Consider the following 47,829-nt stretch of genomic DNA (forward strand, 5'->3'; position numbering starts at 1 on the left):
CAATACGAAACGACCCCACAGTGCTCTGGGCTATCGCCCACCGGCCCCCGAAACCATCATCCAGATGGACCAAAGGCCGATCATGCACTAACAATCAAATTGGACCACTCAAGTGGGGCGGATCAGGTGGAACGGTAGATCCGCAGATTACCGCATCCCGGAAGTGACTTCAGCGTCTTTTTGACTGGATCAACCAACGCCGGTGCCAACCACGGACTAAAGGTTTGCTCAGACATTGCGCCATTGTCCTCATTTTCAATTCAGATATTGGTAGGCGGTTGAAAGGAAGATCGAAATCTGCGACGCCACAGACCCAAAAATCGGTTTGATGGAGTAACCTGGAGCAACTTTCATGATGCCGTATTACTTGAGGTCGTGCGGCGTCTTCCGGAGGGCTTGAACTCGGGCTACGACGATAAGGTATTCGGTATCAGATCCAACGGGCGTTTTACGCTCTATGGTTATCCGCTCCGAAATGTGTTGCTGGTGTCCGTTCCTATCTGTCAGATCGAGGACCAACAGAAATCCAAAGCGGACGCCTGTAGTGAGATATCCTGTCGCTTGTCCGGCGTAGCGCTTGGCCAAGGTAGCGTTGTCCGGTACGTTGTCATCCTTCTTAACCTCGATAATCGAACTTACACCGCGAAACTGGACGTCGATGTCGGCTCTCCCACCACCACGATCACGCGCCTCTGCTTGGAAGGTTGGCGCTCCCCCGGTCTGCAAGAATTTCAGAAAATCCAGCTGCAGATCATGTTCTACCGGTAGCTTTCCACTTCGCCGGAACAAATAGGAGGCGACAGGATCGGTGCTAACACCGACGTTTGACCGGGCAGCCAAAAACTTCAGTAATAGGCCGACAAGAGACTCCACGAGCATCCGCGCGTCGGGGAAACGTGAATAGTCTGGCTGAGTTGCAAACTGTTCGATTACCTGTTGCCAAAGCTGAGCAACCATAACATTGGCGTCCCCATGCATGCGGAGTTCCGAAACACCCATTTTGGCCGCGGCTTCGCTGAAGCCGGCATCTTCTAGTACCTCAACCAGCCGGCTAGTGGTCGTGGCGTCGAAAGGGCGGCGATTAAGCGAGTCCTCCATCGACCGCTTGAGCGTTTCGCGCAGCTCCGCTACAGCCCCGGCTTTTCCATGGTCAATGTTGACCTGTAGCCACTCCTCCAGCGCTTGAAGGTAGTACCTGCGTTCGCGCATTCCACGGATGGTAGCATCCTGCATTGACGCATCGAGGCCGGGCGTAGATGGCAGACCAAAAACTTCGCTTCCAGGGTAGAAAATTGACAGAAGCTCATCCTCAATCACAATTGCAACGTTCAACCAAATTTCTTTGCCTAGGGAGTGGGCCAGAGCAGCTAATTTTGTTGCCATTGACAACCAATGAAAGCGTTCCCTCGAGGAAACAGCCAGCCATGAGTGAGACGCGTGGCGCGCCTGTGAAAACGCAGTATACTCGATGGCAGCAATTTCCAATTCAGGTAAACGATCTTTCAAATCTGCTCGGAGCCCGTCTTCCCGTACTGACAGCAGGAAGGTCGTGCAAAGCAAATAGAGTTTTGCATCCGGACGACGCTCGCTGTTCTCGAGGGATCGCTCGAACCATTTTTTTGCGGACGCAAGCGCCGACCAAAGGGCTTCCTCGGTGGGTGCGGCCAGTCCTTCGCGAAGCTTAGCTAACCCAATTTCCATGCACGCTTCGTCTGCGACAGTATCCAGCGTCGCCAATTGTTCGAGAAGCAACATAAAGTCTGTATCCGGATATCGACGTAGAATAGCGCCAACCACCTTGGCGACGTGACGCAGGAATTGTGGATCGTCCTCTGTCGAAACGTCGAGGATGCTGGCCTGTAGCCTACGCACGAGAACCGCGTTCTCTTGCGAGAGCAGCATCGCACCTCTCAGTGCATGGGAACGCCCCCATGAATGATTGCTTTCATCTTCGAAATGGGAACAAAGACTTGTCCACGCTGGCTTGGCGAACCCGGCTGGTATCTCGATCCGCTCCAGACAATCGACCATCTCGGCCAGTGCTGGAGCGTCGTCAGTCCACGCCAGCATTTCCAACAATACGGATTGGACAGAGGTCTCGGATATCCATCGGGTCAGCCAGCAAAAGCCATCGGCTCGGTCTGAACCGGGCGCGAGTTTTTGTACTGCAGAAAGCAATCGCTCCGCTGAAACGGAGCCCGGATCACTGGATCCGTCAGCATCGGCGCGTAACAACTCGATAAGATATTCCATGACTCACCGCTTAGAAAACGTAGTCGTCGCCTTTGGCATGGAGACGATGCTCGATTGGCACAACGGCTTCAACGGAAGGACGCGCTGTCGTGCCGATGATTATCTGCACACCGCCTATCTCCGAGGCCGCGGTTGCAACGCTATCGAGCATCGCCTCGAAATCCTTGTCCACGACCTCTTCGGACGCCGGCGAGTCGATCACCATCAAACCGGGGTGGCGGCCGTGACCCCGTTCCCTTGCGACTTCGACCGCAGCGAGCGCCACGGCAATCTTGATGCGCAGCCGTTCACCCATGGTCAAGTTGCTAAACCATTCGATAGCTCCACCTTGTTTGACTTTGAGCCGACCTCCGTTGTCCAGTTGCATCTCAGTGGCGTTGGGCATGCCAAACTTCCGGGAAAGGAGCATCACCGATTGCGATATCTGCTTCAGAATCTCAGATTGCATATCAACCATAAGTTCTTTGGTGACGTCAGTGGCTGCCCTGAGAACCTTATCCGCAGCATCGGTATTGGCGTCCGAGCTTGTAGATGTCGCTCCATCACCCATGAGGTCGCGAAGTTGAGCTGCCTGGGCTTCCAGCTGGACGATCTCCAGCTCTGTATCAGGGACCTTGGCAGCAAGGTCGACCTGCAACGCGGAAACCCGATCCTTTGCTTTTCGAAGTTCGATTGCAGCGTTGTTTGCAGATTTTTCCGCGGCTTTTTGCTTCTCCCTAGCTAATTTCAATGACGCGTCGAGGGCGTCGACTTCATCTTTCGCAAGCTGAATGTGATCTTCTTCAAAATCCTCTGTGCCCTGGGGAATATCGTTCTTGCAAAGCAGACAGGTGCTTCCATCGCCAGTTGACCCAGGCGCCGCCACGACCTCTTTGTATTTGGCTTCGCAGGCTGGGCAGCAGGATGGGCTAAGCTTGCGGAACGAATAGCCGGCTGACTTCTCGTCCTCCAGTTGCTGTACCCTTTGACGGGCTTTCTCGAAGCTCTCCGCAATCTTCTGCAGCGAGACATCAGCCACTTCGAAAGCAGCCCGCGTGGAATCCGCAACTTCGCGCAGAGTGACCATCTGTTGGTCCAAATCGTTCAACTCGACCCGTTTCCTTGAGCGATCGTCAACCTTCTTCACGCTTTCCCTTGCTGTCTCCAGCTTGGCGTTGACCGTCTCCAACCTTTTCGCAAGGCCCTTGTACAGCGCAGACTGGTCTGGACGAGCGGCGCGGGATTCCTCGACCTCCTTCTGCGCTGTGAGGGCCGCGCTATACGTCGAGACCCACGGCAAACCGATGAATAGTTGCAGTAGGCGTAACGGGATACCATCGATCGTGACGTCGCCGAAAAGTGCCTTGGCGTTCGTCGAACTCGACAAGAAGAGTGCCGATGAAATCAGTGGCCAGCCATGAGCATGACCACCGGTTTTGGAATTGTGTGCATATATCGGCGAGAAGGTTAGTTCAGCCATCATTAGCTGTTCCGTTTGCGACTTCAGCCCTTCGCCGCCATCACCGTCGTATAATGGCACCCAGCTCCCGTCGCTGCCCGAACGGCTGACGCGGGCTTTCGCTTTCGCCGGATCCTCCTCTCCGACATCTTTCCGCAATTCAGTACGGTGGAGAATGCCGTCGATCTCATAAGTCACATCGACGATTTCCAGCCATTTCCAGACGTCCGCCTTAACCCTTCCCCGGAACTCGCCCCTGATGACAGCGTATAGCAGATTTAGGATAGAAGACTTGCCGCGGAGGTTGCGGTCCGACATTACCGCAAACAATCCAGCGCCGAGGTTGGCCCAAGTCTTATCAAACGGCCCGTCACAGTCGGACTCTGCACGGGCACCTGCAACTCTTATGCTTTTGAACCGCAATGACTTCGCTCGAGGAGGTGTAGGCTGCGGCTGGATGTTGTATTTCTGTAGCACAGACTTGGCTGTGCTTTCCTCAGTGCCTGAACGTTCCGCAATGGCGCGGAGCCAGCCACTCTCGGTGGATTGAATTGGCGCAGACTTTCTCATTTCAGATTCTCCGAAATCGCGCGTAGGCGCTTCTCGACTTCCACACGAATGCTCGGGATGAGATCGCCATGAAGTGTCTTGCCATAGGTGGGATGCTCGTATTGCCAGTCCTTAAGCTTCGAACCGCTTTTACCGGAAGCTACCCGCATCACTAGCGTCATCCGGTCCCGGTACCACACCAAGTCCGGATGATCGGCTACACACTGGTCCAAGAAAGCCATTGCCTTCGATGATATCTGGTATTCATAGCGACGCACCTTGCCATCTTCGCCTTTAAGCTGCATCGATCGGACGAGTCCGTAGTAGCTTAGCAAGGCAAGTGCATCCGCGATGTTCTCGTAAGCTCCTCGCTTCCACCTGACCATGCGCACTAGCCTGACAGAAGGTTCATCAGCATCAAAAATGCCTTCGACCTTCTTAAGCAGGTCGAGATCACCCTCGGCTTCGACCACGTCCAGTAACGCGTCAGCCAGATAGTCTGGATAGCGCACCAAGAAATCCATAGCCATTAGCCGTTTTTCGGCCCTGAAGACTTTCACGCATTCTTCAGCAGGATCGTCAGCAGGATCGGAACCGGCCGCTAGAATGAAGAGAAGCCGCAAGGCGTCACGATATCTAACCCCAACGGCAGAAACTGGGTCAGTTGAAGTCGCGCTCCCAGTTTCGCCCGCTATATCGTCAAGTAAGCCCATGCCTGCCGACAACTCCCCCATAAATCTATGATTGTATTATTTCGAATAAGATCGCGTATCGTCGCTTGCAAAGCAACCCATTGAGAATCTGGACGAACTGCCTGTCAAACACATATGAACACAAGTCTAGCAAGGTGTTGCTCGGCAAGCTGGCGGAGCAATCTGAAAACACAACCGGCTTGATTGAACGCTGATTGATTTGGGTTTCGGCTCTGTACCCTTACGCCAAAGGCCGCACGGGAGACCTTCTGGTTGCTGAAAAACGCTGGCGAACAGCAGCAGTGGAGACGTCAAGAGTACGCATGCTTTACGATGGCAGTCTGACTGGCAGAGGCTACAAACAGTCATCCTCCGCGCACAACACAGAAGATTAACAAGGGACAGTCGCGCGAAGACCGCGCTCACCCTCCCAATAGCTCTTCAATGAAGTCCTCCTGCCGGTCGAGCGCCGCCTCCCATTCCTTCGGCAAGTCCGCTTCCCGCTCGAGCATCTCCGGCTCTGGTTGCCCGCGCCCGGCTTCCATCGTCCTCACGCTCATCGCGCGCGCTTCGCGGCGCTGCGAGCGATCCCGGACTGGCGCGCGTTCGGCCGGTTTCGCCTGCTCGTCTGCGCCGGCCTCATCGCCACCTTCGCTGCCCCAAGGCCCAACACCCTGCACGCTCGGCGGATAGGGAAAGGGCTTACCTTCTTGGCGGGCCAGCATCTGCTTGAAGAAGGGATCGTCGTAATACTTGATCCGGCTCGCCTTGATCGGGTGCTGGGGCGAGGCGAGGATGATCACCTCGTCGGGGTCCATCAGGCGCGCTTCGGTCTCGGAAAGCAGCGGCCGTTCTTCCAGCCGCGCCGAAGTCGAGGTCGCGCCGAGGATACCTTTGTTGCGGCCATACATCTTGGTCACCGCCTCGCGGGTGGTGCTGCCGACGGCGGCCGAGACTTCCTTCACCGTGCGCTGGTCGCGCGGGGTGATGTAGAGCTTGAGCCCTGCCCCGTTCTCGAGGCTTTCGCGGCCCTCGGGCCCGTAGATCCGGTCGAGCGAAGCCAGAGACTGCGCGATCATCGCGACGCGGCCGCCATAGCTTGCCAAGGAATGGATAGCGCGTTCGAGATAGGGCATTGCACCCATCTGCTGGAATTCGTCGATCATCATCATGACCGGCCAGGGTTCGTCGGGGCCCGGTTCATTCAGGCGGATCGAGGCGATGAGATCGGCGAACATCAGGCGCAGGAGTGGGGCGAGGGTTGCGATGTGATCTTCGGAGACGGCGATATAGAGCGACTGCGGTTGATTCCGAAAAGTCGAGAAATCGAAGTCGCTGGCTTGCGTGGCCGAGCGCACTGCCGGGTTGTCCCACTGCTTGAGGCCCGCGGTCATCAGCGCCTGGATGTTTGAGGTCAGCAGCCGCGACGAGGCAGAGGCCGCGTTGGTCCAGAGCTCGCGCAGGATGTCTTCTTCGGCTTCATCGGCATAGGTCTTGTACTGGGCGTTCTTGTACTCGCCCCCGGCGACGATCTTGTTCACCTCGCCAAGGTTCGGCGTTCCGCGCTGGATCGCCAGCAGACAGGCCGCGACGAAGATCGACTTGCCGGCCTCGGAGAAGGTGTCGAGTTGCTTGTTGTCCTTGTCGAGGAAGAGGTCGGCCAGGATCGAGACCTCGGTGAAGCGCTGCGCGAAGCTCGGGGCCTTGGCGATCCGGGCCAGAGGATTGTAGCGATGCGTGGCATTGGCCCAATCAAACGGGCTGAAGCGATAGACCTCGTCGCCATTCAGCGCCCGCAACCGCGCTGTCTTCTCGAAGTTCTCACCCTTCACGTCGAGCACCACGACCGAACCCGCGAAGCTTAGGAGGTTCGGGATCACGAAGCCGACGCCCTTACCGGCGCGGGTTGGGGCGACCATCATCACATGCGGGATCGTGGTCGAAGAGATGAACTCAGCCTTCGAGGTCGGCGCGCCGAGTTTGCCGCAGACAAAGCCCTTGCCCGGCGCCTGCAACATGTCGTTCTTCTTCAGCTCCGCCTTGGTCTGCCAGTGTGCCGAGCCGTAATCGTCCCGCTCTTTCTTCCAGGTCCAAGCCAGCGCCAGGGTGCCGAGACCGATCGCGCCAAAGCCAACGGCCCCGAAGCCCACCTTGAAGGCTTCGGGATGTACCGCGCGGGTGCTGGCGCTCGCCTTCCAGAGCGCCAACATGTCGAAACTCTGAAACCCCGTTTTCAGGGCCAGGGTCAGGTAGAAGGCGGCAACGATGGTGCCGATGACGGCGCCGCAGATCACACCGAAGAGGAGCGCTGCCCAGAGGGGAAGTGTCTTGGTCATGGTGGTCATCTCCCCTTTAGAATTCCATCTCGTCATCGAGACCGCGGTCCCGACCGAGATCACGCCCCAACTCCTGCACCTCCTGCTGGCCGCGCAATCGCGCCACCTCGGTCGCCTTATCCTGCTGCAACCCGGCAGCGCGGTCGGTGAAGACCTGATCGCCGGTTTCCTCAAACGTCATCTCAAGGAACTCCTGCGTGACGGTGATCTGATCGAGCTTGCTCGGCAGCGCCGCGTCCAGCACCTCGTAGTTGCCGCGGCGAAGCTCGGCCAAGCCTTCTTCGCCCAACTCCTTGAAGAGCTCGGATTGCAGGGTCCGCTCGACCGTCTCTTCCTGTTCCTCGCTGAGCTTGCCGTCGCGCAACATGTGGGCGAGGTCCTGCAGGTAGGGATTGGGCGTCCGGTCGTCCTCGTCGATGAGCGGCAGCGTCGCCTCTTCCTCGTCCGCGAGGGTCCGACCAATCTCGACACCCAGTTCCTTGGCGCGTTCCATCAGCGCGTCCATCACGCCGTCGACCTTCTCGAGCGCGGCGTCGAGTTGGTCGTCACTCGCGGTCTCCACGCTCAGACCGTCCTTGGCCAGCACCGCGTTCATGTCCCGCTCGACCCAGTCCTGTGCCATGCCGTAGTTCCGCGTGCCGCCGGCACTGATCCGCGCCACCAGTTCCTCGCTATCCATCCCGACCTCCTCGGCCCGCTCGAGCACGTCACGCAGCCCTTCGTCATTGCCCGACTGCAGCGCGGCGATCAGAACCTCACTGCCCGCCCCCGGCGGATAGGGTTCTTCGAGCTGCTTGCCGAAGCGCACGCGCAACTCCGGGTCCGGCACCATCTGCGAGAGGTCCGCGATGATCGGCGCGGCCTTGGCCTCGAACGCGGCGCGCTCGGCCGGGTCCAGTTCCTCGGCCTTGAGCCTCAGCGCCTCGATCGTGCGCTCGGAATAGTCGATCGCATCACCGACGGTCTTGATGTCCTTCATGTCTATCTCTCCTTCGGTGAAGTTCCACGGCGTGCCCGAGCCCAGTCCGTCCGCCATGCCGCGCACGGCGCGCGCCATGTGGCGCTGGTCCATCCGGTCCAGCAGATCCGCGAGGTTCTTGTAGTCCTTGGCGAAGCCCACCACCTGCGCCTGCGCGATGGCAGTTTCCTGGGCCGTCATGACGATCTCGCGCGGCAGGCGAGCCTCTTCCTTGGCGCGGTAGATCTCCTCGATCCCGGCGGGCTTCTCGAAAATGCCGCGCTCGAGCCGCGTGGTGGCATCAAGCATCACGCCATAGCGTTCCGCAATTTCAGCCTGCTTCTCGCGCATGAGCTGCGGCGACATCACGCCCTCGGCCCAACACGAAAACCAGGTGCCCTTCTCGACGCCGCGATTGTTCAGGATGATATGCGCGTGCTTGTGCGCCCGGTCGTCATGAACCGCGAGGACATAGTCCCATTGGTCGCCGTATTCGCCGCTCTCGAAGAAATGCTCGGTCCAGTCTATCGCGATGTCGCGAACCTGATCGACCGTCACGTCGGTCGGGAAGGACAGCAGCATGTGCGAGGTGAACCCGAGCTTGGTCGAGCCGCGCCAGGTCCCGGCCCAGTCCTCGACGATGTCCTCTTTCTGTTCCTCAGACAGCACCGCCGCATCGGTCAGCGCGTTGGTCATCGTCGAATAGGTGTAGACCGCCTTGTCATTGATGTAGGAGATCTGCGCCCCAAGCGAAGCACGCGTCTTGCAGCCCCCTGCCCGGATCCGTTTGAACACCGCCGCTCGGCTCTGACCCGAGGCTACTTTCAGCGCGTTGCGCGCCGACATGGTTCCAACGCGCGCGAAACTCCGCCCCTGCCGACGCCCCGCCAACCGCGCGTCGATCCGCGCCGCGGCCTGGCCCCGGATGCGCTCATCCTCCCAGAGCCGCCCCATGACCGAGGTGTAGAGGGCGAGCGGATCAGCCATTCCTGACGAGCCTCAATCCGCGCTCGATCGCGCGCGGGTCATCCTCCAGGATCTCGTTCTCCGCCTCCTGCCCTTCTTCCTTTTGCGGCCATTCCTGATGACGCAGCGCCTGCGCCGCATCCTTCATCTGGCCCATCTCACGACTCATCGACTGCGCCAGATCGAGCAGTTCGATCAGCACCGCGCGGTCTGCCTCCGAGACCTCCAGCCGACCGCGATGGACCGCCTTGGCGAGCACCAGTCCGGCGTCGCTCATATCCTTCGCCTGACGCCATGCGGCGCAGAATTCCGAGACCAGATCACGGGGTATATCAAGGAACCCGCACCGTCCACGCAGCACCGCATTGAGCGCCTGTGATCGGTTGGCAAAGCCCCGTTCGCGCCACTCCGCATCGAAGGCGTCCAGCTCGGATCGGCTCGCCCGGAAGGCCACCGTCTCGCTTGGATCGCGCACCGCGATGCCCTCGCCCGCCTCCTCTTTCGCGAGCCGGTTCACGTGGCGCGGGGAGATGCCGAACGCCGCCGCCAGGTCCTTGGCGCTCTCGCCCGCCGCGAAGCGCTTTGCCACTTCGATGCGCTGCTCAAGCTTCAGGTTTTTCGCTGGCCTCGGCACTAGGACGTTCTCCCGCTTCCAGGGAAAAGATGCATGCGCAAACGCGCGCGAGGCAGCGATTGCTCGCAATCGCGTTCGCGTGCGGCGGAGCATTCAGCTTTGCGGGAAACGCCCATCACAGACCCCTCGGACAAAATGTGCAAACATTGGCCATATCCTGCCAACGTCTTCCTTCTCTCTTTTGCTTATACTTCAATACATCACATTGCGCAATATTACGTTTTGCATGATGTGTTTTTTTGCTTGCGATGAGGTGCACTCAAGACCGCTGGGCAGCGCGACATGGAGCGGTGCCGTCCTCATCGATGCGCGACAATCTGGTCGAATAAATCTGCTGAAACTTGCGCTGGAGCAGCACGCGATGTCAGGCAAACCGAGCGCCCGAGCCGGTCACGGATCGGGCGCCAGAAACACGAAAACGGCCCGCGCGGGATGGCGCGTGTCACGCCCGTTTGGGGCGTCACAATGTTGGTAAGGATCAGTGTCAGACCCCTGCGGATCCGAAGACCCGCAGGGGTGTCTGGGTCAGTGACCCAGTCCCTGACTGCGCAGATCGTCGTAGCGGCTGCGGGCGATCAGAGCCTCGGTCTCGAGGCTGTCGAGTGTCTCCGGATGGGCGTCTTCATCAAAGGCGGCGAGGTAGGCATCGAAAGCCATGTCGGCTTGCAGTTCGGCGAGGTCGATGGATTGTTCGAGTGTCATGGTGTGATCCTTTCCGTTGATCGTCGTTGGACGGATCGTGGAAAAGACCGGGGGCATGAGAGCGGGCTGCACCCGGCACGGGGCGGAATGAAATGGAGCACGCTGGGGGCAGGTTTGTTGTGAGCGATGCCCCGCAGCGCTCAAGGCGCCAGCCGTCCAGAAACCTGCCCCCGGCGTTGCCGGCCGCTCGACCCCGGGCTAGCGATCTCTAAGGCCAACAGGTCGACGGAAAGGCGCGCGGCGGTGACTCTGGCGTGAGACGTTGCCCCGGGATGCATGACGTTGATTTGCGACTTCCACCCTCGCGGCACAGGGTGAGTTCGGCGCCCCTGGTAGCTTCGCCAAGACGACCTAGGCGCGGGTTGTTCGACCGACGGAAGAGGTGCGCTTGGCTCGCTCAGTTGGCTCCCAGTTCTCCCTGCGGTCATTCGGTTCCGCCTCCATCGCGCGTGATCCACGCTGTCACTGAACTGAAAGATCGAAGCCGCGCCCGCGACCTATCCGGTCTGACGACCCGCCTCTGCGTCCGCTTCCGAAATATGCCGCGTTCTTCGGACACCGATAGTGCACCGGTCGAGGGCAAATTCCCCCGGAACGAGAAAAAGCCAGACCGCCGGAGCGGTCTGGCCTTTGGCTTAGGCGGCGTCTTTTGGGCCCCAGGGGATCACGGCCTGCAGGGACAGATCGTCCTGGTTCGCGGCCTTGCCGAGGTTGGCGTTGAAGCCGTGGTCGCGGATGGTCAGCGTGTAGTAGTCGGCGCCGGTCTCCTTGTTCTGCTTCTTCCAGATGCCGCCGCACTCGACAAGCTTGCCGCGCGGGGAGCGTCCGAGGACACGGTGCGTGGGGGCCATCGGGTTCGCGCTTGCGACGGGTTCGACCGTGATGTCGAGGTCGAAGGTCAGGGTCGAGATGGAGCCGACGCCCTTGGCGGTTTCGATGTCGGCGCTGGTGAATTTGATGCAGTTCGTGGTCATTGCTCTTCTCCTTGTTTGCGTTGCAATGATGGTCACCTTGCAGCTGGCCAAGGCCCGGTCACACCGAAGGCGAAGCGTAGCGGAGAGGGGCAGGCGCCGGTCTATTTGCTCCGCGCGGAATGGCCCGCAGGGACAGGGGAAAAAGATCGGCGACAACCTTTGTGGACGGGTCGACAGCTGCGACCAGCATGTCATGCAACTCAGACACCAGGAGAAGTGCGGTGGCCGCGAAGAAAGGAGGGTGAACAACCGAATGAGAGAAATGCCTGTGGTGGCGATATTTCTGTCCTCTCGCACCGAGCCGCATCCCGGCCAGTCAGAGCTTTGCTGACCCTGCCTCACGTGCCGCGACGGCTGGTTTCCGTGGCAACCCGATCTGTGTTGTCTGGAAGAGCTGCAGGGAGATCGTCGAAGCCTCGACACCGTTCCGCCCCCCCCGGATTTCGAACGGTCCCTCCACGGCACCCCGTAACGTGCGATCCGCGCAGCACGACCATCACCGGCCTGATGCCAGCTGCGGTCAAGGCAATCCGGCGGTCGTAGAACGCCGTTTGCGACCTATGATGACGGGGCGGCACGGCACGTCCGGCAAAGCAAGGAGCAACACCGGCCGAGACGCGAGATACGAGATCGATGTTGTCACGCGCCCGCCCAAGCGACCGTAACCGGAACGGCCGAGATGAAGCGTTGCCACGACCATGCGACGGCTGGCCGGGCTGGCTCCGGAGGAGACTGCACCGCCAGCAGCACGTCGCAGCGAGAGGCGGCGTTTCAGCTCGGGGCGGGCGGCTGCGTGCAGCCGACCGAGTAGGGCGCGGTCCTGACCAAAGGGCAGGAGGGGCCAATGTTCCCCTTGAATGCTTCAACTTAAGAATCAAAAGTTACTTCAACGGCAGGGCCATTGAGACAGGCGGAACACATTTTGATTGAGCTGAAAATCGAACTTGTTGGCATCAAACCACCCATCTGGCGCCGGATCCTCGTGCCGAATGACATCAGCTTGGACATCCTGCATTCCGTTCTCCAGGGCGCTATGCCTTGGCAAGACTATCATTTGCATGAATTCGAGATTGGCGAAGACAGGTTCGAGGCCCGCGACGAAAGTGACGACAGCTGGGACCCAAACGATGGCCGGAAGGACGAAAAGAGCTTTACTCTTGGCGAGCTGGTCAAGAAAGGCAATCAGTTCATATACACTTATGATTTCGGCGATGGCTGGCGGCACCTCGTCACTGTCGAGAAGGTTAGCAAACCAACCGGAAGACCAGATCTGGACTTTCCCGCCTGTGTTGCCGGAGCGCGAGCGTGCCCGCCAGAGGACTGTGGAGGGCCCTACTCTTACGAAGAGTTTCTCGACGCGCTGACCGACAAACGCCACCCGGAATATCGTGATACAAAGCAATGGGCCGGCGCGTTCGAACCGGAAGTGTTCAGCGTGCAGCAAGCCAATGCTGCCGTCGGTGCGATGTTCGTTTGGGCGAAAGAGTGTCGCGGTCTAAAGTGACTCCTGACGCTGGCTTGGCGCGCGATCCATATGGCGAACCTCGCAACCATTTTGAAGAACTGAGATCGAGGTACCGACGTGACCACAAGCTCGACCATCATGCAGCCGTTGGTGAAAGCATGGGTGGATCAATTCGAAGAAGCGGACCGGGCGGATGCCGCGATCCTCGCGTCCCTCATCCGGCTTGTCCCTGGTGATGCTTTTCGCCGCGATTTGACGCGGGTCCTTGAAGACCGCCTGAGGATCGGTCCCAACCCCGTGGCGCTTTACAACGAAACAGAGCGTAAGAAATGGAAAGGGCAACCCAACCGTTTGTTTCCCGAGACGTCCCGCGCGAGTAAAATTCAAAAAGGGAAGAAGACTGTGCGCGCATATGGCCGCGTCGGACCGCCGCTGGTGCCTCGTCAGCGACAGGTCGCCGAAGAAATAGGCAGTGAAGGGGTTGTCGCCAACGTCCTGACCCAGTTGCACAAGCGCCATCGAAGGTCGATCCTTCTCAACCCTGGGGCCGACATAATTCGCGAGAAGCGCGCGCGCCGGTTCGTTCTGGTAACGGACTTCATCGGAAGTGGAGATCGCGTCATCAACTATCTCAATGCCGCATGGAGGCTGCGGACAGTGCGCAGCTGGTGGTCGAGGCGCAGTCATTCCGGCCTTTGTTTCGAAGTGGTGGCCTACGCAGGGACAGAAGCTGGGGTCGAACGCGTAAAGGATCACGCCTCATCGCCCACCGTCAGCTTGGTGACACGATGCCCAACAATTCAAACGGTCTTTCCCCGAGGAAAAGTCAGGCGGATGGAAGAGCTGTGTCGTCGCTATGCGCCACCAGGGTCCAAACCCCTGGGCTATGGCGAAGTGGGGGCGCTTTTGGCGTTTGATCACGGCATGCCGAACAATGCACCTTCGATGTTCTGGAAGGATGCAAGAAGATGGTCGGCGCTGGTACCGGAGCGTGCATCCAGTACAGCTGGTTCCCCCTACCAAGAACCGCACACGCCAGAGAAAGAAAGAGCGCGTATTGAAGCGTCTGCCAAGGCGTCGGATACCGGGGCAATTCTGCGCCCGACGAGCTTGGAAACGATCATCCTGTCTGCACTGCGCCGATCTCCCCGTCATTCCGAAGCGATATCGGGTCGTCTCGGCATGAACATCGATGATGTGTGCGAAATCCTTGACCGCTTGAAAGGTTGGGGTTGGATAAACGCGTCGCATCAACTGACCGAACGAGGGCGGATGGTTGCGTCACGACTGATTCGCCAAGACCGCAAGAGCCCCCTTCCCCAAGGCGGCGACACGATGTACTTTCCGAATGCGTTGAGAGCGCCACGCGATGTCTAGTGGTTGCCGGGGTAACGACCGGCACCGTTGGTGTCACGTCCTGCCCGCAGGAGGTGATGCCTGGGCCGTCGATTGCGATGGGCTCACGGTCAAGCTTTCGCTTGATGCTCAACTTGATCGAACCGCACGACCTTGCGGTCGCCGCAGCGGTAGGCTGACTTGCGATCCGATCAAGCTCACCCTGAAGGGTGGATAGTAGATGCGAACGTGGAACTCTCAACGCTACTTCGCCGAAGGCCTTGCGGCAGGAGTGGATGAATCCATCCTCAATAATGCAATCGCGACAGCTGAACACACATTGCGGCAGCCAAGTCCCGGCCCGCCGATCCTCACCCTTGGCCATCTGGGGCATTTGGCGGGCGTCGATGTCGGTATTTTGAAAACATATGCCTCAAGGCAGGATGCGGACCCTTATCGGGAGTTCTCGATCCGCAAGCGCCCGATCCCGGGCCAACCTCCGCGCTATCGAACAATTGCCGTGCCTGAGCCGCCCTTGCTGAGAGTCCAGACTTGGATCGCGTCCGAAGTCCTGCGCCACGCACCCTGCCATTCGGCGAGCACGGCGTTTGCACCAGGGTCTCGGTTGGCCCAGGCCGCGGCGCGCCACTGCCGCGCAGTTTGGATGGTCAAGATTGATCTGCGGAACTTCTTCGAATCGCTGACTGAAATCGACGTGCATCGGGTGTTTTTGGAGCGGGGCTACCAGCCGCTGGTCGCGTTTGAGCTTGCGCGCTTGTGCACCCGTCTCCGCGACAAACATCGCAACGATACTGCTGTCTTGCCTCAGCGACGAACGCCCAAGTTTCGGCACTCGTCCTTGACATCGCTTTATCCACGAGACCTGCTTGGCGTCTTGCCGCAAGGCGCACCAACCAGCCCAATGTTGGCCAATCTCGCAGTGCGCGACCTAGATGAAAGACTGACTGCTATCGCGAAGACCTTCGGCGTCCGATACTCGCGCTATGCAGACGATCTCACCTTTTCAACGACACGAAAGTCGTTTGGAAGATCCCGCGCACATGATCTGGTAGGGCGAGTCTATGAGACCCTGGCTGCTCGAGGACTGGCGCCGAACCAATCCAAGACGACGATTGTTTCTCCGGGAGCACGGAAAGTCGTGCTCGGCCTTTTGGTGGACGGAGACACGCCGAAGCTGACCCGCGATTTCCGCTCGCGGCTTCGAAAGCACCTGTATCACATAAGCGCTCCCGATCAGGGGCCGGTTCAACATGCAGCGCGGCGCGGATTCGCCTCCGTTGAAGGCCTCCGCCAACATCTGTTGGGCCTGATCGCGTTCGCCGGTCAGATCGATCCGGTCTATGCGGCGAAATGTCGGGCGATTTTAGACTCGTCAGATTGGTCGCAGACAAGGAGGTGAATTTAATCTGTTCGATGGGCGTCTTCTACCTACGGATTTTCATCAATTTGGAGAAGCTTCTGAGCTCAAATCACCACCGGAGAACCTAGAAGGTCTTTCCAGCCTGAGATCGCACTGATTTTGAACCGGTCCTGTGAATTAAGTGTCGGCCTTCTGCGTTGCTCCAGTATCTCTGAAATCCCAGTCACTTCATCAGACTGTTCGGGCCGCTATATCACCGCGCGTTTGGCCAAATAGGTGCAGACCGCGCAGGCTACACTGACAACCAGCTCGGCCTCTGGCGTATCAACCTGCTGTCCTTCCAACCCGTGACGAGCGTTGTTGGACGCATAGCCCCACAGTTTCTCGGCTGCGGTATCAAGAGGTTTTGGAAGGTCCAATCGCTTTACAAGCTGGCCGAATGTTGCTTTGGAATCGCCGGCCAGATCCCGCGCGGTCGCTTCCATCGCTGCGCAGGCATGCTGGATTGCCCCGGTCACATCCGGCTCTGGCCGCCGAGAAATATCGCGCAGCGCTTCGTGGATCTCGCGTGCGGCGGCACTGCGCCCGGTATGTTCGAGGATTTCGACGGCCTCTTGTGTCGCGCCGGTAAATGCTTCGGAGCCGCGATAGACTATCTGGCCGTCGTTCATATGCCAGCCGACGCCATTTTCGACAAAAAACTGGTTCAGCCGGCCATCGAACCTGCTTGCATTGTCGTTGAACCCTTGCGCGAGTGCCGTATGGAACGCTTCAGCAATGTCATAGACCTTGTACCAAGGACAGTCGGCAAGTAGCCCAACGACCTCTTCCCAGATGTTGGGGTGCTCCGACCAGTTGTTCCGGTCAGGCGGGACGAGCAACACCTGACAGATGATCCGGCGCATGGCGGACGGGCTCATGCCGATGTCCTGCCCAATCAGCGGGATCGCATAGCGCAGGTTTTCGGGCGCGTCCTCGTGAACGGTTATCTCCGCGGCTGCGCTGCGGTAGCCGTGCCGGTTCGAAAAACTCTCTGCCATTCTGCCAATCCCCTACGCTATCGGCACTGTGTGCAAATGGGCTTCGATCGCCTTGATCGCATCCGCGGTCAGCGGCAGGTTTCCCTTTTCGGCCTGCCAGTGCTCATGGAAGCGCGCGACAGTCTCGCGTGCGGTTCCCAGAACCAGCTTCTCGGATAAACCGGCGTTTGCAGCCAGGTGCGACAGCTCGTCCTTCGAGAACCCGGAGAACTTCTTGGTGCGGCTAAAGGTGAGCGCCGCCTTGTCGTCGTCTATGTAGGCAATGGTCGAAACAAAATCGTAACACGGCGCGAGCGCTGCCTGCCTACGATCCGGATAGATCAGCGACCAGTTCTTGAGGTGCATGTCGGCATTGCCGATCAGCACATTGAAAGTCAGCCGCCGGATAAACTCGGCGATGTCGGCCTCTCCGCATTCAGCGGCCAGTACCTGTGCGATGTTGCGCTGGCTTGCCTTCTCGTACTTGTCCTTGGGATAAACGCGAAAGACCTGCGCGAAGTCTTCAATGTGAACAGCGCTGCCATCACTTAGACGGTCAAATCTTTCGACCGCCAGCGCCTGACCGCTGACCTTATCCATGCCCTCGGGCAGGTTGCCGATGTCGGCAACATCGATCAGCCTTATCGGCGGAACATCCATGCCGCAGAGACGCGCGAGCGTCATCATCGAGAATTCATTCTCGGGGACAGCATCGAAGCCTTGCGCTGGCAACTTGACGATCCAGGAGCCGCCGACCCCCTTGGCCGGAATCGCAAGACCGCCTTGTTTGTCTCCCAAAGCCGAGAACTTCAACTGAACGCCTGCCAGCGAGAACCTCAGCGCCTGATCTCGATGATCATCGTGATGATCTTCACCATCATCAGCGTCGGGGGGCCACGCCTCACCATCGGCGGGCCGAACAGTGACCGCACCGGGAAGGTCCTCGCCGAGAACCCAGAGCAGGAAAAATTCACGGACGGGCTTCACGCCCGCGCGCTCGGCGAGATAGTCTCGCATGTGACCTTCGGGCAGAAGATTGGAGAAGAAGGGCAGCAGGTGCATGTTCTGCGTACCGAAATCAGTGGTCAGTTCCCCAAGCTCATTCTTGAAACCGAGGCTCAGAACCGGCCTGCCCGCATCGGCGACATAGCCTTCAGAGAAAGCAAAGAGCGAGGTATCACCGCTGACCCGCGTCAACGTACCTATCGGCTCTCCGTAGAGCAGGACTTCAAGGACACTGACATCAGCCATGATCGTCACCATCCAGACGATAGGCCGGACGCGGTAAGGATGGTGCAGATACACCCGCCCCATGGGCGAGTGCGTTGCGCAGCATGCGCAACTGGCTCTGCGCCTGCTCGACCGCTTCCAGATTGCGCGGATCGCTCAGGAACTCCTGCATGGCAGCAGACGCTTCTTGCAACTGAACAACATCATCGGCTGAAAGCTTGAAGTGCATCAATTCGCGCGCCCGGCGCTGCAACTCCTGAACGACAATCTCAGAGAGCGTTTCACTGGGAAGCGCTGCTATCTGGTCATCAAGGCGCTGCAATAGGTTCGTCGCCTTACGCGCGCTCTGAACGTCACGGTGACCATCATCATCACCGCGAATGATCGCCCGAACGGCAGGCAGCTTCTTGCGCGGGACCAGAGTCAATTCCAGATCAAGTACACGTGCAAGCTCGACCAGGCTGGACAGACGCAGATCGACCGCCCCGTTCTCGATCTTGGAGATGTGGCTCTGTGGAACCCCAGCCTTCGCACTGAGCGCGCGCTGAGAGATCCCTTTGCGTTCCCGCGCGGCTTTGAGCGACTCTGCGATGTGCTCTATTGCGTAACTCATGATCTATCTTGCTGCTTCGTTTGCCATCTATGATATTCATAAACATATCACTCACTGAAGCAGACTTCAAGATTGATGTAGAATTCTACATCAAGGCATGCGCGTGATGTTCTTTTATGTATCAAACGCCAGAGAAGTCACTTGCCGAAAAAAGATCCGCTGGAAACTTGGGAGCTTCGAGGATCGACGATCAGATGCTCTTAACAGCAGCCACGGAGCCGACGGCGTGCTCCGTGTGCAGCTTCTAAATGTACTTCCGATAGTCACTGCTGACCTTTTGCCCCGAGGGAACGTATTTCAACACGTCACCAACCTTACGGGCTGCTCGGATCGGAATCGGCAAGCGTTGGTTCATCTGGGTCGAGTTCCAGTTCACCTTCGTGAGGCTGAAAACTTCCTTCGCAATCTGTTCGATCGTGCTCTCGCTTTGCGGGTGCGGACAGAGCAACAGGGGGTTCGGGACATAGAGGCCAGGATAGGTCCCATAGTAGGGAATGCTGCCGTTGGTATAGAGCAGCCCATTGCCGTCCAGTTCAACGAAGGTGCCGCGGAGGACAGGGAAGTCGCCGTCGCGCAGCACCTTGACTGAATAGCTCTCATGAATCCAAACGAGATCGCGCAGTTCCACACCTGCCTCGTCGAGCGCCTTGCCAACACCCTCGGCCTCGTCCTCGCGAAAGCGCGACGTCTTCATGACGATCACGCGTGCCGGCATCGTTCTATGGACCGACTTGTAGGCGGCCAAGGCGCTCTCGGTAAGCTTGTGAGCCTCATCGATAGTGAGGAACGGGTGGCGACCCCGCGACTCTGACTGCGCAGGACCGCCTCTAAGAATGAACCCTCTGCCCCGCTCGTCGAACATTTGCGCAGCACTGGTCCATATCTCGTCGGTTTCGGCATCCTTGAAAAAGCTGATGCCAATGTAACAGGCGGTGAACTCGCCTTCTTCCGGCAATCTGCGCCAGGGCACCTTGCCGCTGCCCTTGTAGTAGAGCGTCGTCATGAGGTTCCATGCGAGGTCAGCTCGATCTTGGGTTTGGCGGTCAGAGTTCTCCTTGATCTTGCGAGGGATCTTGGCATCGGGGTTGATGACATCCTCCCAGACAATCTGAATTGAGAATCTGAGGTCCATCGCTCTGGCCTTGAGCAAGCCACGGAAGTTCGGAGAGGTTTCTCTGCCAGCTTTCGCGTCGGCCGCTTCGCCCTCTATACCTTCGTCATCGCGCGCCCGCTCGTTTCTCCAGACCCGTTCGATCAACTTGACAGGGAGAGAAACCATGACCACGTCCGGCCGTTCATGATGCGCCTCCAACTTTTCCAGTTGCGCCATAACTGCGTCGACGGCTATCTCCACAGCACGCGCATCGCTCGGTTCCTTGGCAATCTTCTCGATCTGACCTTTCGTCAGCACTCCATCTTCGGCAGCCACCATTTCAAACCGGCACCGATAGGGGTTCTGGTTTCTCAACCCAGGGAAGTCCGGGTGCAGGTTCGGGTGCTTTTCGGTCTTACCCTCGAACCCATCTTCGATCGCATTCAGAAACTCGCCTGATTTTTCGACGGTCAGAGCGCTGCCAACAACGCCGACTTTGATCGTGTCCCCCAGGTTCGTTTGCAACGGGCCCGCCTGTAGCAACCCCAATCGTGGATCAGGATGATGGTGTTGGTCACCAAATTCCAGTTCAGGCTCCGGGAAGATCTTTGTCTTGAAGTCGCTCATAGGTCAAAGCTGCCTTGTTCATTCGAGCCGGACGGCTTCTTCGACTTCTGCGCCTTCGCGCCCCACACGTCCTCGGGCACACTCTTTGGCAGTTCGATGGAAGGCGGGTCACCAAACTTGATGATACGATCCGTCTTGGTGTCGGGTGCCAGCAGTTCGCCGGCATCTTCAAATTCCATACCTGACAGCAATCGATGCCACATGATCACCTGGCCTCGAACGGTGTTGTTTGTGTCGAGGCGCTTCTTCCCGGACAACAAGGCATCCGGATAGTTGAGCGCGCGCTCTCCATCCGAAGTGAAATAGTAGGATGGGTTGATGATCAGGTACCATTGGTCCGCCAAGCGCTCGAACCGGGGATGGAATGAATGGTGCCGCACATAGTCGATGGGCCCCTCCCCCTTCGACTTCTGATAGACGCTGACAACGTCTGCCTGTGTCTTCTGCTTCGCACCAAGATAGCGAAACTTGCGCGCGACGCCTCCAGGTGTTGGCAAGAAGTAGAACTGCTTTTTCTTTCGGTCCCATCCAAGCAAATCCCGAAAGTCATGGCCCAGAGTATGTCGCAACAGACCCGCAAATTTGTATTGCTGATCCACTGCGTCGTGTTGTGCCAGAAAGTCGGTTTCGATCCGTTCGACCTGATCCCGTTCGACCAGGTCGCGAACGGGTGTGGTTAGTGGGTCGCAGAATGTCCAAAGCGAGGTTTCATCGACCATCCAATCGTACCGCTGGCCGTCCCGGACCTTATTCATCCGGGCGAGCGCCTTCTGGGTAGAGAGCTGTGTCTGTGCGACGAAGATTTCCTCAGGAAGCTGCAATGGCACCATGTTGATGATCGCTTCCTCCCCTCCCCCAAGTGGCGGGACGTAGTAACCGTGTCCTTGCTTGGCGACGGTCAGGGCAGCGAGGTGATTCTTCGCACGTCCGTCCAAGACGTCGCGCTCCTTGTCGAACTGCAATGTGCGTTCGGCCTCGCCAACGAGGTTTTCGAGCGATTTCCAGAAGAACGTGTCATCTGATTGCCTGTAGAGAACAAGGATCACGGGTAGGTTGGAGCCGCGCCAGTAGTCGAAATCTGAAGCGCGGACACGATAGGTGAAACCGGCGTCCGTCTCGCCGACATAGCTGCCACGCTCAGTAGCCTTGACCTGAACGGCAATCATCTTCGCTGTCGGCTGATCATCGTCCATCACCTCAGCGATGCCGTCTATCCCCGCTTCCAGCCGTGAACGCCCATCGAATTGGAACCCAATTCGCAAGAATTGAAGATTAGCCGCCTTCTCCCCGATTTCGCCAATGCGCTGACTGGCAGTAATCTTCTTGTTCACGCCAATAACCCGTACCTTCCATATGAAAGAGATAGCACTTCAATCAGCGTTTCGTAAGGCCTCGGATACTACATGTAGGCCATGATGGATTGAATGATCGCAGATGAACTGGGTAGGCGACCCTTGGACTGACCGGTCAATAGGTCTATCAAGCTTTCCCGACCAGATTTCAAAACGACTGACGTTGTCCTCACGATGGAATTCGTTGCTGCCGACGATGATGCCCAGAGGTAGATTCCGCGAGAGCAAAGTCGGGATGAATTCTATGCCGAGGATTCCAGTTCGTCAGCCGACGCCCACTTGAAGCAGCTACCCCACAACCCCCGCATCCTCCAACTGCTCCCGATCGGGAAGATCGTGCAGACTCTCCAACCCAAAAGCGACCAGGAACTGCTCGGTGGTGACGAAGGTATAGGGGGCCCCTCGCCTGGGCGACTTTGGCCCGGTCCCGATCAGGTTGCGCGAATGCAGCCGCCCTATCAGGTCGCGGCTGATCTCCTTGCCGAAGATGTCCTTGAGCCCGTCGCGGGTGATCGGTTGATGGTAGGCGATGGCGGCCAGGACCGCGACGTCGAACTCGCTCAGATCCAGAAACTGGTTCCCGACATCTGCCGCTGCGCGGATCGCGGGCGCGTAGGCGGCCCGCGTCCGGAACATCCAGCCGCCAGTGACCCGAGCGATCTCGAAGGCCCGCCCTTCCAGATCGGCGGCAAGGTCCTCGACCAGCAATTCGACCGAAGCCGCCTGCCCCACCACGCGGGCAAGGTCTTCGCGCGGCACTGGCGAGGCACTGGCGAAGAGCACGGCCTCGATCCGGCGCATCCATTCCCGCCAGCGCAGCTCGGGCGGCAGATCGGACAACTCGCGGTCAAGCTCAAGTTCGGGGCGATCCTTGGCCATCACTATACCCCGTAAAGCCGGAAGGTGTCCCGCCCGGTCAGCTCGCGCACAGCGCCGAGGTCGACCAACCGATCGCAGAGCCGCCGCGCGGCGCGATCCGGCAAGGGCAGCGCCGAAGGGGCAACCGCATCGCTGGTCAGGAACAACTCGACCGCCTGCCCTGCCCCCTTGGCCCGGAGTTTCGGCGCGACGGATTTCAGATGCGTCGTTCGGCGCTCGAGGTCAGCGGCAAGGCGCACGGCCTCGACTGCCGATGAGACGAGCGCCCGATGACAGGCGAGACGCAGGTCTTCGCCATGCTTGCGCAGGTCGGCGCGTTTCAGGGCTGGGGCCAGAAGCGGCACGAGATGATCCCAGCCGAGTGCCTGAGCGAGGGCCGCATCCGCGAGGATCAGTCCTACTACATCTGCGCGCGGCACCTCGTGCAGTACCGCCTCCAACACCTTCGCGGCCCAGGTTACCGGCGCCCCTTTCCCCACATCAAGCCACGCGGCAATTTGGCGGAGGTCGAAGCTGGGCAAGGCTCGACCCAGAGCCTTGATCGATACCGGCCGTTCCACAGCGCGTCGCCAGGCGAGGCTAGTTTCGCCCGCCGGTCCGGGCAGATCGCCGGGTCGCAGCAGGTGCACCGCGTCGCGCAGCTCCCCTGCCCGCTCCGGCCGCCCAGAGAACGCGATACAAGCCTCGGCCGCGCGCAGCGCGAGCCGGTCCCGAAACAAGGCTTGGGGCACCTCCGCGCGTCCCAACATAAGATGCAGGTGGTTCAGCGCCGAACCCGACAAAAACGCAACATCTTCAAGGGTTTCAGCGCGTGCAGAGGTGACCCAGGCGGGCATCCGGGGTAACGTGTCGAGGTCGACGATGTGATCCGGCCGGGCAAATGTCATGCCTGCAGCCTATATCAGCGCGGCGCTTTCTACCAGAAAATAGCACATAAACCGCCCCACCTTGTCGCTCGCAGTCATGTCCAATAAGTTTGCATTATCGGACCTCAAAAGATATGCTCAGCGACATGTCAAAAATGAATGAGAAATCGATCTCAGACGCACCAATCGGGTCTTCCATCAACGAAGACGACGCGAGAGACCCGACATCCAGCGAGGCTCTGACCCTGCCCTCCCATGTGGCCGGCTCAGGTACGCTGGATCGACTGGCCGAGAACGCACGTGATTACGCCAAGGCCTCGACCGCCGAAAACACCAACAAGGCCTACGCCGCCGACTGGAAGCACTTTGCGCGTTGGTGCAGATTGAAAGGCGCGGAGCCCCTACCCCCGTCTCCAGAGATGATTGGTCTCTATCTGACGGACCTGGCCGCGCCGACCAATGGGTCCCCTGCCCTCTCGGTGAGCACCTTAGATCGCCGCCTTTCTGGGCTTGCCTGGAACTACGCGCAACGTGGGTTCGCGCTGGACCGCAAGGATCGCCACATCGCCACCGTCCTGGCCGGCATCAAGCGCAAACATGCGCGGCCACCGGTACAGAAAGAAGCGATCCTGCCGGAAGACATCCTCGCAATGGTGGCCACCCTGCCCTACGACCTGCGCGGCCTGCGTGACCGAGCCATCCTGCTCTTGGGATATGCTGGCGGGTTGCGCCGTTCTGAAATCATCAGCCTCGATGTCGGTAAAGACGATACGCATGATTCAGGCGGTTGGATCGAGATCCTCGGTGACGGTGCTGTGCTGACTCTGAATGCCAAAGCCGGTTGGCGCGAGGTGGAGATTGGCCGCGGTTCTTCGAACCAAACCTGCCCCGTTCATGCGCTGGAACAATGGCTGCATTTCGCGAAGATCGACTTCGGACCGGTCTTCGTCCGCACATCCCGCGACGGAAAGAAGGCCTTGGAAAAACGCCTCAACGACAAGCATGTCGCCCGCCTCATCAAATCCACCGTCCTGAAATCCGGCATTCGCGCCGAGCTGCCGGAAAAAGACCGCTTAGCGCTGTTTTCAGGCCATTCCTTGCGCGCCGGTCTCACCAGCAGCGCGGAAGTCGACGAACGCTATGTCCAGAAGCAGCTCGGACACGCATCGGCCGAGATGACCCGCCGGTATCAACGCCGTCGCGACAGATTCCGGGTGAACCTGACCAAGGCCGCGGGGCTTTGATCCGCTGCCCCATTACGCCGCCTGCCCGCTGAGCCTACCGTAGAAGCTACGCTCGAGGTGCAACTCCCCTGCCCCGGCCTTCTGGACAATACCACGGAGATAGCCGCCCGGAGACGCGACTTCGCCGGCGCAATGCTTATCGAAGGTCAGAACCAGCGCGGCGGTTGCAATTTGAGGCCCAAGACGAACCTGCGCGAGGTTCCAGGCATGCTCCGAGACGCCAATCATTGGCCTCAACTGGCCAGCAACCCGGTGCAGATCGCCCCAATCTTTGAGATACCCGCCCATATTGCGCGCCCAGGACGCGAATTCGGGACAAGCCTGCATCACAGTCGGCAAATCAAGCGCTGCTCCACGTTTTTTGCGGGTCTCAGCAACCCACTCTTCCAACTCCCTATCAACCTGCTCTTCCGGTGGCGCATTTGGCACCACGCCCGCCGCTTGCTCAGTTTCTGAGCGATTACAGGTTACAGGATTTAGTTGGGTTGTAATTAGTATATGGGGGTCAGAAATGACCTCCCTGGGGTTCATTTTTTGAGTCTTTTCGAAGACTTGTGCCTTGGTTGCAGGCGTGTTTTCCACAGGTTGGACAGCCTCAGTTGCCTTAAGGTAAGCTGCCTCGACACGCTCCTGAAGCTCTTTGAACCAGGTCAAGAGCCGGACAAGCTGTTCGGAAGCTTCGTGGCGGCGCGGAAGCCGGTCCAAAAGCTCTTCGAAGAGCCCCGTGAACTGCGCCCAGGGCCCGCGCAGCGCGTTGCTGACGGCAGCCTCGATCCGCGCCCTGATCATCCGTCGTGCCACCGTGATCTGGCGCTTCAGGCGCTGACAGAGCTCACGTTCGGCCTGTAAATCGGCATGCAACTCCTCGAACTCCTCGACACGGGCCGACAGCGGCGACAGATCGAAGCCGTAGGCCTCGATAATGCGCCCATCGGCGTCCCTGCGCCCCCACCGCTTGCCGTTCGGGCTGTCCTGGAAGGAGATCACGCCGATCTCGGCCAGCCGTCGCGCATGGCGTTTGAGAGCCGAGAGCGAGAAGCCCGTCTGCTCCATCAGATAGGCGTTTGATGCCCAGACGATCGGGCGCTGCCCCTCCTCCCAGTCCTGGGCCTGAGTAAAGGCCCCGAGCGTGTCGAGGAGCATCATGTCTCCGGCCTTGAGGCCAATGTATGCACCGACCCGCTTTACGGCCACGAAGGCCCGCGTCTTGGGTACAGCTAACTGTTCACCGGCTTGGGCAAGCTGCTCTGCAATGCCAAGACCCGGTGTCGGCTTGCGCCAACCTGTATGTTTCATGCCTGTTTCTCACCTCCAGTTATGTGGAGGCAAAAGAAAGCCGTTCGCCGAAGTGGCGTTCTTGTTGACAGTGATTCGCGGGAGAGATATCTTCTAAGCGACCAAACTTTTCAGATTAGCTCTCAGGCCACGCTGCTTGGGGGCTTTTCTTTTGCCTAGATCATTGTTCTGACTGCTCCTCTTTCGTCGCGAGGAATTCACTGTACAGCTGATCAAGCCGGCCCGAGAGAAAATCCCCGAACTCGGTCGAGTCTTGCGCCGTGAGTGAAATGCTGAATGCCTTTCCGGATCGGCCGATGACGCCTTTGATGCGGCCTTTGCCGGCGGTCCAAGTACGTTTCTTGGGCGCGGCACGCGCTTTTCGGCTTTTCGGCGCCCTGCCCGCTTCTGCTAGCTTGCTGTGCAGGAACTCGAAGCGTGCATCGCTGTCGAGACCCTGAAAACCGTCGAACTCCAAAGCTCCTTTGAGGATCTTCTCATTCTTGGGCTCCGAGGCCAACTTCTTGAAATCCTCCCAACGATCGCGCCCGATCTGCTTGGCTGGGCCAATCTGTTCGATGACGTGCCGCGGGACGTTCTGCGCCACTGACAGCATGCGCGAAAGCAAAGTACCGTCAATGGTCAGGGCGGACTGGATCACGTCCTTTGCTTGCCCCATATCCAAAAGGCTCTTCGCAAATAGGGCCTTCTCAATAAATGAGAGATCTGCGCGCGCAGTGTTCTCCTGCCCTTGAGCAAGAATGTGGGCCACGTCGTCCATCGGCTTTACAACTGCGCGAACCTTACGGCCGAGCGCCGATGCAACTCGCACACGGCGATGCCCGAAGACGATCATGTAACGACCATCTGCTTCTGGATGCGGTCGAAGTAAAACCGGTGTGTCCTGGCGACCGGCCGCGATCGATGCTTTCAGTTCGTTGAAAGCAACATCGTCATCACTAAGCCGATCCGAAACGAATGACACATCGATCAATTGCGGATCAATCTCGACTATTGTTTCGCCTTCAAGGAGACGCTTCGAGTTCTCCGCAAGGCTATCAATCGAAACCTTCATCGACTTCGAAGCTCCGCGCATTGCGTATCCGGAGCGCCCGGAATCCTTGGGCTGCTCCGGCGAACCAGCCATGACGCTCTTCAGGAGGTCTTTGCGAGCCATCAAGTCATCTCCACTTCGTTAGAATCCAACCGGCGCGCAGTCTGCATTTCGACAGTTGCACGGCTGTCAAAACTGGCGCTCTGCACGGCTGTCAAAACCACAGTCATTCTCGCCCCCAAGCCTTGTGGATCAATTCGGCGATTTCGTCGTTGACGTCGTTCAGGGAGGTCACTGCACGGTCATAAGTGGTTCGAACGAACTGAGAGCGCTCAACTTCGTAAAGCGTCTGTTTGGTGATCCCAGCGTCGGAGATCGCCGTCGATTTCAGTACAGGAGCCGAAAGCATCTGGTTTGGAAACATCGCCTGGAGGAACCCGACCATCTGCTTTTGAGGACCATCTGTTGGCTCAAACCGCGTTACGAGGTAGCGGAACCACTTCAGGCGCATGTTTGCTCCGGCGTCACGGATCGTCTTCATGATCCCGCCCAGCATCAAAAGAAACTGGCTCATCGACATGACGTCCAGCATCTGAGGATGGACCGTCACAATTACCGAGGAAGAAGCCGTCAGAGCAGTGAGCGTGAGGTAGCCCAGCTGAGGAGGGCAATCGATTACGACCACGTCATAGCGGTCATCAACTTCACTGAGCGCCTTGGATATCCGAGTGAAGAAGGTGCGGCCCTCATGGGGATCGCTGCTCGTCAAAGCAACCGGCGTATCGTATTCGTACTCCTGAAGTTCGAGGCTTGCCGGAACGATGTCTAGGTTTGGGAAGTTTGTCGGCCGGATTACTTCAGAGATGGGCTTGCGCTCATCGTCATACCGGAGCGTCTCATAAAGCGAGGGCACGTTGTCGAGCTCAGGCTGGATACCGTGCAAAGCTGTTAGTGAGGCTTGAGGATCCAAGTCGATCGCAAGAACACGATGGCCCTTCAGCGCTAAATGCTGAGCGAGATGAGCTGCGGTAGTGGTCTTTCCGCTGCCCCCTTTGAAGTTTACGACAGAAACAACGTGCAGTTCTTCGCCAGGCTGTCGATAGGGGACATAACGGCGCCTTCCGGGACGGCCATGCTTGTCCAGATAGGCTCTCAATTCCAGCATTTGCTCAGCCGAGTAGCTGCGCCTGCCGGAAGACGACGTTTCGGGCTCGGGGCCTTTGCCCTCGAGGTGAAGCTTCTTGATCGTCGATTGGGTCACGCCGAGATAGTAGGCAACCTCTGCCAGAGAGAACTGACGTAGACCTTTCTGGGCGTCTGGAGGATACTGTTCCTGTCGCAACATGTTGAGACGGTCAGAAATCAGCTCTCCCTGCTGAAGGATGATCTCGTCGAAGGGTTGATCCTTCGTATCAGCCTCAAAAGACCGTTGTCGCATCTGACTGCCCTCTAAATATCGCTTTTTCAGCGATTTCGCTCATTAAAGTGTCATCTACACGGAAAAATGAGTCTTAACAATGATTTTCGCCCGGCGGCTCGACCCCACCCAATCTGCCAGCGGGCCTAGATGCCTCGACAAACTGTAGTGATCACGGATGGCTCCTACCCAATATCTTGGGATGACCTGTCGTAAGCTCTGACTTCCAGCCAATTAGCGCGTCACATGACCACGACCGCAACCTTATGTTATTATTTATTTTTCCTCCATTGCACGGCTGTCAAAATGCAAGAGGTACTAAGCCTTAAAGTGCGTGGGGGACGACGGAAAAGTCTTCTCCGAAACGGATTGCGTCATCATCTCCCTTATGCCCGATCAGCTTTCAGTTGCTTCCACCAAGCACACCAACCAGTGCGCGCCAACATGCAGGCAATGCATGTCAATGCGAAGGGACGCGGGGGGAAATCGGCTGGGTTGCCCCGGCCGATTCTTTGCGTCACGCGGCGTCTTTGGGGCCCCAGGGGATGACGGCCTGCAGGGACAGATCGTCCTGGTTCGCGGCCTTGCCGAGGTTGGCGTTGAAGCCGTGGTCGCGGATGGTCAGCGTGTAGTAGTCGGCGCCGGTCTCCTTGCTCTGCTTTTTCCAGATACCGCCGCACTCGACCAGCTTGCCGCGCGGGGAACGGCCGAGGACGCGGTGCGTGGGGGCCATCGGGTTCGCGCTCGCGACGGGTTCGACCGTGATGTCGAGGTCGAAGGTCAGGGTCGAGATGGAGCCGACGCCCTTGGCGGTTTCGATGTCGGCGCTGGTGAATTTGATGCAGTTCGTGGTCATTGCTCTTCTCCTTGTTTGCGTTGCAATGATGGTCACTTTGCAGCTGGCCAAGGCCCGGCCACACCGAAGGCGAAGCGTGAGCTGGAGAGGGGCAGGCGCCGGTCTTTTTGCTGCGCGAGGAAAGACCCGCAGGGTCAGGGGAAAAAGATCGGCGACAACCTTTGTGGACGGGACGACAGCTGCGACCAGCATGTCATGCAACTCAGACATTGGGAGAAGTGCGGTGGCCGCGAAGGAAGGTGGGTGAACTGCCGACAACTAAGAACGCCGAAACGATCCTTTCACAGTCACACCTGATCTTTCGATACATACCACGACCCGTCGCAACGCAACACCGGCCCGTCTTGAGGTCCTCGGTCGAGTTACCAATGGCCTAGAGCAGAAAGTGATCTCACAGGCTGGAGAAGTTGAAATGCCCAGGCGAGGACGCGCACATCTTTTCCCGACAGCTTCAATCCCGGCCGCGTTGCGAACTTCGAAGATGTCCCGTATGGCAGCGCAAAACTGAGCAAACGACGTGTGCGACTCGGAAGATCAGGCAAACGCCCGAGCCCGCTCCAATCCCGACACGTGTCGGGATGAGTGAAGAGGATAAGCAGTTGGACGGCGCAACACAGAATGTGGTCACCGAGGATGGCCTGCGCGATCTGCTCTCAGATGGCTACCTCATCGAGGTGATCTGCAACCAGACTGCCGAGAAGCGCCATAACAGTTGGTATGGCGCGTGGATCGTGCACGCGGTGACGAAGGACGGCCAGGACGCGAAGATGCTTGTCACGAGCCGCAGCGTCTTCAAATTGCGCGAGTTCAAGACGATCGTCGGATTGGTCAGTTTCCTGGCCGAAATGGGGCGCCTTTCGGCGAACATCCCGCTGATCCCGGGACGACGTGAGCGTCACGAGGCTTTTGGAAGTCCCGCGACAGCGACAAACTAGAAATACTCATCCACACACTCAGCAGTCTGACAGACCAAATCCTGCAATACTGCGCACCTCCGCGAACTCAAAGTGCGAACCGCACTGGGCGCTCTGACTGATGTCATTGTAGAACCGGGGCCTAAGCCCCGATCCTCTTGATGCGGATCCCGAGCTTGCGGGCCTTGTCGACGATGTTCTCTGTGATACCCGAACCTGGGGTGGCGATCAGCCCTTGGGGCATGGTCTCCAGCATCTTGTCATTGCGCTTGAAGGGGGCGGCCTTCCCGTGGCTCTTCCAGTCGGGCCTGAAGACCACCTGGGTGACACCTCGGGTATCTGCCCAGCGGGCCGCGATCATCTCGGCGCCTTTGGGCGTGCCACCGTGCAAGAGCACCATGTCGGGGTATTTCGCAAGGGTGGCATCGAGGACGGACCAGATCAGGTCGTAGGCCTGATAGTCGCCGCCCGAAAAAGCGATCCGTGTGCCTTCGGGGCAGTGCACCTCGGTCTCCTTGCGGCGCTTGGCCGAGAGATAGGCCCGACTGTCCACCACGGCGGAGATCAGACCCCGATGCGAGACCTTGGATCCGGTGCGGGGCAGCCAGGGCGAACCGGTGGCGGCCGAGAAATGGTCCACGGCCAGATCGCGCATCTGCTCGAAAGCGTCGCGATGGTCCCAGAGCTTCAGCCCGATCATCTGGAGGCGTTCCAGCTCGACCGAGGCGACCTCAGAGCCGTCCTGGATCGCGAGGCTTTCCCGGACCTCGAATTCGTTGTCGTCGAGAAGCTTCTGGATATGGGTCAGCCGGCGATGGAAGATCGAGGTGAGGGACCAGAGCATCTCTTCAATATTGTCCTCCAACTGGCTGCCGGTGAGGAGGCCGATGGTGGTCTCAAAGAGGGTCGCCATGGCGAGTTCGACCTCGTCGGGTTGGGGCAGGGGGCGATGATCGGTCTCGCCGGGTCCCGGTGTTGCGCCGTGAAGTGCGAGGTGGTCGAGGATGGCGGAGGTCACGCCGGTCTCCTCTTGGATGTCTGTCTGATGGGGCATTGTCTGGTTCCTCTGTTTGATCTGACCCGATTTGGATGGGGCGATGTCAGGACCGGCGGCGACCGGGCCGCATCCGTCAGGATCGGAGCGAAGCGGAGAATGTGACCCGGACCGGAAAATTGGTCCCGCGAGGAATGCCCTGAAAGGGGAGGGGAATTTTCCGGGTAGCGGGCGCATTGCTGCCCGGGCGAGGGGCACTCAGCCCCGACCCGCTGGTCCATCGCTCCCCTTGTCCAAACGGGATCAGATCGAACCGGCGGAACCTTTGCCCTGTCGGACATCAATGGGTAGGCAGGCGGTCATCCGCCCCCAATCTCCAGACCTTGCGCTTTCATGGCCTCTAAAAGGGACCGGCGCAGCGCATCCTTGCCAAGTGCCCGCAGATCGTCGTTGAAATCGCCCATTGCCGGCACGAGATCACCACAGGCAATTCCTCGCGATTCCAGTTGGTTACGCAATCTCTTTGATGCATTGCGTCCTGCTTCATCATTGTCCCGCGCGATCCAGATACGCTTGATCCCCGGCGGCGGGATGAAGAGGCCGAGATGGGTGGCGGTGAGACAAGACGCGAGGTCGAACTCAAGCAGAGCCGTGCCAACCGAAAGGGTGTTCTCGAGACCTTCGCCGACGATGAGATCAGTGCGCCCGGTGCCAGACCAGAAGCGGATGGCATGGCCATGAAGCTGCCCAAGGATCCGCTTCGGGTTCTCGATCGCGGCCAGACCGCCGGTGGAGGGGTCGAGATAGGTGCGCGCGCAGCCAGTGATCTGGCCCCGATTGTCCGTGATCTTCGCCAGCAGGGCAGGGGCTCTGTGCGGCGGATCAGGCCCGTCCTCGCCGTGGCGCAGGAAGACCTGCGGGTGATAGCGGAGCGCTGGACCGAAGCGCGAGATCCCGCGCCCCTGCAAATAGGTGGCCGCCAGAGTGCCGAGGACCGGCTTGCCTGCGGCAAAGAGCTTCCGCGCCCGCGCGATGCGTTTGCTGGAGGCTGCATCCGGGCGCTCAGCCTTTCGGGTTTCACGAGGTACGGCAGCGCAGGGGGCCTCGCCGAGAAAGGACTGCGCCTCCCTCAGCGTTTCCTTGAGCGTGACCGAACCAAGCCGTTCCTGCAGCAGGTCTATCAGATCGCCATATTGCCCCGTCGCAAAGTCGGCCCAGGATCCGGCCTTGCGCCCACCTTGAGCTTGCAGCCGGATGGCGAGGCTTTGACCTTTGGCCCCCGAGGTATCGCCAACCTGCCAATAGTTGCCCTGCTTGCGCCCCTCGGGGAAATACTGGCGGCAGAAGCTCTCGGCCCGATCTGCCAGATCGGCCGAGAGGTCTGCGATGCTGCGCCGCGCGTTCATGCGGCGGCATTCGCAGCGTTTGCGCCAACCGGATGCTCGCCGAGCACGCGCGCCAGCACGTCAATGCCGTCCACCGGGATGAACACCCGCGTCTTCCACTGGATCACCTCGGTGAAGCAGCCCAAAGCCTTCAAACCGGGCAGGGCCGCACCGGACGCGCCGATCAGCTCACATCTCGGCTGCCCCATCACGAGCGACCGGCGCAACTGGTAACCGCCGAGCAAGCTGAGGGTCGTCTTTGCGTCCATCACCGCGCCGAACACCTCCTGCGGTGCCATCTCGATCTGACAATCGAGACCGAGGCGCGCGTAGACATTGAGAAGCTGATCCTGGCTGACCAGACGGCCGATGGCGCGTTCCCCATCCTCGGTCTGCAGGCGATAGATGCGCATGTTGTCAGCGGGCAGCCGATCCCAGATCGGCAGGAGCAGCCCGCAGATCAGCGTGATCTTCGAGGTGGTGAACTCCGGCACGGCGGCGACTTCGGTCTGCCAGAGATGTTCGAACATCGAGTCATCAATCTCCTCCCAATGCGAGGTCGAAAATTCGCTGGCCGCGAGGATCTCGGTTCCCATGGGCCGCAGCAGTTTCACCCGCAGGATCGGCACACCGTCTTCGTCCATGAAGGCGGGCGCCTTCACCATCAGCGCCGCGCGTTTGGAGGTCGTGTTCCAGCAGAGCGTCGCGCCCTCTGTGTTTGCGCAGATCGATTTGACCCGGGGCAGGGCGAGAGGATCGTTGCGGTCTGTGCGCTCCACGGTCAGCGCAGTGGCCGTCGCCCCCGTCGCCTCATGCTCGAAGATGACCTTGCGATCGACGATCTCGAACTTCTCCGCGCGCAGGGTCTCGAGGCCGACATCCAGCGTGCCCGCCTGCCGCGCGTCTTCGATGATCGCCGAGAGGAACCCGCCGAAGGCCTCGAAAATTGCGTCTTGCACGTCAATCCTCAGAGCAAGGCAGCGGTTCAGGAACTGCTGGATCGGCGGCAGGGTTTCCTTCATCGTGCCGTCCGCGTCATCGAGCGTCAGCCCGGTCATCTCCTGGAATTTGGCGTAGGAGCAGGCGTCAATCTTGCCCGCGCGCAGCTTGTAGAAGAACTGGCGCCGCGCCGCGCGTGCGTAAGGGCTTTCGAGGTTGTCCTCGGCGCGAAACATGTTCTGACCGCCGGTCTCGCGTTGCCCCTTGGTGATCGCCCCGAGCGTGTCGAGGCGGCGCGCGATGGTGGAGAGGAACCGCTTCTCGCCTTTCACATTGGTGGCCACCGGCCGGAACAGCGGCGGCTGCACCTGATTGGTGCGATTGGTGCGCCCGAGCCCCTGGATGGCATTGTCGGCCTTCCAACCGGGCTCGAGCAGGTAATGCACCCGGAGGCGCTGGTTCTTTGCCCCAAGGTCGGCGTGATAGCTGCGCCCGGTGCCACCTGCATCTGAGAAGATCAGGATGCGTTTGGCGTCATCCATAAAGGCCTGAGTCTCGCCGAGGTTGGAGGAGGCGGGGCGGTTCTCGACCTTGAGCCGCCCTTCGCGCGTTTTCACGATGCGCCGCTTGCGCCCCGTGACCTCGGCCACCGCATCGCCGCCAAAATGCCAGAGGATCTGGTCGAGCGCGCCCTGCACCGGGGCGAGGGCACCCAAGTGCTCGATCAGATCGTCCCGCCGCCGCTCCGCTTCGCGGCAGATGATGGGATTGCCGTCAGCATCGAGGGCGGGGCGCGACCGCAGATCGCCGTTCTCGTCGGTGTAGGGCTCGAAAAGCTGCGTCGGGAAGCTGTGCATCAGGTAGTCCATGATGTTTTCACGCGGTGTAAAATCGACCTGCAGATCGTCCCAGTCCGAGGCCGGAATCTCCTCGAGACGGCGTTCCATCACCGCTTCGCTGGTCGAGACGACCTGAATCACTGCAGAATGCCCCGCCGCCAGATCCGCCTCGATCGCGCGGATAAGCGAGGGGCATTTCATGGCGGTGATGAGATGGTTGAAGAAGCGCTGTTTGTTGCTCTCGAAGGCCGAACGCGCGGCGGATTTTGCCTGGGCGTTCAGCGTGCCGGTCTCGGAGGAGATGCCAGACGCCTGAAGCGCGGCCTCAAGATTGGTGTGGATGATCTGGTAGGCATCGGCATAGCTGTCGTAGATCGCGATCTGAGGGGGCGTCAGGTCGTGCACCAGCATCTCGTATTCGACCCCGGCGTAGGAGAGCGAGCGTGCCAGATATAGCCCGAGCGCCTTCAGGTCGCGCGAGATCATCTCCATGGCGGCAATACCCCCGGCCTCCATCGCGGCGACAAACTCTGCACGTGTCACGAAGGGGAAATCGCCAGTGCCCCAGAGCCCGAGGCGGGAGGCATAGGCGAGATTGCCGACGACCGTGGCCCCGGTGGCCGAGACATAGAGGACGCGTGCATCAGGCACAGCGTTTTGCAGTGCGAGGCCAGCGAGGCCCTGCTGTGAGGCCTTCTTGTCGCCGCGGTCGGACTTTTCGCCAGCAGCATTGGCCATGGCGTGGCTTTCATCAAAAGCGATGACCCCGTCGAACCCTGCGCCGAGCCAGGACGTCACCTGGTCGAGACGGGAGGCTTTGCCTTCCCGCTCGGCGGAGCGCAGCGTGGCGTAGGTGACGAAGAGGATGCCTTCGGGCAGGCGGATGTCGCTCCCTTGGCGGAATTTCGAGAGCGGCACGATATCGCTTTCACGCCCCCCGAGGGCCATCCAGTCGCGCCGCGCATCTTCGATGAGCTTGTCGCTCTTCGAGACCCAAACGGCCCGGCGGCGCCCTTTGAGCCAGTTGTCGAGAATGATGCCCGCCACCTGCCGCCCCTTGCCGCAGCCGGTGCCATCGCCCAGGAACCAGCCCTTGCGCAGACGGAAGGCACCTTCGTCACCCTCCGCCGCGGCCATAAGCTGACCCTCGATCTCCCCGCGCTTGAACCAGCCTTTCAGGTGCGCCTCGTGTGCATTGCCCGCGTAGATCACGCTTTCGAGCTGCGGAGCGGAGAGGAGGCCGTCAGCGACAAGGGACTTCGGCAAGACTGGGCGATAGGTCGGCACGGGCGGCGGGACAGACGCCATGGCTGCGGATTGGACAAGTGCTGTCGGGTGCTCCGCTGCGCCGCCGATCCGCATCGCCTGAAGATTATAGGTCTCGTAAACCGTGTCCTGCAGCGCGACGCCCGGTACGCTCCAGGCTTTCGGCAGGTAGTCGAGCGGGGCCGTCACGACATCATCAAAGGGATGCCGGGCGCGCTCCTCGGCGCGGGCGCGGGTTTCCTTGCGGGCGGCGTTACGCAGAGCGTACAGGTTGGTGCGGGACTGGCGGTTCGGCACAGACAATGCCGCGCTGGTAGGGCAGGGCGGGGGGTTGCGGCGCGCGGGACAATGGGTGAGCACTGCGGAGAGAAGATCGCCCGTGGTTGCGCAGATGGGATGATAGACGGCCTCGATTTCGACAGGTGCGGTCTCGCGTTCGCCCGCCGCGCGCTTGTCGATTACCGTCAGCCGCGTGTCGATCGTGGTCCCATGCCGCGCGAAGACCTTGCCGTCGATCGCGGCGGAAAACACCACGTCTGCGCTCTGGCCTATGCGTTGAAACGTCGGCTGGAAACTCTTGGTGGAGGGCCGAAAGCTCTCGCCCGTGATGATGACAAGCCGCCCACCCGGAGCAAGACGTGCCAGCGCGGACAGAACATGCTGACTGGTCGCCTGCCGAAACCGACCTTCGACATGGTTCGCAGCCGAAAACGGCGGGTTCATCACGATGACCGAGGGCGTGATTGCGCGGTCGAGACGGTCGTCGATCGAGGCGGCATCGTGATCCGAGACAACAGCATCCGGAAACAATTGTTCCAGCAAGGCACGGCGCGTTTCCGCAAGCTCATTGAGAACAAGCCGCGCGCCTGCAGTCCGGGCGAAGATCGCCAGCATGCCGGTGCCAGCGGATGGCTCGAGCACCAGGTCGCCCTCGCGAAACCCCGCCGCCTGCGCGACAATCGCCGCAAGGGGCAGGGGGGTCGAAAATTGTTGCAGGCGGACGCTATCTTCAGAACGCCGTGTGTGCGAGGGCGCCAGACTGGCCAGCCGCTCGATCATGGTGAGGAAGGCCTGCGGCGAGGCCGCCTGGCGCTGCATCAGCGCGCCATAGCGCGCGAGCATCAGGATTTGCGCAACCTCGACGGCCTCGTAGGCGTCCTTCCAAACCCAGGCGCCGCTCGTGTCGCTGGCACCGAAGGCCTCCTCCATCACGGCGCGAACAGCGGCGGCGTCAATGGGTTTGCCAGCCTCGAACAAAGGGACGAGGGCATTTGCAGCCTGCATCAGGTTTTGAGCAACGCCTGCAGCCTCGGGCAGGGCAGGGGCCTCTGAAAGACATGCAAGCGGGACGGAATGGGGGTGAGCGTTCATCGGCAATCTCCGGAGTTGAGGGTTGGCCCCAGGCCCCGCGCGCACTCTCGCACCCGGGAGGGGTCACCCCTCCCGCCCTGTCTCTCGCTCTTTCATGGCAAAGCCCTGGTGCGAATTTGCCCTGCGTCAGGACGGCCGCAGATGGCGAGGCACGTCCATCGATTGATGCAGGATCCGGATCACAAATATCCTGTCCGGGTCCACCTCATAGAACACGAGGTGCCGGCCCGTGATCAGTTTACGCGCACCCTGCAGGAGATCGGAGCAGTCCGACCCCATTTGAGGATTGGCGATCAGCCCCTTCAGGGCACGCTCGATGTCGTCGAGATAGCGGTCCGCCTGCGCCGCGCCCCACTGTCGGTCTGTCTCGACCCAGATATCGACGAGATCGGATTTAGCCGCTTCAGAGAGATGGATGTCACGCATCAGAAGCGCCGGAGCGGCTCCGCGCCTCGCGCTTGATCGCATCCATATCGAGCGGACCAGCGTCGCCGGATTGCTTGCCCTCCATCAACGCAACGCGAAGCCGCGCCCGCTGACCTTCCTGTTCTTCCATCAGGCGCAAGGAGGCGCGGATCAACTCGCTGGTTGACCCGTAGCGCCCTTCCTTCAACATCAGGGCAATGAATTCGTCCCAATGGGGGCCCAGTGTGACGCTTGTGCTTGCCATGTTCACCTCCGAAATACGCATGAATAACATATATGAGTACTTCACGCATTTCAACTCGGAGGTGGGCTTGCGCCCAGTTCTTCGGCGGCGACGGCTCTGGATCTCGCCTGTAAAACGAGATGGTCTACAAACGCTCGTGCCTCGGACAGGCAGTCCAGCTCATAGTCGCCGAAGAAGCCCCAGCAGGCGTCGAGCTCCTCGCCGTCACGCTCGATGACATAGCCATAGACCCGCCCGCCAAGATAGGCGTCGTAGCTGACGATTTCAGCGCGCAGGATGTCGGCTGCCTTTTCCCGCAGTGCCTTGGTGACGCGCTTCACATCGAACTCCTTCCGAACCGCCTCAAGCAACACATAGACGTAACCGGCCTGGCCGGAATCCCACGGGCAGTGGAACCCGATGGTGTTCATCGCGAGGCCGGAATGGTCATAGAGAAACACCGGCAGAAGGATCGCCTTGCGCTCGGCGCGCTCGCGCAACTGGTCCATTGAGAGATCACACTGATCCGAGACACCCGCGAGATCGCGCAGAAACGACTCGGGGCTTGCGAAATGGTGGCTTTCGCCCAGCCGGTATCTCCGATGCCAGCAGATCAGCGTGCCGAGGTTCGACCACTCCCGTGGGCTTTCGGGATCGGGGTCATGGAAAATCTTGATGGTGTGGCCGTGATAGGCCTCCTCATAGACAGGGTCGTGCATGTCGATGTCCTTTCTTGGAACGAAATCGACTCGCCAGGCCGATTGGGCGCAGGCGAGTCGATCTGGTTGTGATGAGTTGGTTGGTGAGGTTGCCGCCCGTCGGATCAGGCGGCGGCGCGGTTCTGGCGGTGCTGAACGTGTTCGACCGAGACCTTCAGCAGCCATTCCTCGAAGCCGAGAATGGTCTGGTGATTTGCCACCGCGTGGCTCCAGACCGCGCGCGGATCGCTGCCGATCTGCGTCGGGTCGTTGTCGATCCGGCCGTTGGCCATCCACGGTTCCGGTTGGATGCGTCCAAGCCAGTCGGCCAGCGACGGGATGCGCCCTTGGCAGTCTTCGCGCACATGTTGTTCGCCGATCCAGCGGATCGGCACGACCCGGCCCGCGCTGTTGGTCAGGCTTCGCCCAAACAAACGCTCAGCTTCGAAGATCCCGAGCGTGTGGTGCCGATGTGCTCGGTGGGTGAAAAGTGCGAGGTGTTCCTTAGATGAGTCGAACCAATCGTGCACATATTGGTAATCATCTGGAACACCTCCGAACTTTCGGGCCGAGCTTTCGGCGTGGTGGAGGGGATGTGCCATATCAAAGCCCCTCATGTTCGGTGGTATTGGTCGCGATGTAGCGGTTCGAATGACTGACATCGATGTTGTCAGTCGCGAGCACCCAGGTCAGTTCGCCATAGCCACCTTCGTTGTTCTCGAACCCGGGGCTGAGCGCATAGGCGAAGTCCCAGCCGAAATCTTCGACCCGGCGGCGCAACTCTTCTGAGAGAGAGATCGTGTCTGGCGTCACGACGACATCTTCGATATTGCCGGAATCGCCGTAGCCTTCGTATTGCACCTCGATCTTCGTCACGCCGACGGCACGCAGTTCGGAGAGAAGGGCCACGCGGGTCACAACCCTCTGTTCGGCGGCGCGTTTCTGGGCTTCCAGCATCTGCGCGTAAAAATCATTCACTTGTGTCATGTCTTCGATCCTTTGGAATTGAGGGAAGGGGAGGGCGACCTTTGCATCAGATCGCCCAGGAGGTTTCCTGCGGGGGGCTTCAAGCCGCGGCGTCGCCGCGTTCGTCACCCGTCCGGTCAACCAGGTTGAAATACAGATTCTCAGTCGCGCGCTTGAACCCCGGCGGTTTGCGCGGGGCGAGGCAGCGCACTGAGGCACTGCAGCTCTCGCCATGCTCCATCGCGAACTGCGTCACTTGGTCGATCAGGTCGTCCATGCCCGCGGCCTGGATGCGCTTTTCCGGGTAATTCGCCATCATCTGGAACTGTGTGACGACGAAGGCGCCGTCGCGGTGCGCGGGATAGAGGGTGATCTGATAGTCGAGTGTCTTGGCCATCTCTGGTCTCCTGCGGCGGGCGGAACGCGACCATCGCGCCCCATGGAAACCCGCCAGCGCGAAAGGACCGCCCTTTGTGCAAGGGCGATCCGAGGTGATGTTGAAGAAGAGGGGCGTCAGTATTCTGACGGCAGAAGCAGGGTCAGGACGCGGCGGGTTTGCGCGGGATCGGATGGCTCGGGAGAGCCATATTGATAGTCGACGTCGTACAAATCGAGCTTGAACCAGGTCGTGGTCCCGTCGAAGTCGATGACCCCCATCTCGTGCCAACCATGGGGGTCACTGTCAGCGTTGAACGCGTCAAACGAAGCGACGCGGCGGGTGAGAGCGAGCTGGGCGTCCGGCCCTAGTGCTGCAACACCACGGGTCATGACAAACTGGCCCTGCGGCGCATCGGCGACGGGGGTGGTCCTGAGAATGGAGCGACGAAAGGCATCATTTTGCCCGGCGATCAATTCGGTTTCCTTGACGGGATCGATATCGAGTGTGGTGGTCATGAGAATTCTCCGGGACGGGCCAGCCGATCAGACACCGGCTGCGTGAAACCCGTCAGCGGGAAAGGGCCGCCCTCTGCGCGAGGACGGCCCAAGGCTTAGGTCATGATCGGATCGGTTTTCGCCGCGTCAGGCCGCATCCTCGCTCAGGAAGGCGGGCAAGGACGACGGTTCATTGCTCTCAGCGTCGCTCAGAGAATCTTCGGCGGACAGATCTCCCTCCTCGGTCTCCGGCGCAGCGCCTGCCGTGTCGGCACCAGCCTCCGTCGCACCGGCAAACACCATCCCGTCGGGCAGCCACCGCGTCGTCTTTGCAACCGTCGCGGCGTCGAAACCTTCCGTCTCGCTCGCCGCTTCTGCGAACGCCCGCTCCATCGCGGCCGCGATATCGCCCTTGCGTTCGCGATTGCGATCCTCGGCGTAGTCGTCACCGATCAGCTTGCGCGCCGTGGCCACCGCATGCCCCTTGTTGACCCGACCCCAGTAGTTTTGGGCAGTCGGGCGCCAGCAGGCAGCCACATCAACATCGAGCCGCGCGCCGATCTCCTCGATGATCGGGGAAGGACGATTGTCGGAGGAAAGCTGGGGTTTGACCGCGAGACCCGTCGCCCAGGCGAAAAGCGCCTGCTTGTCCGCAATGGGCAACGCCGACATCGTCCGGAAGTCCTCGGGTTTCTGAAGCTTCATCCAGTCCGTGGCGAGGTCTTGTTCCAGCGCCTCGAGCATTTTTTGGGCGACGGTGTCCGCGTGCAGCACTTCGCGGTCTTGCGCCTGGAAGGGCCGGATCGAGATGTCGAGTGCCTCGTTGCCGTAGGACCGCCCCAAAGCCTGTTCGCAGAGCGCGTAGAGCATCGCATCGAAGGCCACCTCGAAATCAGCCGCCAGATGCGCCCTGAGGATGTGCTGGCGCGTGGCACGCAGATCATCCGCCAGGCTCGCCGAAATGCCGTCCGCCTTGCGCAACGTGGCCGCGGGGTCAGAGGTCGGCACTGGCGTGGAGGACGTCGGCGGCGTCACATGTGGGCGGGCGGGGGAGGAGGCATCACCCGCATCAGCACTATCTTCGTCCGGCATGGCCGCAGCAGGGATATCTTCTGGCCGCACCAGGCCTTTCTCGACACGTAGCGCACCGTCATGACCGATGGTCAGAACCACGCCCGCAATGGCGCGATCTGCGTCCGCGAAAGGTTGCCGCTCGCGCTGCAGGGCTTCGATCTCGCGCAAACGCGGCTCGATGGCGTAGTATTCTTCGGTCTCGGCGTCGGTCCAATCCTCGCCGTCATTCTGCGCCGCCAATTCCTCTTCGCGGGCGATGAGATGCTCTTCCTCGGCGAGCAGATCGGGATCGGGTTCGATATCCTGCGGATAGACACGCCCGAAACTGCGAAACGCCCCGTAATCCACAGAGAGATGCACCTCGACCCATTTCCATGTCCCTTCAAAGGGTTTGGCCGCGGCCTGCAGCTTCTCGATGGCGAGACGCTCGAGGAGCTCAGGGTTTTCCATATGGGCGCTGGCGCGATCGTCGAAGAGGTCGCGCAGCAGAACGCCTCCCGCCGCCTCATAGGCTTCGATGCCGACGAAACGCCCCAAGGCCGAGTTCGCAGAATGCGCGGTCTCGGTCAGTTGGCGTTTGATGCTTTGCGGGTGGATGTGATAGCCGCCCTTCACCGCGTTCCAGACCGCCAGTTGCCGATCGTGGTCGTCGGTCAGCGTAAACGCCATCACGCATTCGAGGGTCAGATCCCCCGCGCGAAATCGCTCGATGATTTCGGGCGCGACACGGGCGAGTTTCAGCCGACGGCGTACCAGGTCGACGGAGACACCGAATTTCAGCGCAATTTCGTCCTCGCTGCGCCCTTCGCCAATCATCTTGTCGAAAGCTTCGAACTGGTCCGCCGGATGCATGGCTGCGCGCTGAAGGTTTTCTGTGGCGGAGGTGAGGATGGCGTTGCGTTCGTCCTCGACGAGGCAGGGCACCGGGTGGTCTGCGGGGATCACACCGTCCTCGGCCAGCTGTTTCAGCGATTTGAGGCGACGGCCACCGGCGTCAACAGCAAAACGTGTCTCTGACAGCGCATGAACCACTAGGTTCTGTTTGATGCCTGTCTCGCGGATGCTGGCGAGGAGTTCGGCGTCGTCGCTAGCGCTCGCGGCGACTTTGCGGACGTTGAGTTGGCTCGGCTCCAGCTGGTCGAGCGGGATCATCCGGATGTCGGCGGCGCCGTCAGGCGCAGCCGATCCGGCGGTTTCGGTTTTCTTTGAGGTGGCGGGTTTCGAACGCGTCGTGGTTTTGGTCTTGGCCATGGTCAGGATCCTTGTCGCGCCGGACCCGGAAGAGGCTCTCTCTTTCCTTTCAAGCCCGGCACACGGGCTTCCCTTTCTCTGGCTCTTTGCAATTGCGAAACACGTCAGCAATCGACCGTTTGTAAACGAATGCAAGTAAGTGCTCTCTCGTCGTGCTCGTCCAAAAACCCTTGGTTTCCTTGCGCTGAACGCGATCTGAGAGGTTCCACCGGCAGTCGCGTGCGCGTACTATATAAAGAGCGTCGGCAACCGCCACAAAATCACTTGGGTAATGTCCAAAAGATTAGTATTTTGCACATATGAAGCCCCAAGTATACGCTTTGACTGATGATTTCGATGACCCCTTCATCACAATCGAGGAGGATGAAGAGGCTCACGAAGAGGATCTCTGGTTTCTGCCTGGGCCACTCGAGGAAGAACCGGATGATTTGCTTCCCGGGCCACGGGCAGAACCGCCAGACACTGCTGTCATCGACGACTGGGCAAAGGCAGAAGGCGTTCACGCTGCGCGACTGGCAAAAGTGGCTGGACGCTTAGGAGCTCTGGATGACCGGCTGCTGCGTGGCCCGGAAGGCTGGCGGCATCGCCTCGCTCTTATCGAGGCGGCGGACCTCAGCTGGTTCGCAGGGGATCGGGTGAGTTCTGATCGTCTGGCGCTCTGGATATCGATGCGGCTGTCAGGTGCACAGGATGACCCAAATGCCCTGGCAAGAGTTGGATGGGCTGTTCGACGCCTGACAGGCGGTCCCGGACCAAACGGTGACTTGGCCGCCTTCCTGGATCGCCGCGATCCCGAGAACATTGAAGACAGTGCTGAGCGTTTCGAAGATCGCGCGGGCGGATGGCTGGACGTCATGGCGGCTGCGGGCGACTTACATCCAATCACGCGGGCTTGCATGGGCTTTCATCTCTGGAGCCTGGCGGGCCTCGGACAGCACGGCGACCAGATGGAAGCCGCCGTCACCGCGTCCAGGGTCGCGGCCAGCGACGGAAGCGGCGCCATCTTCGCACCGCTCGCTATGGGCGGGGCAGGGGGGCTGCGTGTCTCGGGTTTGCCAACCGAACGCTTGGCACGCTGGTTGGATGGGATGAACAGCGCAATTCTGACGGCGATGCGAACACTTGACGATATTGAAGCGTGGACGGGTCGGGCAGAAAACGTCATGGCGCATTTGTCGGGTCGCACGCCGGTCGCCTTGCGTAAAGCTTTCTCTCAGTGGCCATTGGTCTCTGCCCCAATGGCTGAATCCGTGACCGGAGCCAGTCGCGCCGCCATTCAACGCAATCTGGCGTGGATGGAAGAAAGCGGTTTGATCCGCGAGGTGACAGGGCAGGGGCGCTTCAGGATATGGACTCTCGAAAACTGAAAGTCGATTCCCGGGTGTGCTGGTTAATTTCAATGTGCCAGCATGACAGAGATTGTCATGCCGCGATGTTGCTACAAATGCAAACCGGATACGAGGCTGTCAAATGGACTTTCTCAAAAGCTGCCAATCTGTTGCGCGTCGCTGACATGGCGACCTCGCGGTATGACGGAATCCGCTTGCAGGACGTGACGGACGAGTTCGGTTGCTTTATTGCGCACCTTCGAGAAGGAGATTCGATTGTGCACTGCAGCAGGATGTCTTCCTTGTTCTTCACATAGTAACAGAGGGCAGGCTTGGAAACATCGAACAGGTCGGCCAATTCGCCAATTGACGTTTCCGAATACCTCTTGGTGGTGAACTCGTGCGCGGCCGTATCCAGCAACGCCCAGCGCTTCAGCTTCTGCTGATGCTCGGCATCCTTGGCTTTGCGGGCGAATTGATCAGGTTGCGGCTGCGTCCTCCTTAATCATGTCGGCGGCTTTTTCACCGATCATGATACAGGTGGCATTGGTGTTGCCGTTGATGATCTCGGGCATGATTGAGGCATCGGCGACACGCACATTGGCCAGTCCCTTGACCTTGAGCCGCGCATCGACCACGGCCATGTCGTCGCGGCCCATCTTGCAGGTGCCGACCGGGTGATACGCATGGTTGACCTCGGCGCGCAGGTAGTCGTCGATCTCGGCATCGGTATTGAGATAACGCTTTGGGTAAAGCGGCTTGGCGATCATATCCTTCAGCGGTGAGCCGTGCAGGATGTCCTGCGTCACCTTGAAGGCATTGCGCATGTCCTTCAGGTCATCGGCGTGATCCAGCAGGTTCAGGTCGATATTGGGCTCGGACCCCGGGTTGGCGTTCTTGAGCGTCAAACGCCCCCGGCTGCGCGGGTGGCCGATATTGACAATCATGGTAAAGCCCCACTTGATCATCGACATGTAGTCATGGGCATGGTTGCGATAGGGCAACGGCACCATGTGAAGTTGGAAATCCGGGTTGTTCTTACCCGGCTCGGACCGCAGGAAGCCACCCGCCGCTGTGGGCGGATTGGCGAGCCAACCTTTGCGCCTGGTGAAATACTGGTAGAAGGCACCAAGGTTCTTGAGCGTGCCCAGTGGGCCAAGGGAAATTCCGGTGCGTTTCTTAGATTTGAACACGAACATCACGTCCGGGTGGTCATGCAGGTTTTCGCCCACGCCGGGCAATTCATGCTGCACCTTGATGCCATGTTTCTCCAACTCGGCCCGGGGTCCGATGCCCGAGAGCATCAGGACTTGCGGCGAGCCGAAGGCCCCGCCGCTGACGATGACCTCCTTGTTCACCCCGACCCGCTTGGTTTCGCCGCCCTGGTCGTATTCGACGGCCACCGCGCGCCCGTCTTCCATGACGATCCGGCGCACCGTGGCCTTAACCTGGATATCCAAGTTCTTGCGGTCCGTGATCGGGTCGAGATAGCAGAACTTGACCGAGGCGCGTTCGCCGTTCTTGGTGGTGAACTGGTAGATGCCCAGCCCTTCGCGATTGGCGCCGTTAAAATCCGGGGTCTTGGGGTATTCCAGCTTCTCGCCCGAGGCGAGGAAGGCGTTGTAGAAATCAAACGAGGCATCGCCGTTGCTGACATGCAAGGGACCGCTGTCGCCGTGATAGTCATCCGCACCGCGTTCGTTGTTTTCGGCCTTGCGGAAATAGGGCAGCACCTCGTCATAGCTCCAGCCTTCGTTGCCGAGTTCGGACCAGCGGTCATAGTCGCCGGATTCGCCACGGATATAGACCATGCCGTTCATGCCGGACGAACCGCCCAGCATCTTGCCGCGCGGGTTATAAAGCGCGCGGTTGTTAAGATTTTTCTGCGGCGTGGTGTTGAAGCGCCAGTTCAGCTTGTTGATTTTGTAGTTCTGGATCAGCCCGGCGAACATGCCGGGAATCGAAACGAATTTCGAGTTACCCGGACCCCCTGCCTCGAGAAGCGTGACGGTAGTGTTCGGATCCTCGGATAGCCGCGCGGCAACCACTCCTCCCGAAGATCCTCCACCAATGACTACATAATCTGCCATTGTTACTCTCCCTGTTACCATTTTTTGTGTCTGTGTCAGACGATTTTCTTCATGACCGCCAAGAGCGTGTCGGTGAGCCTGCTGTAGGGCGGATTCAGAAGGTTGGCCGAGTTCAGCCGCGCCTGCCGGAAGACCGGCTTGTGGGCGCTGAAACTGTCAAACCCAGCCTTGCCGGTATGGGTGCCCATGCCGCTGGCCCCAATGCCGCCGAAGGGCAACTTTTCCTGGAACACGTGGAACAGGGTTTCGTTGACGCACATCCCCCCGGCCCAGGTGTTTTGCAGCATGTGTTTTTCACGGGCGCGGTCATGGCCAAACCAATAGAGCGCCAACGGACGGTCATGGCTGTTGATATAGCCCGTGACCTCATCCAGGCTGTCATAGGTCTTGATTGAGAGAACCGGGCCGAACACTTCCTCCTGCATCACTGCCATGTCGTCGCTGGGGTTAATCACCATATTCAGCGGCAGAATCCGGTTGTTGGTATTGCCCTCGCCACCATCGGGGTTGACCGTCACCACCTTTGCCCCCTTGTCACGGGCATCGGTGACCAGATTGCGCAGCCGGTCGTAATGGCGGTCCGAAACGATCGTAGTGTAGTCTACGTTGCCATCGAGGTTGGGAAAGAACTTGGTAAAGCCCTTCTTCATATCCCCGACGAACCCATCAAGCTTTTCGGTGGGCACAAAGACGTAGTCCACTCCGATGCAGGTCTGGCCACAGTTCAGCACCTTGCCGCGCAGGATCGAGCTGACCGCCTTGGCCGGATTATAGGAATGGTCGATGATCGCGGGGCTCTTGCCCCCCAGTTCCAGCGTGACAGGCGTCAGGTTGGGTGCCGCGGCCTGGGCGATCTTGCGCCCCACGGCGGTGGACCCCGTAAAGATCAGGTGGTCAAAAGGCAGTTCGGCAAACGCATTGCCCAGCTCGGCCCCGCCGGTGACGACGGCCAACAGGTCCTCGTCAAAATTGTCGGAAACGAGATTGCCCAGAAGTTCGGTTGTATGTACCGTGACCTCGCTGGGCTTGATCATCATACGGTTGCCTGCGGCCAGCGCATGCACCGCCGGAAGAAGCGCGATGGCATAGGGATAGTTCCAGGGAGCGATATTACCGATCACTCCTAGGGGCTGCGGCACCACCTTGCATGTGGCCGGCAGCGAATGCAGGCTTGTGCCCACCCGGCGCGGGCGCATCCATTTGCGCAGGTGACGGCGGGCATGTTTGGCGCCCTGGATGACAAGGAACAAATCGCTCAGCGTGGTTTCGCGCACCGAGCGGTTGCCGAAATCCTTGTCGATGACATTACAAATGTCGTGCTTGTGTTTCTCGGTCAGTTTCAGCAGCTTTTCGACATTGCCGCACCGTTCTTCGTAGGACGGGTAGGGGTTGGCATTGGAGGCGGCTTTCTGGCAGGTGAAAAGCGCCTTGAGATCGTCGATGGAGGTGTCAGGGACGATAGGCGTGGCATAGGAATTCATGGTTAGTCCTTTGTATCAATTTCGAGGAAGCGGCGCAGCATATCGCAGGCCATTGTCTGTTCTTCGGTCTTGAACATCCTGCTCTCCTATCGCGCCAGAATCAGAATCGAGGCCACAGCCCCTTCGATCCCGATCAACCCACCACCATTTTCGGCAATTGCCACGTTTGCGTCGTCAACCTGGCGTGCGCCGCACTGGCGCAACCAGGCCGCCGATCCCCGCGTCTCCAAAATGACATTTACATGTTGCATTTTCATACCTTTACTTACTGACCAGTAAGTAATAATAAGCCTGCGCTGTCAACATCAAATTTCCTTATCTATTACAGCACCTTGGAAGAAACGCTCGAATGGGGGTTCATAAAACCTGTAAAAAACCGAGAATCAGAGTGACAGCTTTTTCGGGCGAGACTCGTTGTTCGCGAAGGAAATCTCACAGGAATTGCCCAAGGCCCAGGCTCGACGCGATCTTCCGCGTTGCCAGGCCAGAGGTCTTCAGCCCGA

At 59.7% G+C, this 47,829-nt stretch carries 39 protein-coding genes; 6 read left to right on the top strand and 33 right to left on the bottom strand.

The window, feature by feature from the left end; genetic code table 11:
• Positions 1-363 precede the first annotated feature (363 nt).
• The 8 genes from MK745_RS17635 to MK745_RS17670 all read right to left on the bottom strand — a co-directional run bounded on the left by MK745_RS17635 (position 364) and on the right by MK745_RS17670 (position 11,502).
• Positions 364-2,253 (bottom strand): hypothetical protein, encoded by a 1,890-nt coding sequence (locus MK745_RS17635; protein ID WP_083783485.1) that lies wholly within the window; start codon positions 2,251-2,253, stop codon positions 364-366.
• 10 nt (positions 2,254-2,263) lie between these two features.
• Complete coding sequence (locus tag MK745_RS17640; protein WP_036761585.1) at positions 2,264-4,261, bottom strand: hypothetical protein; 1,998 nt, start codon at positions 4,259-4,261, stop codon at positions 2,264-2,266.
• Positions 4,258-4,953 (bottom strand): hypothetical protein, encoded by a 696-nt coding sequence (locus MK745_RS17645; protein ID WP_175480281.1) that lies wholly within the window; start codon positions 4,951-4,953, stop codon positions 4,258-4,260. The genes MK745_RS17640 and MK745_RS17645 overlap by 4 nt, the downstream gene beginning before the upstream one ends.
• 401 nt (positions 4,954-5,354) lie before the next feature.
• Entirely contained in the window at positions 5,355-7,268 is a 1,914-nt protein-coding gene (locus tag MK745_RS17650) for a type IV secretory system conjugative DNA transfer family protein (protein ID WP_027246185.1), read from the bottom strand.
• A 16-nt stretch (positions 7,269-7,284) separates the two neighbouring features.
• Positions 7,285-9,213, bottom strand: coding sequence for a relaxase/mobilization nuclease domain-containing protein (locus tag MK745_RS17655; RefSeq protein ID WP_008335610.1), 1,929 nt, complete (start codon positions 9,211-9,213; stop codon positions 7,285-7,287).
• The gene (locus MK745_RS17660) at positions 9,206-9,826 is read right to left on the bottom strand and encodes a helix-turn-helix domain-containing protein (RefSeq protein ID WP_008335612.1); all 621 of its coding nucleotides are present in this window, start codon (positions 9,824-9,826) and stop codon (positions 9,206-9,208) included. Before MK745_RS17660 ends, MK745_RS17655 begins: the two co-directional genes overlap by 8 nt.
• A gap of 525 nt (positions 9,827-10,351) precedes the next feature.
• Entirely contained in the window at positions 10,352-10,528 is a 177-nt protein-coding gene (locus MK745_RS17665; RefSeq protein WP_165198475.1) for a hypothetical protein, read from the bottom strand.
• A 635-nt stretch (positions 10,529-11,163) separates the two neighbouring features.
• Positions 11,164-11,502: a DUF736 domain-containing protein gene (locus MK745_RS17670; protein ID WP_008335621.1), complete on the bottom strand. Its 339-nt coding sequence runs from the start codon at positions 11,500-11,502 to the stop codon at positions 11,164-11,166.
• Between the two features lie 922 nt (positions 11,503-12,424).
• Here MK745_RS17670 and MK745_RS17675 point away from each other — a divergent pair.
• The 3 genes from MK745_RS17675 (at position 12,425) to MK745_RS17685 (ending at position 15,722) form a co-directional block, all read left to right on the top strand.
• Positions 12,425-13,006: a plasmid pRiA4b ORF-3 family protein gene (locus MK745_RS17675; protein ID WP_200813253.1), complete on the top strand. Its 582-nt coding sequence runs from the start codon at positions 12,425-12,427 to the stop codon at positions 13,004-13,006.
• 78 nt (positions 13,007-13,084) lie between these two features.
• A complete protein-coding gene (locus MK745_RS17680; protein WP_243614551.1) occupies positions 13,085-14,344 on the top strand; it encodes a phosphoribosyltransferase-like protein in 1,260 nt (419 codons plus the stop codon).
• Between the two features lie 199 nt (positions 14,345-14,543).
• The gene (locus MK745_RS17685; protein ID WP_050772053.1) at positions 14,544-15,722 is read left to right on the top strand and encodes a reverse transcriptase family protein; all 1,179 of its coding nucleotides are present in this window, start codon (positions 14,544-14,546) and stop codon (positions 15,720-15,722) included.
• A gap of 209 nt (positions 15,723-15,931) precedes the next feature.
• On the opposite strand, the gene MK745_RS17690 is transcribed toward MK745_RS17685, so the two are convergent.
• From MK745_RS17690 to MK745_RS17720, 7 genes are all read right to left on the bottom strand, one after another.
• On the bottom strand, positions 15,932-16,723 hold the full coding sequence (locus MK745_RS17690; protein WP_243614552.1) for an AbiJ-NTD4 domain-containing protein: 792 nt from the start codon (positions 16,721-16,723) through the stop codon (positions 15,932-15,934).
• A gap of 12 nt (positions 16,724-16,735) precedes the next feature.
• Complete coding sequence (locus tag MK745_RS17695; RefSeq protein ID WP_027246249.1) at positions 16,736-17,953, bottom strand: type II toxin-antitoxin system HipA family toxin; 1,218 nt, start codon at positions 17,951-17,953, stop codon at positions 16,736-16,738.
• Positions 17,946-18,545 (bottom strand): helix-turn-helix domain-containing protein, encoded by a 600-nt coding sequence (locus MK745_RS17700; protein ID WP_008335637.1) that lies wholly within the window; start codon positions 18,543-18,545, stop codon positions 17,946-17,948. The genes MK745_RS17695 and MK745_RS17700 overlap by 8 nt, the downstream gene beginning before the upstream one ends.
• Positions 18,546-18,789: 244 nt before the next feature.
• The gene (locus tag MK745_RS17705; protein ID WP_008335638.1) at positions 18,790-20,265 is read right to left on the bottom strand and encodes an argonaute/piwi family protein; all 1,476 of its coding nucleotides are present in this window, start codon (positions 20,263-20,265) and stop codon (positions 18,790-18,792) included.
• A complete protein-coding gene (locus MK745_RS17710; protein ID WP_008335641.1) occupies positions 20,262-21,596 on the bottom strand; it encodes a DUF4365 domain-containing protein in 1,335 nt (444 codons plus the stop codon). The genes MK745_RS17705 and MK745_RS17710 overlap by 4 nt, the downstream gene beginning before the upstream one ends.
• A 309-nt stretch (positions 21,597-21,905) precedes the next feature.
• A complete protein-coding gene (scpB, locus tag MK745_RS17715) occupies positions 21,906-22,496 on the bottom strand; it encodes an SMC-Scp complex subunit ScpB (protein WP_027246250.1) in 591 nt (196 codons plus the stop codon).
• Between the two features lie 2 nt (positions 22,497-22,498).
• Positions 22,499-23,383, bottom strand: a complete 885-nt coding sequence (locus tag MK745_RS17720; protein WP_008335645.1) for a DUF1403 family protein — start codon at positions 23,381-23,383, stop codon at positions 22,499-22,501.
• 125 nt (positions 23,384-23,508) lie between these two features.
• Between MK745_RS17720 and MK745_RS17725 the strand changes: the two genes are divergently transcribed.
• Positions 23,509-24,606: a tyrosine-type recombinase/integrase gene (locus tag MK745_RS17725; protein ID WP_243614553.1), complete on the top strand. Its 1,098-nt coding sequence runs from the start codon at positions 23,509-23,511 to the stop codon at positions 24,604-24,606.
• A 12-nt stretch (positions 24,607-24,618) separates the two neighbouring features.
• On the opposite strand, the gene repC is transcribed toward MK745_RS17725, so the two are convergent.
• From repC to MK745_RS17745, 4 genes are all read right to left on the bottom strand, one after another.
• Positions 24,619-25,902 (bottom strand): plasmid replication protein RepC, encoded by a 1,284-nt coding sequence (repC, locus tag MK745_RS17730; RefSeq protein ID WP_093455151.1) that lies wholly within the window; start codon positions 25,900-25,902, stop codon positions 24,619-24,621.
• A 160-nt stretch (positions 25,903-26,062) separates the two neighbouring features.
• Complete coding sequence (gene repB / locus MK745_RS17735) at positions 26,063-27,058, bottom strand: plasmid partitioning protein RepB (RefSeq protein ID WP_093455150.1); 996 nt, start codon at positions 27,056-27,058, stop codon at positions 26,063-26,065.
• A 103-nt stretch (positions 27,059-27,161) separates the two neighbouring features.
• Complete coding sequence (gene repA / locus MK745_RS17740) at positions 27,162-28,373, bottom strand: plasmid partitioning protein RepA (RefSeq protein WP_093455149.1); 1,212 nt, start codon at positions 28,371-28,373, stop codon at positions 27,162-27,164.
• Between the two features lie 496 nt (positions 28,374-28,869).
• Positions 28,870-29,208, bottom strand: a complete 339-nt coding sequence (locus tag MK745_RS17745; RefSeq protein ID WP_103911892.1) for a DUF736 domain-containing protein — start codon at positions 29,206-29,208, stop codon at positions 28,870-28,872.
• A 599-nt stretch (positions 29,209-29,807) separates the two neighbouring features.
• On the opposite strand from MK745_RS17745, the gene MK745_RS17750 reads away from it, so the two are divergent.
• Positions 29,808-30,143: a hypothetical protein gene (locus MK745_RS17750; RefSeq protein ID WP_234994833.1), complete on the top strand. Its 336-nt coding sequence runs from the start codon at positions 29,808-29,810 to the stop codon at positions 30,141-30,143.
• A gap of 121 nt (positions 30,144-30,264) precedes the next feature.
• On the opposite strand, the gene MK745_RS17755 is transcribed toward MK745_RS17750, so the two are convergent.
• The 11 genes from MK745_RS17755 to MK745_RS17805 form a co-directional block, all read right to left on the bottom strand.
• Positions 30,265-31,176 (bottom strand): DUF2493 domain-containing protein, encoded by a 912-nt coding sequence (locus tag MK745_RS17755; protein ID WP_093455093.1) that lies wholly within the window; start codon positions 31,174-31,176, stop codon positions 30,265-30,267.
• A gap of 299 nt (positions 31,177-31,475) precedes the next feature.
• Positions 31,476-32,522 carry a DUF7146 domain-containing protein gene (locus tag MK745_RS17760; RefSeq protein ID WP_093455094.1) on the bottom strand — a complete coding sequence of 349 codons (1,047 nt, stop codon included), beginning with the start codon at positions 32,520-32,522 and terminating at the stop codon, positions 31,476-31,478.
• Positions 32,519-36,916 carry a strawberry notch-like NTP hydrolase domain-containing protein gene (locus MK745_RS17765; RefSeq protein ID WP_093455095.1) on the bottom strand — a complete coding sequence of 1,466 codons (4,398 nt, stop codon included), beginning with the start codon at positions 36,914-36,916 and terminating at the stop codon, positions 32,519-32,521. The genes MK745_RS17760 and MK745_RS17765 overlap by 4 nt, the downstream gene beginning before the upstream one ends.
• 126 nt (positions 36,917-37,042) lie before the next feature.
• A complete protein-coding gene (locus MK745_RS17770; protein ID WP_103911893.1) occupies positions 37,043-37,342 on the bottom strand; it encodes a type II toxin-antitoxin system RelE/ParE family toxin in 300 nt (99 codons plus the stop codon).
• On the bottom strand, positions 37,335-37,586 hold the full coding sequence (locus tag MK745_RS17775; RefSeq protein ID WP_036784147.1) for a type II toxin-antitoxin system ParD family antitoxin: 252 nt from the start codon (positions 37,584-37,586) through the stop codon (positions 37,335-37,337). The genes MK745_RS17770 and MK745_RS17775 overlap by 8 nt, the downstream gene beginning before the upstream one ends.
• Before the next feature lie 50 nt (positions 37,587-37,636).
• Positions 37,637-38,284, bottom strand: coding sequence for a hypothetical protein (locus MK745_RS17780; protein ID WP_093455097.1), 648 nt, complete (start codon positions 38,282-38,284; stop codon positions 37,637-37,639).
• Positions 38,285-38,388: 104 nt separating this feature from the next.
• Positions 38,389-38,865, bottom strand: coding sequence for a DUF6915 family protein (locus tag MK745_RS17785; RefSeq protein WP_093455098.1), 477 nt, complete (start codon positions 38,863-38,865; stop codon positions 38,389-38,391).
• Between the two features lies 1 nt (position 38,866).
• Positions 38,867-39,250: a DUF6878 family protein gene (locus MK745_RS17790; protein ID WP_093455099.1), complete on the bottom strand. Its 384-nt coding sequence runs from the start codon at positions 39,248-39,250 to the stop codon at positions 38,867-38,869.
• 79 nt (positions 39,251-39,329) lie between these two features.
• On the bottom strand, positions 39,330-39,626 hold the full coding sequence (locus tag MK745_RS17795) for a hypothetical protein (protein ID WP_093455100.1): 297 nt from the start codon (positions 39,624-39,626) through the stop codon (positions 39,330-39,332).
• 116 nt (positions 39,627-39,742) lie between these two features.
• Positions 39,743-40,123, bottom strand: a complete 381-nt coding sequence (locus tag MK745_RS17800) for a DUF3768 domain-containing protein (protein WP_093455101.1) — start codon at positions 40,121-40,123, stop codon at positions 39,743-39,745.
• A gap of 126 nt (positions 40,124-40,249) precedes the next feature.
• Complete coding sequence (locus MK745_RS17805) at positions 40,250-42,427, bottom strand: ParB/RepB/Spo0J family partition protein (RefSeq protein WP_093455102.1); 2,178 nt, start codon at positions 42,425-42,427, stop codon at positions 40,250-40,252.
• A 299-nt stretch (positions 42,428-42,726) separates the two neighbouring features.
• Here MK745_RS17805 and MK745_RS17810 point away from each other — a divergent pair, with 299 nt between their 5' ends.
• Entirely contained in the window at positions 42,727-43,794 is a 1,068-nt protein-coding gene (locus MK745_RS17810) for a hypothetical protein (RefSeq protein ID WP_093455103.1), read from the top strand.
• A 55-nt stretch (positions 43,795-43,849) separates the two neighbouring features.
• Here MK745_RS17810 and MK745_RS19915 read toward each other — a convergent pair whose 3' ends face one another.
• Genes MK745_RS19915 through MK745_RS17820 form a run of 3 tightly spaced genes read right to left on the bottom strand, consistent with a single transcriptional unit; the run spans position 43,850 to position 47,326 of the window.
• The gene (locus MK745_RS19915) at positions 43,850-44,176 is read right to left on the bottom strand and encodes a TetR/AcrR family transcriptional regulator (protein WP_170848855.1); all 327 of its coding nucleotides are present in this window, start codon (positions 44,174-44,176) and stop codon (positions 43,850-43,852) included.
• A gap of 58 nt (positions 44,177-44,234) precedes the next feature.
• Positions 44,235-45,845, bottom strand: coding sequence for a GMC family oxidoreductase (locus tag MK745_RS17815; protein WP_093455105.1), 1,611 nt, complete (start codon positions 45,843-45,845; stop codon positions 44,235-44,237).
• Between the two features lie 35 nt (positions 45,846-45,880).
• Positions 45,881-47,326 carry a coniferyl aldehyde dehydrogenase gene (locus tag MK745_RS17820; protein WP_093455106.1) on the bottom strand — a complete coding sequence of 482 codons (1,446 nt, stop codon included), beginning with the start codon at positions 47,324-47,326 and terminating at the stop codon, positions 45,881-45,883.
• Positions 47,327-47,829: the final 503 nt, after the last annotated feature.

The sequence above is a fragment of the Shimia aestuarii genome (genome assembly GCF_022814865.1).
Taxonomy (GTDB): domain Bacteria; phylum Pseudomonadota; class Alphaproteobacteria; order Rhodobacterales; family Rhodobacteraceae; genus Shimia; species Shimia aestuarii_A.

Bases quoted from the DNA above. Each gene is read 5' to 3' on its own strand.
- MK745_RS17635 (WP_083783485.1), bottom strand. From the start codon at position 2,253: ATGGAATATCTTATCGAGTTGTTACGCGCCGATGCTGACGGATCCAGT.
- MK745_RS17640 (WP_036761585.1), bottom strand. From the start codon at position 4,261: ATGAGAAAGTCTGCGCCAATTCAATCCACCGAGAGTGGCTGGCTCCGC.
- MK745_RS17645 (WP_175480281.1), bottom strand. From the start codon at position 4,953: ATGGGCTTACTTGACGATATAGCGGGCGAAACTGGGAGCGCGACTTCA.
- MK745_RS17650 (WP_027246185.1), bottom strand. From the start codon at position 7,268: ATGACCAAGACACTTCCCCTCTGGGCAGCGCTCCTCTTCGGTGTGATC.
- MK745_RS17655 (WP_008335610.1), bottom strand. From the start codon at position 9,213: ATGGCTGATCCGCTCGCCCTCTACACCTCGGTCATGGGGCGGCTCTGG.
- MK745_RS17665 (WP_165198475.1), bottom strand. From the start codon at position 10,528: ATGACACTCGAACAATCCATCGACCTCGCCGAACTGCAAGCCGACATG.
- MK745_RS17670 (WP_008335621.1), bottom strand. From the start codon at position 11,502: ATGACCACGAACTGCATCAAATTCACCAGCGCCGACATCGAAACCGCC.
- MK745_RS17685 (WP_050772053.1), top strand. From the start codon at position 14,544: ATGCGAACGTGGAACTCTCAACGCTACTTCGCCGAAGGCCTTGCGGCA.
- MK745_RS17690 (WP_243614552.1), bottom strand. From the start codon at position 16,723: ATGGCAGAGAGTTTTTCGAACCGGCACGGCTACCGCAGCGCAGCCGCG.
- MK745_RS17695 (WP_027246249.1), bottom strand. From the start codon at position 17,953: ATGGCTGATGTCAGTGTCCTTGAAGTCCTGCTCTACGGAGAGCCGATA.
- MK745_RS17700 (WP_008335637.1), bottom strand. From the start codon at position 18,545: ATGAGTTACGCAATAGAGCACATCGCAGAGTCGCTCAAAGCCGCGCGG.
- MK745_RS17705 (WP_008335638.1), bottom strand. From the start codon at position 20,265: ATGAGCGACTTCAAGACAAAGATCTTCCCGGAGCCTGAACTGGAATTT.
- scpB (WP_027246250.1), bottom strand. From the start codon at position 22,496: ATGGCCAAGGATCGCCCCGAACTTGAGCTTGACCGCGAGTTGTCCGAT.
- MK745_RS17720 (WP_008335645.1), bottom strand. From the start codon at position 23,383: ATGACATTTGCCCGGCCGGATCACATCGTCGACCTCGACACGTTACCC.
- MK745_RS17725 (WP_243614553.1), top strand. From the start codon at position 23,509: ATGTCAAAAATGAATGAGAAATCGATCTCAGACGCACCAATCGGGTCT.
- repC (WP_093455151.1), bottom strand. From the start codon at position 25,902: ATGAAACATACAGGTTGGCGCAAGCCGACACCGGGTCTTGGCATTGCA.
- repB (WP_093455150.1), bottom strand. From the start codon at position 27,058: ATGGCTCGCAAAGACCTCCTGAAGAGCGTCATGGCTGGTTCGCCGGAG.
- repA (WP_093455149.1), bottom strand. From the start codon at position 28,373: ATGCGACAACGGTCTTTTGAGGCTGATACGAAGGATCAACCCTTCGAC.
- MK745_RS17745 (WP_103911892.1), bottom strand. From the start codon at position 29,208: ATGACCACGAACTGCATCAAATTCACCAGCGCCGACATCGAAACCGCC.
- MK745_RS17755 (WP_093455093.1), bottom strand. From the start codon at position 31,176: ATGCCCCATCAGACAGACATCCAAGAGGAGACCGGCGTGACCTCCGCC.
- MK745_RS17760 (WP_093455094.1), bottom strand. From the start codon at position 32,522: ATGAACGCGCGGCGCAGCATCGCAGACCTCTCGGCCGATCTGGCAGAT.
- MK745_RS17765 (WP_093455095.1), bottom strand. From the start codon at position 36,916: ATGAACGCTCACCCCCATTCCGTCCCGCTTGCATGTCTTTCAGAGGCC.
- MK745_RS17770 (WP_103911893.1), bottom strand. From the start codon at position 37,342: ATGCGTGACATCCATCTCTCTGAAGCGGCTAAATCCGATCTCGTCGAT.
- MK745_RS17775 (WP_036784147.1), bottom strand. From the start codon at position 37,586: ATGGCAAGCACAAGCGTCACACTGGGCCCCCATTGGGACGAATTCATT.
- MK745_RS17780 (WP_093455097.1), bottom strand. From the start codon at position 38,284: ATGCACGACCCTGTCTATGAGGAGGCCTATCACGGCCACACCATCAAG.
- MK745_RS17785 (WP_093455098.1), bottom strand. From the start codon at position 38,865: ATGGCACATCCCCTCCACCACGCCGAAAGCTCGGCCCGAAAGTTCGGA.
- MK745_RS17790 (WP_093455099.1), bottom strand. From the start codon at position 39,250: ATGACACAAGTGAATGATTTTTACGCGCAGATGCTGGAAGCCCAGAAA.
- MK745_RS17795 (WP_093455100.1), bottom strand. From the start codon at position 39,626: ATGGCCAAGACACTCGACTATCAGATCACCCTCTATCCCGCGCACCGC.
- MK745_RS17800 (WP_093455101.1), bottom strand. From the start codon at position 40,123: ATGACCACCACACTCGATATCGATCCCGTCAAGGAAACCGAATTGATC.
- MK745_RS17805 (WP_093455102.1), bottom strand. From the start codon at position 42,427: ATGGCCAAGACCAAAACCACGACGCGTTCGAAACCCGCCACCTCAAAG.
- MK745_RS17810 (WP_093455103.1), top strand. From the start codon at position 42,727: ATGAAGCCCCAAGTATACGCTTTGACTGATGATTTCGATGACCCCTTC.
- MK745_RS17815 (WP_093455105.1), bottom strand. From the start codon at position 45,845: ATGGCAGATTATGTAGTCATTGGTGGAGGATCTTCGGGAGGAGTGGTT.
- MK745_RS17820 (WP_093455106.1), bottom strand. From the start codon at position 47,326: ATGAATTCCTATGCCACGCCTATCGTCCCTGACACCTCCATCGACGAT.